52 protein-coding genes (2 of these 52 running past the window's edge) are annotated in these 57,671 nt (G+C 49.0%); 48 read left to right on the forward strand and 4 right to left on the reverse strand.

The features are described from left to right. The 41 genes from nusA to AC3Y23_RS06585 form a co-directional block, all read left to right on the forward strand. A protein-coding gene (gene nusA, locus AC3Y23_RS06385) for a transcription termination factor NusA (protein ID WP_379196789.1) crosses the window boundary here: on the forward strand, positions 1-641 show its 3' portion. Its footprint begins 457 nt before the window's first position; 641 of the gene's 1,098 nt are visible here — the last part of the coding sequence; its start codon lies off the left edge, out of view; its stop codon occupies positions 639-641. A gap of 28 nt (positions 642-669) precedes the next feature. Next, a complete protein-coding gene (rnpM, locus tag AC3Y23_RS06390) occupies positions 670-978 on the forward strand; it encodes an RNase P modulator RnpM (protein ID WP_066362066.1) in 309 nt (102 codons plus the stop codon). Beyond that, positions 971-1,294, forward strand: coding sequence for a L7Ae/L30e/S12e/Gadd45 family ribosomal protein (locus AC3Y23_RS06395; RefSeq protein WP_379196791.1), 324 nt, complete (start codon positions 971-973; stop codon positions 1,292-1,294). The genes rnpM and AC3Y23_RS06395 overlap by 8 nt, the downstream gene beginning before the upstream one ends. Further along, entirely contained in the window at positions 1,287-3,935 is a 2,649-nt protein-coding gene (gene infB, locus AC3Y23_RS06400) for a translation initiation factor IF-2 (RefSeq protein WP_379196793.1), read from the forward strand. The genes AC3Y23_RS06395 and infB overlap by 8 nt, the downstream gene beginning before the upstream one ends. An 18-nt stretch (positions 3,936-3,953) precedes the next feature. Beyond that, positions 3,954-4,307 carry a 30S ribosome-binding factor RbfA gene (rbfA, locus tag AC3Y23_RS06405; RefSeq protein WP_175371910.1) on the forward strand — a complete coding sequence of 118 codons (354 nt, stop codon included), beginning with the start codon at positions 3,954-3,956 and terminating at the stop codon, positions 4,305-4,307. A 22-nt stretch (positions 4,308-4,329) separates the two neighbouring features. Further along, a complete protein-coding gene (locus tag AC3Y23_RS06410; RefSeq protein WP_379196796.1) occupies positions 4,330-5,307 on the forward strand; it encodes a DHH family phosphoesterase in 978 nt (325 codons plus the stop codon). After that, the gene (gene truB, locus AC3Y23_RS06415) at positions 5,304-6,218 is read left to right on the forward strand and encodes a tRNA pseudouridine(55) synthase TruB (RefSeq protein ID WP_379196798.1); all 915 of its coding nucleotides are present in this window, start codon (positions 5,304-5,306) and stop codon (positions 6,216-6,218) included. Before AC3Y23_RS06410 ends, truB begins: the two co-directional genes overlap by 4 nt. A gap of 38 nt (positions 6,219-6,256) precedes the next feature. Continuing rightward, positions 6,257-7,204, forward strand: coding sequence for a bifunctional riboflavin kinase/FAD synthetase (locus AC3Y23_RS06420; protein WP_379196800.1), 948 nt, complete (start codon positions 6,257-6,259; stop codon positions 7,202-7,204). 149 nt (positions 7,205-7,353) lie between these two features. Next, positions 7,354-7,623, forward strand: coding sequence for a 30S ribosomal protein S15 (rpsO, locus tag AC3Y23_RS06425; RefSeq protein ID WP_066362055.1), 270 nt, complete (start codon positions 7,354-7,356; stop codon positions 7,621-7,623). Positions 7,624-7,874: 251 nt separating this feature from the next. Beyond that, positions 7,875-9,977 carry a polyribonucleotide nucleotidyltransferase gene (gene pnp / locus AC3Y23_RS06430; RefSeq protein WP_379196803.1) on the forward strand — a complete coding sequence of 701 codons (2,103 nt, stop codon included), beginning with the start codon at positions 7,875-7,877 and terminating at the stop codon, positions 9,975-9,977. A gap of 277 nt (positions 9,978-10,254) precedes the next feature. Beyond that, complete coding sequence (locus AC3Y23_RS06435; protein WP_379196805.1) at positions 10,255-11,238, forward strand: polysaccharide deacetylase family protein; 984 nt, start codon at positions 10,255-10,257, stop codon at positions 11,236-11,238. A 78-nt stretch (positions 11,239-11,316) separates the two neighbouring features. Continuing rightward, a complete protein-coding gene (locus AC3Y23_RS06440; protein WP_379196807.1) occupies positions 11,317-12,585 on the forward strand; it encodes a M16 family metallopeptidase in 1,269 nt (422 codons plus the stop codon). Next, positions 12,554-13,006 (forward strand): dUTP diphosphatase, encoded by a 453-nt coding sequence (gene dut, locus AC3Y23_RS06445; RefSeq protein ID WP_217622374.1) that lies wholly within the window; start codon positions 12,554-12,556, stop codon positions 13,004-13,006. The genes AC3Y23_RS06440 and dut overlap by 32 nt, the downstream gene beginning before the upstream one ends. Positions 13,007-13,272: 266 nt before the next feature. Beyond that, positions 13,273-13,425 carry a hypothetical protein gene (locus AC3Y23_RS06450; RefSeq protein WP_379196809.1) on the forward strand — a complete coding sequence of 51 codons (153 nt, stop codon included), beginning with the start codon at positions 13,273-13,275 and terminating at the stop codon, positions 13,423-13,425. A gap of 342 nt (positions 13,426-13,767) precedes the next feature. Next, positions 13,768-14,664, forward strand: coding sequence for a dipicolinate synthase subunit DpsA (gene dpsA / locus AC3Y23_RS06455; RefSeq protein ID WP_379196811.1), 897 nt, complete (start codon positions 13,768-13,770; stop codon positions 14,662-14,664). Next, the gene (locus tag AC3Y23_RS06460; RefSeq protein WP_066362032.1) at positions 14,664-15,260 is read left to right on the forward strand and encodes a dipicolinate synthase subunit B; all 597 of its coding nucleotides are present in this window, start codon (positions 14,664-14,666) and stop codon (positions 15,258-15,260) included. Before dpsA ends, AC3Y23_RS06460 begins: the two co-directional genes overlap by 1 nt. A 280-nt stretch (positions 15,261-15,540) precedes the next feature. Next, a complete protein-coding gene (gene dapG, locus AC3Y23_RS06465; protein ID WP_379196814.1) occupies positions 15,541-16,761 on the forward strand; it encodes an aspartate kinase in 1,221 nt (406 codons plus the stop codon). A gap of 14 nt (positions 16,762-16,775) precedes the next feature. Continuing rightward, complete coding sequence (dapA, locus tag AC3Y23_RS06470; protein ID WP_379196816.1) at positions 16,776-17,651, forward strand: 4-hydroxy-tetrahydrodipicolinate synthase; 876 nt, start codon at positions 16,776-16,778, stop codon at positions 17,649-17,651. Positions 17,652-18,209: 558 nt separating this feature from the next. After that, positions 18,210-19,889 (forward strand): ribonuclease J, encoded by a 1,680-nt coding sequence (locus tag AC3Y23_RS06475; protein WP_175371900.1) that lies wholly within the window; start codon positions 18,210-18,212, stop codon positions 19,887-19,889. Positions 19,890-20,154: 265 nt separating this feature from the next. Then, positions 20,155-20,943, forward strand: coding sequence for a ClpP family protease (locus AC3Y23_RS06480; protein ID WP_379197148.1), 789 nt, complete (start codon positions 20,155-20,157; stop codon positions 20,941-20,943). Positions 20,944-20,957: 14 nt separating this feature from the next. Then, entirely contained in the window at positions 20,958-21,152 is a 195-nt protein-coding gene (locus tag AC3Y23_RS06485; RefSeq protein WP_379196818.1) for a YlzJ-like family protein, read from the forward strand. A 78-nt stretch (positions 21,153-21,230) separates the two neighbouring features. Continuing rightward, positions 21,231-23,903 (forward strand): FtsK/SpoIIIE family DNA translocase, encoded by a 2,673-nt coding sequence (locus AC3Y23_RS06490; protein ID WP_379196820.1) that lies wholly within the window; start codon positions 21,231-21,233, stop codon positions 23,901-23,903. Between the two features lie 323 nt (positions 23,904-24,226). Further along, positions 24,227-25,096 (forward strand): spore cortex-lytic enzyme, encoded by an 870-nt coding sequence (gene sleB, locus AC3Y23_RS06495; protein WP_379196822.1) that lies wholly within the window; start codon positions 24,227-24,229, stop codon positions 25,094-25,096. Between the two features lie 203 nt (positions 25,097-25,299). Then, entirely contained in the window at positions 25,300-26,541 is a 1,242-nt protein-coding gene (gene yfmF / locus AC3Y23_RS06500) for an EF-P 5-aminopentanol modification-associated protein YfmF (protein ID WP_379197150.1), read from the forward strand. 2 nt (positions 26,542-26,543) lie between these two features. Beyond that, entirely contained in the window at positions 26,544-27,824 is a 1,281-nt protein-coding gene (yfmH, locus tag AC3Y23_RS06505; RefSeq protein ID WP_379196824.1) for an EF-P 5-aminopentanol modification-associated protein YfmH, read from the forward strand. Then, a complete protein-coding gene (ymfI, locus tag AC3Y23_RS06510) occupies positions 27,824-28,591 on the forward strand; it encodes an elongation factor P 5-aminopentanone reductase (RefSeq protein ID WP_379196826.1) in 768 nt (255 codons plus the stop codon). The genes yfmH and ymfI overlap by 1 nt, the downstream gene beginning before the upstream one ends. Before the next feature lie 144 nt (positions 28,592-28,735). After that, positions 28,736-28,999 carry a DUF3243 domain-containing protein gene (locus AC3Y23_RS06515; RefSeq protein WP_379196828.1) on the forward strand — a complete coding sequence of 88 codons (264 nt, stop codon included), beginning with the start codon at positions 28,736-28,738 and terminating at the stop codon, positions 28,997-28,999. Between the two features lie 177 nt (positions 29,000-29,176). Then, the gene (locus AC3Y23_RS06520) at positions 29,177-29,944 is read left to right on the forward strand and encodes a DUF3388 domain-containing protein (protein ID WP_379196830.1); all 768 of its coding nucleotides are present in this window, start codon (positions 29,177-29,179) and stop codon (positions 29,942-29,944) included. A gap of 26 nt (positions 29,945-29,970) precedes the next feature. Continuing rightward, entirely contained in the window at positions 29,971-30,933 is a 963-nt protein-coding gene (locus AC3Y23_RS06525) for a RodZ domain-containing protein (RefSeq protein WP_379196832.1), read from the forward strand. A gap of 83 nt (positions 30,934-31,016) precedes the next feature. Then, positions 31,017-31,178, forward strand: coding sequence for a hypothetical protein (locus AC3Y23_RS06530; RefSeq protein WP_175406334.1), 162 nt, complete (start codon positions 31,017-31,019; stop codon positions 31,176-31,178). Positions 31,179-31,371: 193 nt separating this feature from the next. Continuing rightward, positions 31,372-31,863, forward strand: a complete 492-nt coding sequence (locus tag AC3Y23_RS06535) for a YajQ family cyclic di-GMP-binding protein (RefSeq protein WP_379196835.1) — start codon at positions 31,372-31,374, stop codon at positions 31,861-31,863. A 338-nt stretch (positions 31,864-32,201) separates the two neighbouring features. Further along, on the forward strand, positions 32,202-32,789 hold the full coding sequence (gene pgsA / locus AC3Y23_RS06540) for a CDP-diacylglycerol--glycerol-3-phosphate 3-phosphatidyltransferase (protein ID WP_379196837.1): 588 nt from the start codon (positions 32,202-32,204) through the stop codon (positions 32,787-32,789). A 43-nt stretch (positions 32,790-32,832) separates the two neighbouring features. Beyond that, positions 32,833-34,122: a competence/damage-inducible protein A gene (locus tag AC3Y23_RS06545; RefSeq protein ID WP_379196839.1), complete on the forward strand. Its 1,290-nt coding sequence runs from the start codon at positions 32,833-32,835 to the stop codon at positions 34,120-34,122. Positions 34,123-34,390: 268 nt separating this feature from the next. Next, on the forward strand, positions 34,391-35,455 hold the full coding sequence (recA, locus tag AC3Y23_RS06550; protein ID WP_379196841.1) for a recombinase RecA: 1,065 nt from the start codon (positions 34,391-34,393) through the stop codon (positions 35,453-35,455). A 114-nt stretch (positions 35,456-35,569) separates the two neighbouring features. After that, complete coding sequence (locus AC3Y23_RS06555; RefSeq protein ID WP_379196843.1) at positions 35,570-36,307, forward strand: regulatory protein RecX; 738 nt, start codon at positions 35,570-35,572, stop codon at positions 36,305-36,307. A gap of 303 nt (positions 36,308-36,610) precedes the next feature. Further along, the gene (gene rny, locus AC3Y23_RS06560; protein ID WP_379196845.1) at positions 36,611-38,152 is read left to right on the forward strand and encodes a ribonuclease Y; all 1,542 of its coding nucleotides are present in this window, start codon (positions 36,611-36,613) and stop codon (positions 38,150-38,152) included. 88 nt (positions 38,153-38,240) lie between these two features. Next, complete coding sequence (locus tag AC3Y23_RS06565) at positions 38,241-39,035, forward strand: TIGR00282 family metallophosphoesterase (protein WP_379197152.1); 795 nt, start codon at positions 38,241-38,243, stop codon at positions 39,033-39,035. Positions 39,036-39,236: 201 nt separating this feature from the next. Continuing rightward, the gene (locus tag AC3Y23_RS06570) at positions 39,237-39,497 is read left to right on the forward strand and encodes a stage V sporulation protein S (RefSeq protein WP_036656334.1); all 261 of its coding nucleotides are present in this window, start codon (positions 39,237-39,239) and stop codon (positions 39,495-39,497) included. 167 nt (positions 39,498-39,664) lie between these two features. Further along, complete coding sequence (locus AC3Y23_RS06575) at positions 39,665-40,624, forward strand: dipeptidase (protein ID WP_379197154.1); 960 nt, start codon at positions 39,665-39,667, stop codon at positions 40,622-40,624. 333 nt (positions 40,625-40,957) lie between these two features. Next, positions 40,958-41,530 carry a phosphate propanoyltransferase gene (gene pduL, locus AC3Y23_RS06580; protein ID WP_066361969.1) on the forward strand — a complete coding sequence of 191 codons (573 nt, stop codon included), beginning with the start codon at positions 40,958-40,960 and terminating at the stop codon, positions 41,528-41,530. Positions 41,531-41,704: 174 nt separating this feature from the next. Continuing rightward, positions 41,705-42,172 (forward strand): DUF1801 domain-containing protein, encoded by a 468-nt coding sequence (locus tag AC3Y23_RS06585; RefSeq protein WP_379196848.1) that lies wholly within the window; start codon positions 41,705-41,707, stop codon positions 42,170-42,172. A gap of 63 nt (positions 42,173-42,235) precedes the next feature. On the opposite strand, the gene dapA (AC3Y23_RS06590) is transcribed toward AC3Y23_RS06585, so the two are convergent. After that, on the reverse strand, positions 42,236-43,129 hold the full coding sequence (gene dapA / locus AC3Y23_RS06590) for a 4-hydroxy-tetrahydrodipicolinate synthase (protein ID WP_379196850.1): 894 nt from the start codon (positions 43,127-43,129) through the stop codon (positions 42,236-42,238). 118 nt (positions 43,130-43,247) lie between these two features. On the opposite strand from dapA (AC3Y23_RS06590), the gene AC3Y23_RS06595 reads away from it, so the two are divergent. Continuing rightward, the gene (locus AC3Y23_RS06595) at positions 43,248-44,144 is read left to right on the forward strand and encodes a LysR family transcriptional regulator (protein ID WP_379196852.1); all 897 of its coding nucleotides are present in this window, start codon (positions 43,248-43,250) and stop codon (positions 44,142-44,144) included. A 439-nt stretch (positions 44,145-44,583) separates the two neighbouring features. Further along, positions 44,584-46,464, forward strand: coding sequence for a molecular chaperone HtpG (gene htpG / locus AC3Y23_RS06600; protein ID WP_379196854.1), 1,881 nt, complete (start codon positions 44,584-44,586; stop codon positions 46,462-46,464). Positions 46,465-46,561: 97 nt separating this feature from the next. Here the strand turns inward: htpG and AC3Y23_RS06605 are convergent, their stop codons facing one another. Next, positions 46,562-47,425 (reverse strand): LysR family transcriptional regulator, encoded by an 864-nt coding sequence (locus AC3Y23_RS06605; protein WP_379196856.1) that lies wholly within the window; start codon positions 47,423-47,425, stop codon positions 46,562-46,564. A 147-nt stretch (positions 47,426-47,572) separates the two neighbouring features. Between AC3Y23_RS06605 and AC3Y23_RS06610 the strand changes: the two genes are divergently transcribed. Beyond that, positions 47,573-49,306 (forward strand): ABC transporter ATP-binding protein, encoded by a 1,734-nt coding sequence (locus AC3Y23_RS06610; RefSeq protein WP_379196859.1) that lies wholly within the window; start codon positions 47,573-47,575, stop codon positions 49,304-49,306. Further along, on the forward strand, positions 49,303-51,042 hold the full coding sequence (locus tag AC3Y23_RS06615; protein ID WP_379196861.1) for an ABC transporter ATP-binding protein: 1,740 nt from the start codon (positions 49,303-49,305) through the stop codon (positions 51,040-51,042). The genes AC3Y23_RS06610 and AC3Y23_RS06615 overlap by 4 nt, the downstream gene beginning before the upstream one ends. Positions 51,043-51,127: 85 nt before the next feature. Here the strand turns inward: AC3Y23_RS06615 and AC3Y23_RS06620 are convergent, their stop codons facing one another. Together AC3Y23_RS06620 and AC3Y23_RS06625 are read right to left on the reverse strand one after the other, a co-directional pair. After that, positions 51,128-52,753, reverse strand: a complete 1,626-nt coding sequence (locus AC3Y23_RS06620) for a response regulator transcription factor (protein WP_379196863.1) — start codon at positions 52,751-52,753, stop codon at positions 51,128-51,130. A 24-nt stretch (positions 52,754-52,777) separates the two neighbouring features. Beyond that, on the reverse strand, positions 52,778-54,505 hold the full coding sequence (locus AC3Y23_RS06625; RefSeq protein WP_379196865.1) for a sensor histidine kinase: 1,728 nt from the start codon (positions 54,503-54,505) through the stop codon (positions 52,778-52,780). A gap of 345 nt (positions 54,506-54,850) precedes the next feature. Here AC3Y23_RS06625 and AC3Y23_RS06630 point away from each other — a divergent pair, with 345 nt between their 5' ends. The 3 genes in view from AC3Y23_RS06630 to AC3Y23_RS06640 are tightly spaced (at most 38 nt apart) and all read left to right on the forward strand, a layout consistent with a single transcriptional unit that may run on beyond the window. Continuing rightward, complete coding sequence (locus AC3Y23_RS06630; RefSeq protein ID WP_379196867.1) at positions 54,851-55,774, forward strand: ABC transporter permease; 924 nt, start codon at positions 54,851-54,853, stop codon at positions 55,772-55,774. 15 nt (positions 55,775-55,789) lie between these two features. Next, complete coding sequence (locus AC3Y23_RS06635) at positions 55,790-56,707, forward strand: carbohydrate ABC transporter permease (protein WP_379196869.1); 918 nt, start codon at positions 55,790-55,792, stop codon at positions 56,705-56,707. A gap of 38 nt (positions 56,708-56,745) precedes the next feature. Then, positions 56,746-57,671, forward strand: partial view of an extracellular solute-binding protein gene (locus AC3Y23_RS06640; RefSeq protein ID WP_379196871.1) — the 5' portion only. Its footprint extends 676 nt past the window's final position; only the first 926 of its 1,602 coding nucleotides appear in the window; its start codon is at positions 56,746-56,748; its stop codon lies beyond the right edge, outside the window.

The following is a 57,671-nucleotide window of genomic DNA, read 5'->3' on the forward strand; positions in this document are numbered from 1 at the left end:
ACCTTGGAAAGATCGAAGCGGTTCTGCCGCTAAGCGAACTTATGCCTGGAGAGAAATTCAAGCAGAGCGAGCGCATCAAGGCTTATATCACCAAGGTTGAGAACACTACTAAAGGTCCACAAATTCTGCTGTCCCGTAGCCATCCGGGCCTCTTGAAGCGTCTGTTTGAGCTTGAAGTTCCCGAGATTTTTGACGGTGTGGTGGAGATTCGTTCCGTGGCCCGTGAAGCTGGCTTCCGTTCCAAGATTGCCGTATTCTCGCGCAACCCTGAAGTGGATCCAGTGGGTTCTTGCGTAGGCCCTAGAGGCATGCGTGTTCAGACGATCGTTACCGAACTGCGTGGCGAGAAGATTGATATCGTCCGTTATTCCGAGTCTGTGGAAGAATATGTGGCCAACGCGCTGAGTCCGTCCAAGGTACTTGAAGTTCAAGTGTTTGAGGCGGAGAAAATGGCGCGGGTGATCGTTCCTGACTATCAATTGTCCCTGGCTATCGGCATCAAGGGGCAGAACGCCCGTCTGGCTGCCAAGCTGACCGGCTGGAAGATCGATATCAAGAGCGAGACCCAGGCGGAACAGGAATACGGCAGACCTAAGTCTGCTAGTGATGAAATGCATCAGGATTCCGTCTCCATTGATTAATTAACGTGTCAAGGCGGGGGGCGATACAATGAAACAAAAAAAAGTTCCACTGCGGAAATGCGTAGCCAGCCAGGAAATGATGCCCAAGAAAGAATTGATCAGGGTAGTCAGAACCCCGGAGGGCGAGGTGCTTATTGACCTGACTGGTAAAAAGTCGGGCCGAGGCGCGTATATATGCGGCAAGCTGGAATGCTTCAAACTGGCCCAAAAGAATAAAGCACTTGACCGGGCCTTGAAATGTCAGGTGAGCTCCGAAATCTATGCCCAGCTTGCCCGGGACTTTGCGTCCGTAGAGGAGCAGTTCTTGGCAGCAAAGGATAGTGAGGATAATGAGTAAGGCACTTTCTTATTTAGGACTTGCGATGAGAGCAGGCAAATTAGTCACCGGCGACGAGATCGTACTTAAAGCGGTACGGTCATCGGAAGCGAAGCTGGTCGTAGTTGCGGGTGACGCGTCTGAAAACACCAAGAAAAAGTTCCGTGATAAATGCGGAACCTACGATATTCCACTAGTAATCGCTTTTCACCGAGATATTCTCGGTGCAAGTATTGGTAAAGACCAGCGCGTAGTGCTGGCCATTACGGATAAAGGATTCGCGGAAATGATCTCCAAGCAACTCGGAGATACAGTCGGAGGTGTATTTATTGACTAAAGAAGACAATAAAGACAAATTGCGCGTGTATGAATATGCAAAATCACTGAATATGAGTAGTAAAGAAATTATTACAATTCTGAAGCGTTTGGATGTTCCTGTGAATAATCATATGAGTGTAATGGAGAACGGCGCCGTCAATAAAGTGGAGCAATTCTTCAAGGACATCAAGTCAAACGCTGCGGCCAAGCGGGATAACGGTACCAGCAGCCGTCCGGTGACAACCGGATCGGTAAAAGCCGAGTCCCCAAGTGCCCAGAATGCCAACAAAAATCAACCGGAAAAGCAGGTAGGTATGAACAGTAACCAAAACAACAACCAAACTACAACGTCCCCAAGGCCCCAAAGCGGACAAGATTCCCGCAGAACACAATCAGGATCTACACAAAATTCGCGTCCTCAGCAAGGTGGAGCGCCGCGTACTGGCAATAACAACGGAAGCCGTCCACAAGGACAAGGCAATTCTACCGGTGGTAATCGTCCACAAGGTAATTCCGGCAGCAATCGTCCGCAAGGCAGCAACACTAGCGGCGGCAACCGTCCGCAAAGCAGTACTGGCGGCAGTCGTCCACAAGGTGGCAACGGCACTGGTAATCGCCCACAAGGCGCTTCTAGCGGTGGCAACCGTCCGCAAAACAGTACAGCCGGCGGCAGCCGTTCACAAGGCGGAGCACCGCGTACAGATAATCGTTCGCAGCAAGGTCAAGGTGGAGATTTCTCCCGTGGCGGCGCTGGCGGACCTAAGAAGAATACGACTGGCGGTAGACCAGGTGGAAACCAACGTCGTTTTGATGATGGTAAAGGCGGTAACTTCCGTGGACGTGGTGGCAAGAACAACCGTAACGGACGGAATCAACAACCGACAGAACGTCGCGAGAAGATTGACAATACACCGAAGAAAATTATCGTGCGCGGTAATATGACTGTAGGTGAAACTGCCAAGCTGCTCCATAAGGATGCTTCGGAAGTTATCAAGAAGCTGATCTCCATGGGTGTTATGGCTACCATTAACCAAGAGCTTGACATCGACACCATTCTGCTGCTCTCCGGTGAATTCGGAGTAGAAGTAGAAGTGAAGATTCCAGTGGATGAGGACAGCTTCGAAACAGTCGAAGAGAACGATTCCGAAGAGGATTTGCAGTCCCGTCCTCCAGTAGTAACCATCATGGGTCACGTTGACCATGGTAAAACAACCTTGCTGGATGCTATCCGTTCCACGAATGTAACAGGCGGAGAAGCCGGCGGGATTACTCAACACATCGGTGCTTATCAAGTTGAGATCAACCACAAGAAAATCACGTTCCTGGATACACCAGGTCACGAAGCGTTTACGGCAATGCGTGCTCGTGGTGCCCAGGTTACAGATATGACGATTATCGTTGTAGCAGCCGATGACGGTGTTATGCCGCAGACGGTTGAAGCGATTAACCATGCCAAGGCTGCAGGTCTTCCGATTATTGTTGCTGTCAACAAAATCGATAAGCCAGGCGCTGATCCTGACAGAGTGAAACAAGAGCTTACCAACTATGAGTTGGTTCCTGAAGAGTGGGGCGGAGATACGATTTTCGTTAACCTGTCCGCTAAACAACGCATTAATCTGGAAGAATTGCTGGAAATGATCTTGCTCGTTGCCGAAGTTAATGAGTACAAAGCGAACCCTGACAAACGGGCACGCGGTACCGTTATAGAAGCAGAGCTTGACAAGAGCCGTGGACCAGTTGCACGTATTCTCGTACAGAATGGTACGCTGAAAGTCGGAGATGCCTTCGTAGCAGGTAACTGCTTTGGTCGCGTACGTGCCATGGTCAATGACAAAGGACGCAAGATCAAAGAAGCGGGCCCATCGACACCAGTTGAAATTACCGGTCTGGCAGAAGTACCACAAGCAGGGGATCCGTTTATGGCCTTCGAAGACGAGCGTAAAGCCCGTGCTATCGCAGACAGACGCTCCATTACCCAACGTCAGTCTGAGCTGAATACGAACACCCGTGTTACACTCGATGATCTGTTCCAGCATATTAAGGATGGCGAGATTAAAGATCTCAACGTAATTATCAAAGCTGACGTACAAGGTTCGGTAGAAGCGCTTAAGAGCTCTTTGGCCAAAATCGAAGTGGAAGGCGTACGCGTGAAGATTATTCACAGCGGTGCCGGTGCGATTACAGAATCCGATATTACCTTGGCAGCAGCGTCTAATGCTATCGTAATTGGCTTCAACGTTCGTCCAGATGCTCAGACTAAAGTTGCTGCTGAGCAAGAGAAAGTGGATGTTCGTCTGCACAACATTATCTACAACGTAATCGAAGAAATCGAAAGTGCTATGAAAGGGATGCTTGATCCTGTCTTCAAAGAGAACATTATCGGGCATGCTGAAGTACGTAACGTCTTCAAAATCAGCAAGGTGGGTAACATTGCAGGATGTATGGTTACTGACGGCAAAATCACCCGCAGTGCTGAAATGCGCTTGATCCGCAGTGGAATCGTTGTGTTCCAAGGCAAGATCGATACCCTGAAGCGCTTCAAGGATGATGCCAAAGAAGTGGCGCAAGGTTATGAATGCGGCATAACTTTGGAACGCTATAATGACATCCAAGAGGGTGACATTATCGAAGCGTTCATCATGGAACGTGTAGAGCGCTAAGCGAAGAGGTGAATAAAGATGTCTAAAATCAGAGCCGGGCGCGTTGGTGAGCAGATTAAGAAAGAACTGAGCCAACTGATCCAGAGCGAATTGAAAGACCCCCGAATTGGTTTTGTAACGGTGACTGGCGTAGATGTGACGAATGACTTGTCACAAGCCAAAGTATACCTTAGCGTGTTCGGGGATGAGGAACAAAAAGCCAAGTCGCTTAAAGCGATCGACAAAGCCAATGGCTTTCTCCGCACAGAGCTTGGCAAGGCAATCCGCCTTCGTCATACCCCAGAGCTGATCTTCAAGTTTGACGAGTCCGTTGCTTACGGTAGTCATATCGAGAAGTTGCTAGGTGATATTGGCAAGAACGAAGAGAGATAGTCAACTTAAAAGGAGACGGCGAATGCAGAGCTATGAACAAAGTCTCCAGCAGACCCGTGAGTTTCTGCTGGACCATGACGATTACCTTGTAGTGTCGCATGTTCAGCCGGACGGAGATGCAGTCAGCTCCACCCTAGCGGTGGGCTGGCTTCTCTCATGTCTGGGCAAAAAATACACTATGATCAATGAAGGTCCAATCCCGAAACGGATGGAGTACCTGTGGCATGCGAGTGAGATCGTCAACATGTCTGAGCAGGAGCTTCCAGGTCCTTACAGCCATATCATCTGTGTGGATTGTGCCGATTTTGAGCGTGTAGGAAGAACACAGCGTTATTTTGCTGAAGGGGCGAAGATCGTCAACATCGACCACCATCCCACCAACAATGGGTACGGAACGGTCAACCTGATCAAGCCGGATGCGGCGGCTACCGCAGAGATTCTGTTCGATCTGCTCAAGGTTGTCGGAGTAGAGTGGAATCTAGAGATTGCCACTGCTATCTATACCGGATTACTGACAGATACCGGTGGTTTCCGTTATTCCAATACTTCACCAAAGGTAATGGCAACAGTCTCTGAGCTGCTATCACTTGGTGTGAATGGTCCGGAATTGGCGGAGAACCTGCTGGAAGAAATGACATTGCCACAGGTTAAAGTATTAAACCGGGCGCTGAATACATTGCAGCTGTCACCGGAAGGGCACATTGCCTGGGTTCACGTGACTCCGCAGGACATGATTGATTGTGCTGCAGAGAATGAGGATCTCGAAGGGATTGTGAACTATCCGCGCAATATCCGCGGGGTAGAGGTTGGCATTCTGTTCAAGGTCATTCATGAGAATGCAGTCAAGGTTAGCTTACGATCCGCTGGTAAGGTGGATGTTGCGGCACTGGCGCAAACTTTTGGCGGTGGTGGACACACCCGTGCAGCCGGTGCCAAGGTTGAGGCACCACTCGGGCAGGTCATTCCACTAATCCTTGAGGAGGTCAGACGTCATCTATGAGTGAACTTTCAGGAGTTTTGGCCGTGTATAAGCCAGCTGGGTTCACTTCACATGATGTTGTGGCCAAAGCCCGGCGCATTCTGGGCATGAAGCGGATCGGTCATACGGGAACACTTGATCCCCAAGTGACAGGTGTACTGCCATTATGTCTGGGACGAGCTACTCGGGTGGTAGAATATATCCAGGAACTGCCCAAGGAGTATGTTGCTACGCTACGACTTGGCATGGCTAGTGATACAGAGGACTTGACCGGAACGATTACGGAAACAGTTGACGAGGTTAACGTTACGGATGAAGAGATCGCGGCGGTGCTGAACTCTTTTCAAGGCGTAATCTCCCAGGTTCCACCAATGTACTCCGCAGTCAAGGTAGACGGCAAACGTCTGTATGAACTGGCTAGAGAAGGCAAAACCGTAGAACGGAAAAGCCGGGAAGTGGAGATTTATGAAATCGAGCTACTGGATGTGACTCGAAACGGTAATTATCCCGATATTACCTTCCGTGCACGCTGCTCCAAAGGTACTTATATCCGTACGCTTTGCGTCGATATTGGCCGGGCGCTGGGTGTGCCGGGAGTAATGGTCAAGCTGGAACGAACGATGTCTGCTGGCATTACTGCCGAGCATTGTCTAACCCTTGAAGAAATTGCAGAGCACAAAGAAGCAGGAACGCTGGACAGTCATCTCATTGCTGCCGATGAAGCGATTGCTCATTTACCACAGCATAAAGTGATGGACGAGAAGAAGAAGGCAGCCCTGCAGGGCCAGCGCCTCTCCTTGCGTTTTGTGGCCCCGGAAGTTGAGACAGTTGGTGATTTCCGGCTTTACGATTTACAAGGGGAGTTTCTTGGTATTTACAAGCTAGATGAGGCAGGGGCGATTGCTCCGGTCAAAGTTTTTGCACAAGTCTAATATCAATTTTACAAAGTGAATTGTAGGTGAGAGACAGCGTGAGAACCGTAACGTTAACCTATCCAATGCCTCCGGAGACTGCCGCACAGTGGGCACAGCCGCAAGTTGTTGCTCTCGGACAGTTCGATGGTCTGCATCTTGGTCATGTCAGTGTCATTGCCTCGGCTGTGGCTCAGGCCCGCAAAGAAGGTGTGCCAGCGGCTGTAATGACCTTCCACCCTCATCCGAAGGATGTTATGGGTAAAGGAGATTACGAAGGGTATCTGACTCCACAGACTGATAAGCAGAAACTGCTTGCGGACATGGGTGTTGATATTTTGTATATAGTTGAATTCAATGAGCAGCTCTCCAGAGTCAGCCCACAGAACTTCGTCTCCATAATGTTGCTGCCTTTGCAAATCACTACGGCCGTAGTCGGCTTTGACTTCCGCTTCGGTTATCAAGGTGAAGGCGATGTTGACATGCTTCGGGAGTTGGGGGCAGGTCGCATGAATGTGGAGGTTGCACCTCCGTTCCTCTTGAATGGTGAGAAGGTTAGTAGCTCCGGTATCCGTAAGAGCCTCCAGAATGGGGAGTTGGAGCTGGCGAACGCCTGGTTCGGCCGCTTCTATCATCTGCGCGGAATGGTTGGTCATGGCGAGAAGCGTGGACGTACCATTGGGTTCCCAACGGCCAATCTGCAGCTTGATGACCGGTTCGTCACACCAGCCAAAGGCGTATACGCCGTTCGTGTGTTCTACAATGACCAGGTACTGCATGGCGTTATGAATGTGGGCGTGAAGCCGACCTTCCATGAAGGCGTGACGGTGCCGAGCTTTGAAGTGCATTTATTCGATTTTGCAGGCGATTTATATGATCAGCATCTTAAAGTCGAATTGGTCTCATACATCCGGCCGGAGCGTAAGTTTGACTCCATCCAGGCTCTGATCGCTCAGATCGGGCAGGATTCCGAAACGGCCAAACAGCTTTTACAGCAATATTTATAATAGGTAGTGGACATGCCGTTTACATTTGTCGGCGAAGATGCTATACTGATAAACGTTGCCGCACTTTGGCATCATAACCTTAGCTTGGTTGCTTGTTCTCACCGACGGCTACGAGGCTATTGGCGATTATTATGAAGGAGGTGAACAGGATGGCATTGACTCAAGAACGTAAACACCAATTGATCGACGAGCACAAAACTCATGAATCCGATACTGGATCCCCTGAGGTGCAAGTTGCTATCCTTACGGAGAACATCGTTAATTTGACTGACCACTTGCGTACGCACAAGAAAGATCACCACTCCCGTCGTGGATTGTTGAAAATGGTTGGCCAACGTCGTAAACTGCTGGCGTATTTGAAAAACAAAGACGTCCGTCGTTACAGCGCCCTGATCGAAAAACTGGGATTGCGTCGTTAATATTCCATAAGCTTACTCTTAAAGCAGCCTGGTTGTATACCGTATGTCCTTTTCGGAGCGACAGCGGGACAACTAGGTTGCTTTTTGAAAATTATGGGGAAACTGTTGAAGTGTGAAAGAAGATATGATTCGCAAAAACGGCTGCATCATCTCGCTGGGAGGACAAGCCGTTTTTGCTTGTAGTTGTATACAGAATTTGTTGCAATTTTGACGGATGAGAAATCCGTTTACTTCAATTAAGGAGGGACTTTATGGAACAACGTGTGGAAATGCAGTTGGGCGGAAGACGCCTTGTGCTGGAAACAGGCCGTTTGGCCAAACAAGCGAACGCAGCTGTAATGGTGCGTTATGGTGATACTTCTGTATTGTGTACGGTTACAGCCTCGAAAGAGCCGAAAGATCTGGATTTTTTCCCGCTTACGGTTAACTATGAGGAAAGATTATATTCGGTGGGTAAAATTCCTGGTGGATTTATTAAACGGGAGGGCAGACCGAGTGAAAAAGCGATTCTGTCTAGCCGTTTGACTGACCGTCCAATACGCCCGCTGTTCCCGGAAGGTTTCCGGAACGATGTACAAGTCTTGAACCTTGTCATGAGTGTGGAGCAGGATTGTGCGCCAGAAATTGCCGCTATGATTGGTACTTCCGCTGCACTGAGTATTTCTGATGTGCCGTTTGATGGACCTATCGGTGGCGTTGCTGTAGGCCGAATCAATGGTGAGTTTGTAATCAATCCGGATATTGCTCAGCAAGCTGACAGCGACATTTATGTCGTGGTTGCCGGAACCAAAGATGCTATCATGATGGTTGAGGCGGAAGCAAGTGAAGTATCGGAAGATGTGATGCTTGAAGCCATCATGTTCGGACATGAAGAAATCCGCAAGATTGTTGCTACCATTGAAGAACTGGTCAAAGTGGCTGGTAAAGAAAAAATGGCTGTGAAGCTACATGCGGTTAATGCTGATGTGAACACTGAGGTTCGTGCTTTTGCAGAGAGCCGTTTGGTGGAAGCTGTCAAAATTGCTGAGAAGCATGCACGTCAGCAGGCGATCGATGTTGTGAATGAAGAAGCTGTTGCGTATTTCGCGGAGAAATACATAGAAACTCCTGAGCTTCTAAATGATGTCAAGGAAGTGCTTCATGATATCGTGAAGGAAGAAGTCAGACGTTTAATTACACACGATAAGGTACGTCCGGATGGTCGTAAGCTTGATGAGATCCGTCCAATCGAATGCGACACAGGTCTGTTGCCGCGTACACACGGTTCCGGTCTGTTCACACGTGGACAAACACAAATTCTTAGCGTATGTACACTGGGCGCATTGGGTGATGTGCAGATTCTCGACGGTATTGATTTGACTGAAACGAAACGTTTCATGCATCATTATAACTTCCCTCCGTTCAGCGTAGGTGAAGCTCGCCCGCTTAGAGCACCAGGCCGTCGCGAAATTGGTCACGGCGCTCTTGGAGAACGTGCACTGTCTAAAGTAATTCCTAGTGAGACTGAATTCCCTTACACCATTCGTTTGGTATCGGAAGCTATTGAATCTAACGGTTCTACTTCCCAAGCCAGCATTTGCGCCAGCAGCATGGCGATGATGGATGCAGGTGTGCCGATTAAAGCGCCAGTAGCCGGTGTAGCCATGGGTCTGATCAAAGATGGAGAGCATGTCTCCATTCTGACTGATATTCAGGGTATGGAAGATCATCTTGGCGATATGGACTTTAAAGTAGCGGGTACGGCAGAAGGCGTAACGGCGATTCAGATGGATATTAAAATTGCCGGTATCGACCGGAAAATCCTTAAGGATGCTTTGCAGCAAGCCAAAGAAGGCCGTATGTTCATTTTGGACAAAATGAATGAAGTGATTTCCGAGGCAAGACCGAATCTGTCCAAATACGCGCCAAAAATCATTATCATCAACATCAACCCGGATAAAATCCGTGATGTTATCGGAGCTGGCGGCAAAATCATCAACAAAATTATCGAAGAAACCGGCGTGAAAATCGACATCGAACAAGATGGCCGTGTATTCATTGGTTCTTCTGATGAAGAGATGATTCAGAAAGCTCGCACTATTATCGAAGGCATTGTACGTGAAGTACAAGTCGGCGAAATCTACGTGGGTACCGTTAGACGCATCGAGAAATTCGGCGCATTTGTTGAACTGTTGCCAGGTAAAGACGGTCTGGTGCATATTTCCCAGCTGTCCACCGAGCGTGTAGCCAAGGTAGAGGATGTTGTGGCTATCGGCGATACAATTACCGTAAAAGTTACTGAGATCGACCAGCAAGGTCGTGTCAACCTTTCCCGCAAAGCGGTGTTGACTTCCGAAGGCGCAGCCAAGGCGTAATTTTTTACACAGGAGCTGTGAGGGTTAAAAGAGACAGAAGCGCAAGTATTCTGGCTCTTTTTCTCATTACACTTAAGGACACTGTTAAGAATTAACGATATAGAAAGAATTAGAGGCAGGGCACCGTAAGGTGCTTTTCTTGTTTTCATGAGTATTTAATCGATGGCGATGTTCCTCTGCATGCATAATTTCTGCGAAACTTTCATAGGCTGGGACAAAGCCTCCCTGCACAGCGTGTGCAGGAGAGACATTGGTTTGTCCGGAGGAGGAAAGGATCATGAAGACGGAAAAGGTCGCACTCGTGCTGGCCTGCATTGCTATAATTATTGGTATAGGGAGTACGAACGGTCCTGTGAGGGACATGCTGGTCCAGTTGAAGCCACAGGAAGGGTTAGCCGTGTGGAAGGACGTGTCAGCCATAGCGCAGGATGATTTGCGAAGTCAGATCGAGGCCAAGGCGGCTAAACTTTCCGCTCCACCGGTGGACGCGGTGCTAGACAGGGTATGGAAAGCTATTCCCGGTTACAACGGTCTGGAAGTGGATGTGGAATCCACCTACAGAAACGCGCTTTTGCAGCCCAAAGAGCCGCTAAAATACGTCTACCGTCAGATCCCGCCCAAAGTATCCTTGGATGATCTTGGGGCACAGCCAATCTTCAGGGGAAATCCAGGCAAGCCGATGGTCTCGCTGATGATCAATGTGGCTTGGGGCAATGAATACATTATTCCGATGCTGGATATTTTGGATCAAGAAAAAGTGAAGGTGACGTTCTTTCTGGACGGGAGCTGGCTGAGTAAAAATCCGGATTTGGCTTTGGAAATGCAGAAACGTGGTCATGAGATGGAGAACCATGCCTATACACATCCCAATATGAGCAGCCTGAGCCAAGCCCGGGCCACAGCCGAAATTGAGAAGACGCAGAAGCTGCTGAAGCAGACGCTGGGAGTTACGAACAAATGGTTTGCTCCGCCGTCGGGCGATTTCAATCAGCAGACCGTAGAGATTGCTGCAAGTCTGGGACTCAAAACTGTGCTGTGGACCCTGGACACGGTGGATTGGCGCAATCCTTCTCCGGAGTCTGTCATTGTCAAAATCACGTCCAAAGCAGAGCCGGGTACGTTGGTGCTCATGCACCCTACAGCGTCCTCCTCAAAGGCTCTGAGAGGCATGATACAAGGCATTCGGAAGAAGGGCTTAAGTCTGGGTACGGTCAGTCAAACGTTGTCGGCAGAACGTGTTCTGCCCCCAGAAGTTGAGTGAGTGTTCTATTTCTGGTACGATAAAAAGCACGTTGGAAATGTCATAGATAGAAACAGGGTTATGCCAGGAGGGCTTGAATTGGAAAAATTAGTGTTATCTAACGGTTTGCGGGTAGTCACGGAGAAAATTCCGACCGGACGCTCCGTTTCTTTCGGAATCTGGGTCAAGACGGGTTCACGGAATGAGAAGCCTGAGAACAACGGGATCTCCCATTTTGTTGAGCATATGCTTTTTAAAGGAACAGACCGCTACAGCGCCAAAGAAATTGCTGAGCAGTTCGATGCAATCGGTGGGAATGTCAACGCGTTCACCTCGAAGGAATACACATGCTATTATGCTAAAGTGCTGGATGAGCATTTGCCAATTGCTGTGGATATACTCTCCGATATGTTCTTCCGCTCCAAACTCGATGCCGAGGAATTGGAGAAGGAAAGAAACGTTATTCTAGAGGAAATCGCTATGTGCGAGGATACGCCGGACGATCTGGTACATGATCTGATGTGTGCAGCGGCTTATCAGGACCACCCACTGGCGTATTCTATTCTAGGACTGAAGGAACGCCTGCTGGAGATGACACCGGATCACCTTCGCGCCTATATGAAGGAACAATATACGATTGAGAATACCGTGATCAGCGTAGCTGGTAATATCAACGATGAACTTATTGGGCTGCTGGAGCAGCATTTCGGCACATTTGACAACCACGGAACGTCAGCATCGCTGTCTGTGCCGGAATTCCATGGAGAGCTGCTGTTTCATCGCAAAAAAACAGAGCAGAATCACATCTGTATCTCGCTTCCGGGCGTTCGTTCCGGCGACCCGCTGCAATATGCAATGGTGCTTATTAACAATGCTGTCGGTGGCGGCATGAGCTCGCGGATGTTCCAGGAGATCCGTGAGAAGCGCGGTCTGGCCTATTCTGTCTATTCCTATCACAGCTCCCAAGCGGATAGTGGCTTGTTCACGGTATACGCCGGGACTGCTCCCAAACAGACCAAGGAGGTCTTGGAGCTTACCAAAGAGATGCTGTATGAGCTTGCTGACAAGGGATTCAGTGAAGACGAACTGGTCAAAGGCAAGGAGCAAATGAAGGGGAGCCTGATTCTTAGCCTTGAGAGCACCAGCAGCAGAATGAACCGTATCGGCAAAAATGAGCTGATGCTCGGCAGACATAATACGCTCGATGATATGATTGCCAAAATCCAGCAGGTGACGATGAATGACATCAACGCTGTACTGGACAACATGTTCTCCCAGCCGTTGGCAATGGCCATGGTGGGCTCAACAGATAAAGCTATAGTTAATGTTAGGAGAGATGATCTTGTCTTACTTCGTTCAAATTCATAAACAACCAGGAAATGAGGATGTATCCCTGCCACGCAAAATGTCAGAGCAGGCCTCCGGTTACGACCTGTACGCTGCCGTGGACAGCGATGTCGTGCTTGAACCGGGTGCGCGTGCATTAATTCCAACGGGCATCTCGCTCGCCATGCCGGATGGCTTGGAAGCGCAGATTCGCCCACGCAGTGGTTTGGCCTTGAAGCATGGTATTACCTGCTTGAACACACCAGGTACCATTGATGCCGATTACCGGGGAGAAATCAAGGTGCTGCTGATCAATCTGGGCCAAGAGCCGTTTGCTATTGCCCGTAATGAGCGCATTGCCCAAATGGTCTTTCAGGCAGTGCCAGCAGTGACACTGGTTGAAGTGGAGGAGCTGTCTGCAACCGTTCGTGGTGAAGGCGGATTCGGACATACAGGGAAATAAACAAGGATACAACAATAGCTACATATATGAAAAAGCTTACGGGAGTTGTGCTGTTTAAAGCTCATTCCGTGAGCTTTTTTGCGTTGTTATCTAATGTAAACTTAAAAATCTAACTTTTTGGATGAGTGTAACCTTTGTGTACGAGAATGTAACTTGGTGGATTATGTGCATTTGTTTATTTTTATCCTGAGCCCACGTTCGAGCGTAAGACGGACCTTGATGGCAGGGGAATATCCTGTTAAATGTTCTTTTTCACCTTATTTGGCATGAATAAATGGAATTTCTCAGACTGTCGAGAAATTCCATTCTCTACGATTGTTGATGATGAAGCTGAGCCTTATAAATCAGGCTCAGCTTCATCATCAATCCTTGTCAAAACCACTGCTTCAGAAGATTGGAGACTTATGCATGGGGGCTAACGGACTCCAGCGCCGTTATTTACACATCAAGCAGCTTCTGGAACATGTAACGGACTCAGGTGCCGCCATTTTCTTCTAAACCGTGGATTTTACACCCGATTTCTGCTCATAGCGTCTCTGGAGTCCGTTATTTTTTGGAACGGTCAGTTGTTAGGAAATAACGTATCTGAGGTCCGTTAGCAGAGGGAACAAGAAGCAAGTTCGGATTTCGAGATTGGTTCAATGATCAAGGGTTTAATTATCGATTTTCTCAAAACAACTACTCCGCTTTTCACCCATCCCGAATGCCCAGCATAAGATGCCTTATAGCCTTGGAGTGTAATGGAAAGGAGCGTCATCCCTATGCTTACTGGCGTCAGGATCGTGTTCCTGGGCGGGGACGCAAGACAATTGGAAGTGATTCGGAAGTGCGTGGAAATGGATGCAACGGTAAGCGTTGCCGGGTTCGATAAATGGGAAGCCCCTTGCCCAGGGGCGAGCCTGGAACAACTGTCAGTGGCGCTGCTGGGAAATGCCGATGTGCTCGTATTGCCAACCGTAGGTTGTGATGATGAGGGGAATATCAGCGCGCTGTTCTCTTCTGAACCGCTTAAGCTGCTGGAGGAGCACGCCGCTGCATTGCCACCGCATTGTACTGTCTATACCGGAATGGCCAAAAACTATCTGCGCAGGCTGTGCACCAAACATGAATTGAAGCTGATCGAATTGCTAGGCCGTGATGATGTGGCGATTTATAACTCCATTCCGACGGCGGAAGGAGCACTGGTCATGGCGATTCAGAATACGGATTTTACCATTCATGGGTCAAGATCCATGGTGCTGGGAATTGGCAGAACAGGCTTTACGATGGCCCGCAGTCTCCAGGGTTTGGGGGCGAAGGTGAAAGTGGGTGTTCGGAGACAGGAGCATTATGCCAGAGCGGAGGAGATGGGCTGGGAACCATTTATGACAGACAATTTGCTGGCTCATGTTACGGATTCGGATCTGATCTTTAATACGATTCCAGACATGATCATTACAGCCCAGGTGCTGTCCCGGATTCCTAGACATTGCCTAATCGTTGATTTGGCTTCTGCTCCGGGCGGCTGTGATTTTCGCTATGCGGAGAAACGTGGAATCAAGGCATTACTGGCTCCCGGATTGCCGGGAATCGTTGCCCCGAGGAGTGCCGGAATCATCATGGCAAATGCATTGGTACAGTCGATATCGGACGGGACTTTGAACAGGGGGGATGTATAATGAACTGGCACGGAAAAACAGTAGGGTATGCCATTACCGGCTCGCACTGCACTTTTGCCGAGGTAATGCCGCAGATCCAGCGCTTTATCGACGATGGTGCGAACGTGGTGCCAATCGTTTCGGGATCGGTACTGGCAACGGACACGCGGTTTGGAACATCGGAAAGTTGGCTAAAACAGTTGAAAGATATAACAGGGAATGATATCATTTCTACAATTGTTGAAGCGGAACCGCTGGGTCCTTCCAAGCTGCTGGATGTGCTGACGATTGCGCCCTGCACAGGCAACACAACAAGCAAGCTGGCTAATGCCATGACAGATAGTCCTGTATTAATGGCGGCAAAATCGCAGATGCGCAACGGGCGTCCGCTTGTGCTGGCGATCTCCACCAATGATGGATTGGGACTGAATGCCGCTAATATAGCGAAGCTGCTCGTGACCAAGAATATTTATTTTGTACCGTTCGGCCAGGATAGTCCACACGGCAAGCCCAATTCATTAGTGGCCCGGATGGAGCTAATTCCGGAGGCCTGCTATGCCGCTCTGCAGGGAAATCAGTTGCAGCCGATGATCATCGAACGGTTTCATTCAGCATAATCAAGGGAACTATTAGAGATTGCCTCTAACTTTCGAAGGGGAGATGTGCAAGGGATGTGGCGGAGGTTCAATGCCGCAGATCATCGACGATTGTTGATTTTATGGCTTGACAACTATACAGCTCGGCTGCTGCCGTCCTCATTTCCGAGGGCGGTACAACCATTTTTTTAACAATATACCGTTGAATCACGACTTCGCAGTGAACATTGCGCTTCTAAAAGAGCTTGCTTTCTGCGTATTTATTAGTGTGCTTGCTTCGATAGTAATGGAGGAATAATACATGGGTATTTTGGTGCAAAAATTTGGCGGAACATCGCTCTCCACACCACAGGCGAGAGAACATGTCATCCGTCATGTCAAACGTGAACTGGCAAGCGGTTATAATCTGGTGATTGTGGTTTCAGCCATGGGCCGCCGGGGGGAGCCTTACGCCACAGATACACTGTTGGATTGGGCAGTACAGAACGGCAACGCCATTGGTGACCGGGAGAAGGATCTGCTGATGTGCTGTGGGGAGATTATCTCTGCAACGACGCTCTGCGGGTTACTGGAGAATGAGGGCATTCCTTCTACGGTGCTGACTGGAGCCCAGGCCGGATTCCTGACGGACAACAACTTCGGCAATGCCAGAATTTTGGATGTGCGCCCAGAGCGTATTCTTCGTGAACTAAGGGAGCAGAAGGTAGTCATCGTAACCGGGTTTCAAGGACAGACGGAAGCCGGAGATTTCACAACGCTTGGGCGGGGCGGAAGCGATACATCGGCAACCGCGCTCGGGGCGGCGCTACGTGCGGATATGGTCGATATCTACACCGATGTGAACGGAATTTTGACAGCGGACCCCCGTATAGTCGAGGATGCCAAGCCATTGACCATTGTCAGCTACACAGAGATTTGCAATATGGCCCATCAGGGAGCCAAGGTTATTCATCCACGCGCTGTGGAAATCGCCATGCAGGCGCAAATTCCAGTGCGTGTTCGTTCTACTTTTTCCGACACGGAGGGTACACTGGTTACGCATCCTGAAGGCTTTAATGATGTGCAGGCGGGCATCGTAGACCGTTTCGTTACCGGGATTGCTTATGTCAGCAATGTGACGCAGATTTCGGTGGAATGTCCGGAGGGAAACGGAACGGGAATGCAGCTGCAGATTTTCAAAAGTATGGCGGACAACGGAATCAGCGTTGATTTTATTAATGTTACACCTACGGAAGCTCTTTACACCGTCTTCGATGATCATTCTGAGAAAGCCATCGCAGCGCTGCAGGAGCTGGGTCTTCGTCCGAAGAGCTTGTCCGGTTGTGCCAAGGTTTCTGTTATTGGCGGCGGCATTAACGGTGTTCCCGGCATTATGGCGCAGATCGTGGAGGCGCTCAGCTCGCAGAACATTCAGATTTTGCAGTCCGCAGATTCCAATACAACCATTTGGGTGCTCGTGAAGAAGGAAGACATGGTACAGTCGCTGCGAGCGCTGCATGCCAAGTTTGAATTACACCGTTAAAGGAGGAATTCAAAATGGATTTCGGGAGATTGATTACAGCAATGGTCACCCCCTTCGACGAAGCGGGAGAAATCAATTGGGAGGAAACTTCGCGTCTCGTTGATTATTTGATTGAAGAACAGAAATCCGAGGGTCTGATCGTTTGCGGAACAACTGGCGAATCTCCGACCTTAAGTGATGAGGAGAAGCTGAAGCTGTTTGAATTCGTATTGGAAAAGGCTCGTGGACGCTGCAAAATTATTGCTGGTACAGGCAGTAATAATACGAAGCACTCTGTTCATCTCACGAAGGAAGCGGAACGGATCGGCGTTGATGGTGTACTGGTGGTAGTGCCGTATTACAACAAGCCCAACCAGGAAGGGTTGTATCAGCATTTTGCCACTATTGCCAGAGAGACCGAGCTTCCGGTGATTCTATACAATGTGCCTAGCCGAACGGGAGTCAGTATGAGCGCGGCTACAACGCTGCGACTTGCAGAAATTCCTAATATCGTGGCTACCAAGGAATGTGCTTCCGTAGATCAGATTACTTTGATTGCCGCAGCTTGTCCGGAGGATTTCCATGTGTACACCGGCGACGATTCGGCAGGACTGGCGGCGCTGGCTGTGGGCGGCCATGGCATTATCAGTGTGGCTAGTCATATTGTCGGCTCTGAAATGCTGGAGATGATTGAGACGTATAATTCCGGAAACGTACGGCGTGCCGGTGAGCTTCACCGGAAGCTATTCCCGGTATTCAAGGGCTTGTTCGAGTGCCCGCAGCCGTTACCGAATCCCGCAGCTGTGAAATACGCACTTGGTCTTAAAGGAGTGAATGTCGGTTCAGTAAGACTTCCGCTCATTGGCCCGACAGAAGAAGAGGCTGCATTTATTGAATCGCTCCTGATCTAATGCTCGCTTAATTGTAATTATCTATATGTAACAAAAGGTGACTGTCTACGACCGGTTCTCCATGTGGAGAGCCGGTTTTTTACGATATGAAGGACGTTTTATAATAAAATAATGGCGATGTTTTGAGGAAAGAATAGAGTTACGGAGTGGACGACTTGTCTTTTGCCAAAAAAATCATGTATAATGATGTTAAGTGACTGGGTGCGGTTAAAATTAAATATGCGGTAATCTTCCGTCAATGTTATGCATTGTGAGACAGGATAGGTCCTTGGATAAGTCTGTTCAGAGCATGGCAGGGGCTTCGCGCAAGGGGCGCGGCGGTGAATTTTGACGGTTTGACCGCTTCAATGGAGCACTTCATTGCCCGGGTTCGGGAGCTTTCGCATTGCACGTTTATATAAGGTCTTACGGAATTTCCCTGTCAATTTTGGAAGCTATCGGCTGTTTGAAGAATGTATTCATTTACAGAATGTATTCAACGCCGCTGAAATAATGAAGTTTCAGTATTTAAAAAAATAAAATGTATGACGTCCAACATCATAGGAGGGTTAGATTCATTTGTCCAAGAAAAATAACAATGATAAATTAACGATTTTCGCTTTGGGCGGAGTCGGAGAAATCGGTAAGAATATGTATGTCGTTCAATATGGTTCCGACATCGTCGTAGTTGACGCGGGTCTGAAATTCCCGGAAGAGGATATGCTCGGCATTGATATCGTTATTCCAGATATCTCGTATTTGACAGAGAACCGTGACAAAGTAAGAGGTATCGTGCTGACACACGGACATGAAGATCACATCGGCGGTCTTCCTTATGTCCTGAAGAATTTGAACGTACCAGTATACGGAACCAGACTGACTTTGGGTCTTGTAGAGAACAAATTGAAGGAAGCTAATCTGCTAGGTGAAACCAAACGGATTCTGATCAACGAAGATTCAGAGATCCAACTGGGGAACTCGCTGAAGGCAACCTTCTTCAGAACCAACCATAGTATTCCCGACTCGGTCGGCGTATGCATCGAAACACCAGAAGGCAATGTCGTGCACACAGGTGACTTCAAATTCGACCACACCCCAGTCAATGGTCAATTTGCGAACCTGCATCGTATGGCTGAAATTGGTCGCAAGGGCGTACTTGCTCTTATGTCCGATAGTACCAATGCTGAGAAACCGGGCTTTACACCTTCGGAGAAAAATGTCGGCATCGTGCTTGAAGATATTTTCCGTAAGGCGGAGCAGCGTGTCGTGGTTGCAACTTTTGCCTCCAACGTACACCGTATCCAGCAAGTTGTGAACGCTGCTGAATCTACTGGACGCAAAATTACAGTTATCGGACGCAGCATGGTTAACGTTGTCTCCATCGCTTCTGAGCTTGGCTATCTGCATGTACCAGATGGTATGCTGATTGAGCCGGAAGAAATGAACCGGATGGCTGCTAACCGCGTAGTGGTATTGTGCACAGGTAGCCAGGGTGAGCCGATGTCCGCATTGACTCGTATGGCACGCTCCAGCCACCGCAAGGTGGATATCTTGCCAGGAGATACCGTTATTATTGCGGCAACTCCGGTACCAGGTAATGAGAAGTATGTAGGCCGTACCATTGATGAACTGTTCCGTCTGGGTGCCAACGTTATTTACAGCGGCTCCAACTCCGGCGTTCACGTATCCGGTCACGGTAGCCAGGAAGAGCTGAAGCTGATGCTTAACCTGATGCAGCCGAAGTATTTCTTGCCGATCCATGGTGAATTCCGTATGCAACGCAGACATGCGCTTCTGGCTGAGTCTGTGGGTGTAGATCCAGCCAACATTTTCATCACAGAAATTGGTGAAGTTGTTGAGATCCAAGGCGGAGCAGCACGCAAAGCAGGCAAAGTAACTGCCGGTAACGTACTGATCGATGGTCTGGGTGTAGGTGATGTGGGTAACATCGTATTGCGTGACCGCAAACTGCTGTCTCAAGATGGTATTCTTGTAGTTGTAGTTACCCTAAGCAAGCAGAATGGGGCTATTGTCTCCGGGCCTGACATTATCTCGCGCGGATTCGTATATGTGCGTGAATCGGAAGGACTTCTGGATGAAGCTAACCGGATCGTCTCCAGCACGCTTCAGCGCCTGATGAGTGAGAAGGTCAACGAGTGGGCATCCCTCAAGACCAGTGTCAAAGATTCTCTCGGCCGTTTCCTCTATGAGCAAACACGCCGCAGACCAATGATCCTGCCAATTATCATGGAAGTGTAATATACATTTTCTTTCAGTATAGCTTAAATAAATCAAGCCTCTTTCTCCCGGAAATATTGGACGGTTTCCAGGGAGGAGGAGGCTTTTTTGCGTTCATTTCGGCAAAATCTATCATGTTGTTGTCTTTTTCCCGCACCTTGTAATTCAGTTGTATGAATTCTGTATTTAAAGCTGCTGAATAACAGAGTGCCCTGAAATGTCATACTAGGATAGCTAATAAGCTAATATGACTGAAGCAATCAAGGGAAAGGGCGTGTCAGGAATCATGAATCATATCACGGGTAACAATGCGGAGAGCAACGAGGAAACCATGCCAGGGCAGGAAACACCGGAGACAGGGCAAGCGATGCCTCCAGGTCCGGTAGGGACATTGAAGGAATTGGGACAGACGACGGTTCCTGTAGCGGAGCCTGATATTTTTTGCATCACGATCATCGGGCAAATTGAAGGTCATATCGTCATGCCGCCGCATAATAAAACAACCAAGTATGAGCATATCATCCCGCAGCTTGTAGCTGCTGAGCAGAACAAGAACATCCATGGGTTGCTGATTATTCTCAATACGGTAGGCGGTGATGTCGAGGCGGGACTGGCGATTGCAGAAATGATTGCTTCGCTGACCAAGCCAACGGTGACGGTTGTCATTGGTGGCGGACATAGCATTGGCGTTCCGATTGCGGTAGCCTCCAGCTATTCAATCATCGCGGAGAGCGCTACGATGACCATTCATCCGATTCGCATGAACGGGCTTGTCATCGGTGTGCCCCAGACTTTTGAGTATATGGAGAAAATGCAGGAACGTGTGGTCAAATTCGTCACTTCGCATTCCCGCATTACAGAAGAGCAGTTTAAGGATTTGATGTTCAAGACAGGAGAACTCAATCGGGATATAGGAACAGCCGTCGGCGGGTTGGATGCAGTGCGCTACGGGCTGATGAATGAGGTTGGAGGAATTGGAGCGGCGCTAAGTCGTCTTAACACCATGATTGCGGAACGATCAGATCCCGGGGTGGCCGGTACAAACATGCCACTGCATGGAGGGATACCACAATGACCTTGTTCACAGTGATGCCCTTAGAACAGGTGTGGGAGGGCGCGTTAACTATCGGTTCAGAACAGCTTGAAGTCCACTATCAGGGCATGCTCATGCAAGTAGAGCCCATGGATGAAGGACGTGCGCGTATTGTGAGGCTACTGAACTGTCCGCTAGCCGCTTATCTTGATTCTTCGCTTGCCCCCGGAGCGATTATTTCATTAACATAATTACTCAATATATGACAAAACAGAACATAGGTACGCCACGCCATTATATGGTATAATGTTGTTCCGGGGGTGTATGGTGTGGCTAAACGAAAACAGAAGAAGAAAAAAGCACTGCTAGGCAGTGTTCTAAAATATGAAATATATGGGATTATGCTTATCACCCTATCTGTCATTGCATTATCCGGAGAGGCTGCAGTGGGACGTTCTCTTTCCAGCCTGGCCGGCTATTTGCTGGGCAGATTTTATTTTGTACTGCCGCTGGTGGGGATCTTTCTAGGTCTCATGGTTATGATCTACAGGAGATGGCCATCTACCTGGAGCAGTCGCCATACTGGTGTGCTGCTGCTTGTAATGTCCATGACGCTGATGAGCACCATATCCGCGATGGAGCAGAAGCTGGGACCGCTTAACATGCTGCATCCAGGAAATGTGTTCACCCAAATACATAATGATCTTAAAGGCGCACTTACGCCTGCAGCGGATAGCAGCAGTGTATATATGCTGGGGAAAGATATCAGTGGAGGCTACCTGGGCAGTCTGGAATACGCGACCCTATTGTGGTTGTTCGGAAGTCTGGGAGCCAAGCTGATCATGATTGTGATGCTCGCGATCAGCTTCATGCTCATCACCAATCTGTCTTACGTAGAACTGTTTATGCTATTGCGTGTTCGTGCAGTTAAGCTGGCCGAGGAGCTGCGCAAGCGGGCGGCTAACCGTCCGAAAGCTGTGCCCGTATCGGCCAAGCCTAAGCCTTCAAGGGCCAAAGCTTCTGCTCCGCGTCAAGTCCCTCAAGACATCGAGGATGACGAGGAGGAGGAGGAGCAGCTTCCGAGACGGAAGCCACCGCTGCTGTTCCAGAAGATCTCGCAGTGGACCTCCGGTTCTTCACGTGTGCAAGAAACGGGAATTCCAGTTAAAGGCGAAGATATTGAATATAATCCTGCCGACGGCCCAATTATCTCCGGGATATCCGCAGGGGTGCCTGTTACTCCTTTCATCGAAGAGGATGAGGATTTTGACGATGAGGACTTTGACGCACCGATCATCCGTGATTTCTTCCAGCACATCCGTTCGGAAGGCTTGAACGATGAGGACCGTGAGGAGTGGAGTGAATTCTCTCCGGCAGCACGAAACGGGATCAAGATCAGTTCACAGGAGCCGGAAATTATCGCTGGTCCGGGGGCAGACGTCAGCGAGACCTTCGGGGCTAATACCGCCGATGGGGCGCTGGGTTTTGCCGGAGTGGGAGGACTTGTGACCTCGCCAGTTTCGGATCTATCCGAAGAGGAGGGTGCTCCGCCGGCTTCTCCACCACCGCCACCTCCGAAGCCGTACAAGCTGCCTTCGTTCAGGCTCTTGTCGAAGCCGAATAATGGCGGTAAAGCTGGAGATCAGAATGATTACATGCAGACAGCCCGTAAGCTGGAGGCCACGCTAGAGAGCTTCGGCGTCCGGGCCAAGGTGCTAGAGGTGGTACGTGGTCCTGCGGTCACGCGTTACGAGATCCAGCCGGATATCGGGGTGAAGGTGAGTCGTATTGTGAATCTCACGGATGATATCGCACTGGCTCTGGCCGCTAAGGATATCCGTATGGAAGCGCCGATTCCGGGTAAATCAGCGATCGGGATTGAGGTACCGAATCCGGAAGTGTCCGTCGTTACCATGCGTGAGGTTATGGAGACCCAGACCTTTACCGAAGCTGAGTCCAAGCTATCCATTGCCTTTGGACGTGATATTTCGGGACAAACGATTATTGGCAATCTGGCGAAGATGCCCCACTTGCTTGTGGCCGGAGCTACAGGCTCTGGTAAATCGGTTTGTATTAATGGTATTATTACCAGTATTTTATATAAAGCGAAGCCTAATGAAGTTAAGTTCCTGATGGTCGATCCCAAGATGGTGGAACTGAATATATACAACGGCATACCGCATCTCATGGCCCCGGTCGTTACTGATCCGAAGCGGGCCAGTCTGGCCTTGAAAAAAATTGTGGTGGAGATGGAGAAGCGGTATGAACTGTTCTCCAAATCCGGAACCCGTAATATGGAAGGCTATAACAATCTGATGAAGGACAATCCGGCCGCTGTGCTGCCGTATATCGTTGTTATTGTGGACGAGCTTGCCGATCTTATGATGGTAGCTGCGAACGATGTGGAGGATGCTATCTGCCGACTAGCGCAAATGGCCCGGGCGGCAGGTATCCACTTGATCATCGCGACCCAGCGTCCTTCAGTGGATGTCATTACCGGTGTGATCAAGGCCAATATTCCATCACGGATTGCCTTTGGTGTATCCTCACAGGTGGATTCACGGACCATTCTTGATATGGCTGGCGCAGAGAAGCTGCTAGGTCGGGGAGACATGCTGTTCATGCCGATGGGCTCCTCTAAACCTATACGCGTTCAGGGCGCCTTTATGAGCGATCAGGAGGTGGAGACGATTGTGCATTACGTCAGCAGTCAGGGTGAAGCCACCTATGATGAATCCATCGTGCCTGAAATCGATGATACAGGAGCCCAAGAGGATGAGCCGCAAGATGAATTGTACGAACAAGCCGTACAAATTGTGCTTGAGGCCAAGCAAGCATCCGTATCCCTGCTTCAGCGCCGCATGAGAGTCGGCTACACCCGCGCTGCGCGCCTAATTGACTCTATGGAGGCCCGTGGGGTAATCGGTCCTTACGAGGGCAGCAAGCCGCGTGAGGTGCTGGTTTCGCTGGAACAGTATCAGCATAACCGGATCAGTTCATAGCATAACTGTCAACGTATTTAACAACAACATGAGAAGGCCCGCCCCAGGACAGGATAACCTGTTTTGGAGCGGGCCTTTTTTAACATTCTAGGAAGCAACGTTTTTACTCTTGTTAAGCAAGTTTATTTTACTGTAGCTAGAAGACTGTTCACGATATAGTCAAGCTGGGCATTAAGCGAGTAAATATCATTGATGATAATCATTCTCATTAGCAACGAATTCCTGACCCTTCTCCACTGCCATGCATAGGAAGAGCTGACAGTCGTCATAATAACTTTAGCCATCCATGCAGAACTTACAAGAGAAAGGTAGAGCGATGCCCTATGAAGAATAAGAAGCTATGGTTACTTGCCGTACTGACCCTTGCCATAACGACCGCCCCTTTTGCAAGCAGCATCATGTTCAGTCAAAAGAGCGCTGCAGCCCGTAACGTGGAGAACACCACTGTGTCGCCTTCTAAAGAGGTGGGCAGCTATGAGCAGGAAGCTTTACCTGCCTTTAGCACGACAACTGTTAAATACGGAGCCTCCGGGAAAGATGTATACGAGCTGCAGGGCCGCTTGAAATTCTTGGGTTATTACGATGGGGCGATAGACAGCCAGTTTGGATCTACGACCCTGGAATCTGTGAAGTGGTTTCAGTGGAAATTCGGTATGCCAGCTGATGGTGTTGTAGGTGCCAAAACCAAACTGAAGCTGTATAACGCGACAAAGGACTGGAGGCCAACCGAACCGCCAACCGGTACTGCCTCCAAAACGCCGAGCAACGCTGGTGGTGGGGATAACACCAAGGAAACGAACAACACCGCTGAACTGTCGTCGGGTAACACTATGGGTTTATCGGAAAATGATCTTAAGATTATGGCCAACGCCGTATACGGGGAATCCCGCGGTGAGCCGTTTGAAGGTCAGGTTGCTGTTGCAGCAGTCATTCTGAACCGCGTGAAGTCCCCAAGCTTTCCCAATACACCGTCCGGTGTAATCTTTCAGCCGGGTGCGTTCACAGCCGTAGCGGATGGCCAGATTTATCTGGAGCCGAACGAACAGGCGCGCAAAGCCGTGCAGCAGGCCCTTAATGGCTGGGACCCCTCTGGGGGATGCCTGTATTATTTCAACCCGAAAACGGCGACCTCCAAATGGATCTGGACTCGTCCACAGGTGAAGACGATCGGGCAGCATATCTTCTGTATGTAAAAGCCTACTGACCGCCGCTTAGGCAGCGTTCAAGCTAAATAATCCGTAAGAGCAACCGGGGGCCTAACCTTCGGTTGCTTCCTTACTTTGGAATGGTTTAGAATGGAAAGTACTTCATAAACATGATGTATAGCATTTATCTACGCCGTAAAGGAGTTTTGGACTTGACTAATAATGGTTTTCAACATGGCAGCGTCGCAGGCATGCGTATTCACGTATTGCCGACGAAGGCGTTCAAGACCTTCGCCATCTCACTTTATGCCGGCGTTCCGCTCAAAGAAGATACCGTAACTCCAACAGCGCTAGTTCCTTTCGTGCTGCGCAGAGGTACGGCCTCCTATCCGGAGACGACTCAGTTCCGTGAACAATTGGAAGAATTGTATGGTGCGGGTTTCGGTTTTGATGTATACAAAAGAGGCGATTACCAGATCGTTCAGTTCCGTATGGATACGATCAATGATTCCTTTGTCCAAAGCAAGGAAAGCCTGCTGGGCGAATCTTTTGCCTTCCTGGGCGAAGTACTGACGAAGCCAGCGCTGGAGAACGGAACGTTCCGTTCGTCCTATGTAGCTACCGAGCGGGAAACGGTCCGCAAGAAGCTGGAAGCTATCGTGAACGATAAAATCCGCTATGCGGCCGAACGTTGTATCGAAGAAATGTGCCGCAATGAGCCTTACCGCCTGCACCCGTTGGGACAGCGCGCCGATCTTGACGGCATTACGCCAGAGAGTCTCTATAAGTCATACAACTCCTGGCTGGATGGAGCGATTCTGGACCTTTATGTGGTGGGAGATACGACCCCGGAAGAGGTAGAGAAGCTGGTTAAGCGTCATTTCGGCCGCAGCGATGCTGCTGTTCCAGCCTATTCTTCCAATTTTACTCCGGTATCCGTGAGTGAAGTCCGTACGGTGGAGGAGAAGCTGGATGTCAATCAGGGCAAGCTGAATATGGGTCTGCGTACTTCAATTACTTACAAAGACGATACCTATGCATCAGCCTTGATGTATAACGGGATTTTGGGCGGTTACCCGCATTCCAAGCTCTTCGTTAATGTGCGTGAGAAGGAGAGTCTGGCTTATTATGCTTCTTCTCGCTATGACGGACATAAAGGGATTGGCACGATTCAGTCCGGGATTGAGATTCAGAATTACAGCAAAGCGGTGGATATTATCCGCCAGCAGCTCGACGAACTGAAACGCGGTAACATCAGTGATCTGGAACTGAGTCAGACCAAAGCGATGATTCGTAATTTGCTCTCAGAGATTCCGGATTCCGCCTTTGAGCTGATTTCATTTGATTTTAACCGCCAGTTATCCGGAAAAGACCGGTCTGCGCAGGAGCTGCTGACGCAAGTGGAACAAATCGGAGCTAACGATGTTAAGGCCGCTGCGGAATCGTTCCAACTCGACACGATTTATTTCCTGACAGGGCAGAAGGAGGAATAGCGGTGGAACAGTTACGTTACGACAAGCTTCAGGAAACGCTGTATCATGAGGTAATGGACAATGGCCTGCAGGTGTATGTGCTGCCTAAGCCAGGTTTCCGTAAAACCTATGCGACATTTGCCACAAAATACGGATCAGTAGATAATCATTTCCGGGTAGCTGGCGGGGAAGAAACAACGGTTCCCGACGGGATTGCCCACTTTTTAGAGCATAAAATGTTCGAGGAACCGGAAGGCGATATTTTTGCCACCTTTGCCTCCAACGGCGCTTCAGCGAATGCATTCACTAGCTTTGACCAGACGGTTTATTTGTTCTCGGCAACAGAGAATATTGAGACCAACCTCAGCACATTAGTTGACTTTGTGCAGCGTCCTTATTTCACAGATGAGAATGTGGAGAAGGAAAAGGGGATTATCGGTCAGGAAATCAATATGTACGCCGACAATCCGGACTGGCGCGTCTATTTTGGCCTCATTGAAGCCATGTATGCGAAGCATCCTGTTCATATTGATATCGCCGGAACTATCGAGTCTATCGCGACCATTACGAAAGAGACATTGTATACGTGCTACAACTCTTTTTACCACCCGAGCAATATGCTGTTGTTCGTCGTAGGTGGTGTGGAGCCGGAGAAAGTTTTCGAGCTCATTCGCAGCAATCAGGCTGGGAAATCCTATGATAAACAGGGCGAAATTGAACGCATTTTTGAACAAGAACCAGAGCAGGTAGCCACTAAGCGCAAGGAGAGCAAGCTGGCTGTCTCGATGCCGAAGCTCCTGTTCGGTTTCAAAGAGAAGGACCTCGGCCTTGCCGGAGAAGCCGCTGTACGCCGCGATCTGACGACCAAGCTGATGCTGGATTTGCTGCTGGGCAGCAGTACAGCATTGTACCAGAAGCTATATGACGAGGAACTGATCTCCGACAGCTTCGGCCATGAGTTCAACAGCTCGCCGCAGTACGCTTTCTCCGCCATTGGTGGCGATACGAAGGACCCTGATTTCCTGCTCAAGCGGATCAAGGAAGAGATTGAACCGATTCTGCAATCCGGATTTGCCGAGAAGGATTTTGAACGGGCACGCAAAAAGAAAATCGGCGGTTATCTCCGCATGCTGAATTCTCCGGAAAATATTGCCCATGAGTTCACTCGCTATCAGTTCCGCGGGGGAGATCTTTTTGAAGTGCTCCCGTTATATGAATCCATCACTCTTGACGAGGTCAATGCACGTCTGCGTAGCCATGTGGATTGGGATCAGTTGGCGATTTCGCTGGTGGTGAGCCCTTAATGTCGTTTCCGGGAGAGAGCAGCAAGCCGATTGGAGAAATGACTGTGCTTATTACCGGTGGCAGCGGGGGAATCGGCGGCGCTATTGCCGAACGCTTTGCATCGGTGGGCATGAATATAGTAATCCATTATATGAACTCTCATGAAGCGGCGAATGACGTTGCCCGCCGCTGCATGGCCCTAGGGGCAAGAGTAATGACAGTGACTGCGGACGTCAAAAACCGCAGTCAGCTTTTGCGTATGGCTGAAAGGTTAGAGAGCAGTGGACTTCAGCCGGACATCCTCGTTAACAATGCCGGTAAAGCCCATTACGGGATGCTGGCAGATCTTTCCGAAGACGAATGGGATGAGATTATGGCGGTTAATTTGAAGGGGACCTTCCTTTGTAGTCAAATTTTCATGCCGTATATGGTCTCACAGCGTTTTGGACGAATTATTAATGTGTCCTCTGTGTGGGGGATCTCCGGCGCTTCTTGCGAGGTGGCCTATTCCGCTAGCAAAGGCGGTGTCAATGCGTTCACCAAGGCACTGGCCAAAGAACTGGCGCCTTCCGGTGTCACGGTGAATGCTGTGGCGCCGGGTGCGGTGAATACGGCTATGCTGGCGAATCTGGAGGAGGAAGATCTGCGCATGTTGGAGGAAGAGATTCCTGCCGGGCGGCTTGGCGCGCCTGATGAAATCGCTTCGCTTGTGTATTTTCTCGCGCTGCCTGAATCCGGGTATATTACAGGACAAGTTATCAGTCCGAACGGGGGCTGGATTACCTAGAGGTCCCGGGCTTGGAGAAAAGCTCCAGCATAAGAACTCCGTGCCCGAGACATATTATTACTGTTGATTTTAAATCTCACGCAAGACGGCGGTTCTTTCGCTTTTGACGAAGGAGTTGACCGTAACCAAGAAGGAGGATTTAAGATGTCAACAGAGAATACGGTAATCAAAAACTACGATGCCTGGAAAAAATTTCTGGGTGAACGGGTCGTTCAGGCTGAGAAGATCGGGATGAGTGAAGACACCATCTCCAAGCTGGCTTTTGAAATCGGGGAATTCCTCGACAACAAGGTTGATCCAGCAAACTCTTCGAACCGGGCGATCAAGGAACTATGGGATGTTGGCAGCGATGAAGAGAAGCAAACAATTGCCAAACTCATGGTCAAGCTAGCGAAACAACACGCATAAGCTTGCGGAAAAAGCTCCCTTCGGGGAGCTTTTCTGTAATTATTACAGGACTGAACTTGCCTTTCATTTTTATTTTATATATCATTAACATGACCCGTGCAATGCAGCGCTTTGTCGAGACAGAGCTTTTTTTGACGTTTGGCAGGTGCAGGGAAAAGGAATCTATGAGGTGTACAAGTGGAACATAAACAGTGGTATATGGAATATAAGATACATAAGAACAGACCTGGTCTGCTCGGTGATATCGCTTCTATGCTCGGGATGTTGGAAGTCAACATTATTACGATTAACGGTGTAGAAGGCAAGACTCGAGGCATGCTGCTCGAGACCAATGACGAAGAGAAGATTATGTTAATGGGCGAAATGCTCAAAAAAGTTGATAATATTACCGTTACGGCTTTGCGTCCTCCACGGCTGGTGGACAAGCTGGCTGTCCGGCATGGACGATATATAGACCGAGATTCAGACGACCGCAAGACATTCAGATTCACGAGAGATGAGCTGGGGCTTCTGGTGGATTTTCTTGGCGAGTTGTTTAAACGTGAAGGTAATCAGGTAATAGGACTGCGTGGGATGCCTCGTGTAGGCAAGACGGAGTCCATTATAGCCGGCAGTGTCTGCGCGATGAAGAGATGGACCTTCGTGTCCTCGACACTTCTACGGCAGACGGTGCGCAGCCAGCTTGCAGAGGATGAGATGAACCCTCATAATGTGTTTATTATTGACGGTATCGTCAGTACGATCCGCTCCAATGAGAAGCATTATAATCTGCTGCAGAATGTGATGAGCATGCCGAGCACGAAGGTTATTGAGCATCCGGATATTTTTGTGCGTGAATCGGAGTACAGCTTTGATGATTTTGACATCATTATTGAACTGCGAAATTCTCCTAGCGAAGAGATCTTGTACGAGACATTCACCGGAAGCTACAATGAGGACCTATAAACATGAGAGAACAAGGAGGTGATGGTATGTCGGAACTGGGCCGGCAATTGAAAGAGGCACGCCTACAAAAAGGCATGAGTCTTGACGATGTCCAGGAAGTTACGAAGATCAGAAAAAAATATTTGGAAGCCATCGAGGCGGGGGATTATAAGGTGCTCCCGGGAAGTTTTTATGTCCGGGCTTTCATCAAAACCTATGCGGAAGCCGTAGGAATTAACCCTGACGAGCTGCTGGAGGAGCATGGCAATGTACCAGCACCGCCGGTGGAAACGACCCCAATGGAAACAGTCATTCAAAAGCGCAGCCGCAGACCCGAGACGGAACGTAACGCGAAGTGGTTGCCAACGCTATTAATGTGGACTTTTCCCGTCCTGATTATTGCCGTCATCTATATGTATGCATCTAACCTGAATAAAGGCGAAAGCAATCAGGTTGATTCGACCAAGGTAACGGATGCTCAGCAGGACCCGGCCACAGCTCAGACTCCACCGCCAGCAGCAGGCAATACAGCGAAGCCTACGGCCACCGAGGGCACTGCCAGCGTGGAACCTACGCCGGAGCCTACATTACAGCCTACCCCTTCACCGACGCCTCCTCCGCCTCCACAGGCCGTTACGGTCACTGAGGATCGCAAATCAGGCAAGAGCACAATCTTTAAGGTATCTGCTCCTCCGGGAAGTGCGGTGCAAGTGAAGATTGCGGCAAACGGAGTCAGCTGGCTTGAAGTGTATAAAGGCTCTAACTCCAAGGGAGAAAAGCTTTCCTTTGGTAACACTGCTGCAGGAGATAATATGACATTCACGCTCGACAGTGCAGGGATGTATATCAAATCCGGTTATTCGCCAGCAACAATCATTACAGTCAATGGTCAACAGGTTACAGACGGTAAATCCTCGTCTCGTATTTTGCTGGAATTGAATGAAGCATCTGGCGGCAATGGCACTGGGAACAGCGGTGCAACGAACTCAGAATCTACATCAACCCAGTAAACGGTAGGGATGCATAGACTTTGGCTTTATGGGGAACATAAGAAGGATTCACAGTTCTTACGCCAAAGCGAGGTGTATCTATCATGACTGTCAGCTGGATTGTAGCAGGATTGGGTGTAATCGTTACGCTCTTGGGATATTACCTGACACCAAGTGCCTGGGGTTACGGGATCCTTGGGTTCGGACTTGCGCATATTGTGCTGGGGATTTTGGATATGTTTCGGTCGCCTTCCCGCAGCAGATAGTTCCTGCGCTCAGGGATTCAAGCGTCTCCCAAGCTTTTGTCGCCTCTGGGAGACGTGTTTTTGCAAGAATGGCAAGCTCCACATTGTGGGGCTGTTTTGCATGTCGGGTCAATGTTTTCTTCCATAATTAGACTTGGACAAATCTTTCTCATATAATAGTAACAGAATAAATGTAAGAAAAGGACGTGAAGTAATGGCTTCGGAAAGTTCGTTTGACATCGTTTCAAAAATGGATATGCAGGAATTAACCAATGCTGTTCATCAGACAGAGAAGGAAATCGACAATCGATTTGACTTCAAAAATAGCAAAAGCAGCTTGAAGCTGGAGAAAGATGCGCTCATCATTTCCTCTGAGGATGAATTCAGGCTGAATGCTGTCATCGATATTTTGCAGTCCAAGATGGTGAAGCGCGGCATTACCCTCAAGAACCTGGATTTCGGCAAGGTGGAGCCTGCAGCGCTGGGGTCTGTACGCCAACGTCTGGGCTTGAAGCAGGGAATTGATCAGGAGAATGCGAAGAAAATCAATATTCTGATTCGGGACTCCAAGCTTAAGGTGAAGAGCCAGATCCAGGGTGACCAAATCCGGGTAACTGGAAAAAGTCGGGATGATCTGCAACAAATCATCCAAATTCTGCGCAAAGCTGATTTGCCGCTCGATTTGCAGTTTAACAATTTAAAGTAAGGTACCTGTGCCCCGCTGTGCTGTACCAGCACGCAAGCTTGCGGGGTGCTTTCTATTTTGCTGGAAGAGAGAGGGTATAAACATCTCGGATTCGCCTCATCATAGCAAGAAGGATGATTGCTTGCTCATGTGGCTCAAATTACATATGGATATTGCAACAGTTTTTTGAATAGATAGAGAGAGTATAGAATCCAGCCAACTGTCCATGGCGCCCACAACATTCAGGGATAAATGAGATGGGGCAGCCGCTATTGCCCGCGGCCGTTTTATGGCTATAATATACTTGCGTAAGAAATGTTGGATCACGATTTGGATGATTGATCAGGGGAGGAACTTCAGTGAATTTGCCCAACCGCATCACGCTTGCTCGTATTTGTCTTATCCCTATTATGATGTTTTTTTTGCTGGTGGATTATAGCTTCTATCCAGAGCCGATACACTGGGGCTCATTCCAGCTTTCTGTTAACCATTTGGTGGCGGCGGTGATTTTCTTGCTGGCAGCCAGTACGGATGGAATAGATGGCTATATCGCCCGGAAATATAATATGGTCACCAATCTTGGCAAGCTGCTTGATCCGCTCGCGGATAAGCTGCTGGTTACCGCTGTGCTTATCTCGTTAGTGGAGCTGGGCAGATGCGATTCCTGGATTGCCATTGTCATTATCAGCCGCGAATTTGCAGTAACCGGGCTTCGTCAGGTTGCGCTGCTTGAAGGCAAGGTAGTGGCCGCCAGCAAATGGGGCAAGATCAAGACGATTGTTCAGATTGTCGCCATCTCCCTGCTGCTGCTCAACAATTTCCCGTTCCAGTTCATCAGCATTCCGGTCGACGATATCGCGATCTGGGCCGCAACGTTGATCACGATTTATTCGGGAATCGATTATTTTGTCAAGAACAAGGATCTGTTGCAGCTCCATAAAGCATAATAATGAACGGTCCATTCTATAATTCAGGAGGCGTCAGCCCGCTATGAAAGCAGAAATCATCGCAGTCGGCACTGAGCTTTTGCTCGGCCAGATCGTCAACAGCAATGCCCAGTTCCTATCGACAGAGCTTGCTGCACTAGGAATCGATGTTTATTTTCAAACGGTGGTCGGCGATAATAGCAGCCGCCTGCAGCAAGCGATCGAAATTGCCCAGAGCCGTGCGGACCTGATCCTCTTCACCGGCGGCATTGGTCCAACCGAAGACGATCTTACCAAAGACGCTCTGGCCGCGGCACTGGGCCGTGGTCTGCATATCGATACACTGGCCATGGACCATGTACAGCGCTTTTTTGACGCACGGAAGATTGTAATGACAGAGAACAATCGCAAGCAGGCTTTGATTATTGAAGGCACTACTCCGCTACCTAATGAGATTGGCTTGGCGGTGGGCATAGCCCTGGCGCATGAGAATAAATATTATATCGTCCTTCCTGGCCCCCCGCGTGAAATGAAGCCAATGTTCACGGACAAGGCCAAGCCATGGCTGCTGCAGCATGCGTTGACGGACGAAATGCCGCTCTACTCAAAAATGCTCAAGTTTGCCGGTATCGGTGAATCGCTCCTGGAGGACAAGCTGATTGATTTGATCCGCAATCAGACCGATCCAACGATTGCTCCATATGCCAAGGAGGGCGAAGTGACGGTCCGCATTTCGACCAAGGCTCCTTCCGAGCATGATGCCTTGAAGAAGCTGGATGTTCTGGAAAAGCAGATCAAGGATATTCTTCCGGAACACATGTATGCGAACATTGACGTGCCGCTGGAACAGCTGATTGTGGACTGGATGGCGGATGCAGGGCTGACTTTGAGTGCGGCGGAGAGCTGCACTGGCGGCCTCCTGATGGAGAGTATTACGAACATTCCCGGCAGTGCTTCGATGTTCGCCGGGGGGATTGTTTGCTACTCCAACGACATCAAGAAGAAGCTGCTGAACGTGCCAAGCGATTTTCTGGAGGGCAGCAATGCTCCTGGCGCCGTCAGCCGCGAGGTTGCCGAGGTGCTGGCTGAGCAGGTGAGAATGATTGCAGACAGTGATTTCGGGCTATCAGTTACTGGTGTGGCTGGACCAGGATATTCTGAGCGCAAGCCGGTGGGACTCGTCTTTATCGGGATTGCTGAGCGGAACCGGAAGACGGAAGTGTACGAGCTGAATTTACAGGGTACTCGAGAGAATATCCGTTTGCGTTCCGTAAAAGCACTGCTGTACCGCCTTTGGCGCAGACTGGAAGAGCGCAAGGTGGAGACTCCGCTGGAAGGCTCCGACTTGTCATAACTTTGGAAGACGTTGTATAATTGAAACATACGGAAGAACCGTGGCGCAGAGCATTCTATGCCGCGGTTTTTTGTTTGATAATCATGGGGAGATGCATTCTCCCGGCCGCGATGCTCTTATTTTGTGCAACCGGAAGGGGGCTTACAATAAAAGGGAGAGGTAGGCCGGAAGTTAAAAAAAACGAATGTATGTTCGAAAAAAAGCTTGGCAAGGTCTTCAAAACACGTTATTATGTATATTATAAACAACAGTGAAGGAAGTGGTCTGGTTGTCAGATCGTCGTGCGGCGCTTGAGATGGCGCTTCGTCAAATAGAAAAGCAATTCGGTAAAGGTTCTGTAATGAAACTGGGCGAATCCACCCACATGCAAGTGGAAGTGGTACCCAGCGGAGCTTTGGCGTTAGATATCGCATTGGGGATTGGCGGATTTCCGAAGGGGCGTATCATCGAAGTATACGGTCCGGAGTCTTCCGGTAAGACCACGGTTGCGCTTCATGCGATTGCAGAAGTGCAAAAGGCTGGGGGACAAGCTGCATTTATTGATGCGGAACATGCACTTGACCCAAGATATGCCAGTAAGCTGGGCGTGAACATAGATGAACTGCTGCTTTCACAGCCGGACACAGGGGAGCAGGCGCTTGAAATCGCTGAAGCACTTGTTCGCAGTGGAGCGGTAGACATTATTGTCGTTGACTCCGTGGCAGCTTTGGTGCCAAAGGCAGAGATTGAAGGCGACATGGGTGATTCTCACGTGGGTCTGCAGGCTCGTCTAATGTCCCAAGCTTTGCGTAAACTGTCTGGTGCGATCAACAAATCGAACACAATTGCAATCTTTATTAACCAGCTTCGTGAGAAGATCGGTGTTATGTTCGGTAACCCTGAGACGACTCCTGGCGGTCGAGCTCTGAAATTCTATTCTTCCATTCGCCTTGATGTACGTCGCGTAGAGAGCATCAAGATGGGGAACGATGTTGTGGGTAACCGGACGAAAATTAAGGTTGTGAAGAACAAGGTAGCACCTCCGTTCAAGCAGGCAGATGTAGATATTATGTACGGTGAGGGAATTTCCAAGGAAGGCAGTCTTGTGGATATCGGTACGGAGATGGATATCGTAAACAAGAGTGGTGCCTGGTATTCCTATGAAGGCGAACGTCTTGGCCAAGGTCGGGAGAATGCTAAGCAGTTCCTGAAGGAGCATGAGGACATCGCCCTCGTGATTGAGAACAAGATTCGTGAAGCCAGCAATCTATCGACGCTTGTGGCTTCCCCAAGTGAATCTGAAATTGCGGCAGAGAAGGAAGAAGAAGAGAATCTGCTGATGGAAATCGAATAGTCTGAATTGAATATTCGCTAAGGATAGGCGCCCTGTGAACGACATAACAGGGTGTCTTTTCATAATCTGAGGTTGGTATATGTATACGATATTGGTAATGAGGTGACAAGCAGCATGGTTATACAACTTGATTCGGAGCCGGAAGAGCAGGATGAACAGGCGTTGTCTGATTTTCCGGAGGATGGGTTACTTGAGATCACACGGGTGGAGCGACAGAAGAAGTCGGATCACCGCTATATCATTCATTTCGGCCCTTATACGATGACCGTTCATGAAGATGTCATGATTAAATACCGGATGATCACGGGTAATTCATTTATCAAGGCCGATCTGGAGGAGATTGTATTAGCGGATGAGCGCCAGCGCGCTTATGTAGAAGGTCTTCGTTATTTGGAACGCAAGCCGCGAACTGCGCAGGAGATGGCCCGCCGTTTACGGCAGAAGGAAATAGGAGAGACTATTATTGCGGAAGTGGTGCAGCGGCTGCAGGAGGAACGTTTTATTGATGATCCATTATACGCCAGACAGTGGGCGGAGCAGCGCCTCACGAACCAACGCAAGGGCAAACTATGGATTCGCCAGGAATTGCGAGAGAAGGGAATCGACAAGTCACTGATCGCGGAAGCGCTGGAGAATATCAGTCCAGAGGACGAATTGGCGAGTGCGCTCCAGACAGGACGCAAGAAGTGGAATATGATTCGCGGGGAAGTCGTCGACAAAAGGCGCAAGACAGGTGCTTTCCTTATGAGACGTGGTTTTCCGGGAGAAATGGTGCGGCAGGTGATCAATACTTTGCTCCAGGAAGAGAATGCAGAAGGGCAAGAAGAGGATTCCTACTTCATGGATTACTAGACTTGACTTTAGTGAAGGTATCGGCTCTCTTGACAATGTCTTTTTATAAATAATAAAATATAACATGAATCGGCAAAAGCAAGAAACCTTTTTCCTTCCCAAAAAGGGTGAATCTTTTTGCGATTCGCATACAACTCATATGATATGTAATCGCCGTATATGGCGGGCAGTGTGCATGTGCAGCATGTGCAGTATGGCAATCGGTGAGGTTACCGGTTTTTTGTATGGTGATGAAACGGATAGTTGAACAACTGCACAAATTCCCAAGGCATACCTTGGAGGAACCAACGAGGAGGTGAACAGATGCCAACATGGGCCTGGATCATTGTCGTTCTCGTTGTAGCTGCATTATTCTTTGGGTTCGGTTATTTTATTCGTAAATCCCTTGCAGAAGCTAAAATTTCAAGCGCTGAGAAAGAAGCCGTAGTCATCGTGGAAAACGCGAGAAAAGAGGCAGAAGCGCTGAAGAAGGAAACGGTATTGGAAGCTAAGGACGAAGTCCACAGAATCCGTACCGAGGCTGAGAAAGAAACTCGTGAACGTCGGAACGAAATCCAACGACAAGAGAGACGTTTGCTGCAAAAGGAAGAATCGCTGGATAAAAAAATGGAATCGCTCGAGCGAAAAGAAGAACAAGTAGCTAACAAAGAGAAACGAATCGATGAAACCCAACAACAAATTGATGTCATTTACAAGACCCAAGTTACTGAGTTGGAGCGGATTTCCAATCTCAGCATCGAAGATGCAAGAAGTATTATTCTCAGCAATGTAGAGCAGGAAGTTCGCCACGAAACCGCACAAATGATCAAGGAAATCGAACAGCAGGCGAAGGAAGAAGCGGACAAGAAATCCCGCGAGATCATTACGCTGGCCATTCAACGCTGTGCAGCTGATCACGTTGCGGAGACAACCGTCTCGGTTGTTACGCTGCCGAATGAAGAGATGAAGGGACGGATTATCGGTCGTGAAGGCCGCAACATCCGGGCATTGGAGACTCTCACCGGTATTGACCTCATTATTGATGATACGCCGGAAGCAGTTATTCTGTCAGGATTTGATCCAATCCGCCGCGAAGTGGCCCGTACGGCACTTGAGAAGCTGGTTGCGGATGGACGTATCCATCCAGCTCGCATTGAAGAGATGGTGGAGAAATCCCGCAAAGAAGTGGACGAGCGGATTCGTGAATACGGTGAGCAGGCTACCTTCGAGGTAGGTGTTCACGGCTTGCATCCAGACCTGATTAAGATTCTGGGTCGCTTGAAATTCCGTACAAGCTATGGACAGAATGTGTTGAAGCACTCCATGGAGGTTGCTTATCTGACAGGACTTATGGCCGGTGAGCTTGGGGAAGACATCGTGCTTGCAAAACGTGCCGGATTGCTCCATGATATCGGCAAAGCGCTGGATCATGAAGTAGAAGGCTCACACGTAGAAATCGGCGTCGAACTGGCGAAGAAGTACAAGGAACATCCGGTAGTTATCAACAGTATTGCCTCTCACCATGGTGACTGTGAAGCCACTTCGGTAATTGCAATGTTGGTTGGTGCAGCTGACGCTCTGTCGGCAGCAAGACCTGGTGCTCGTCGCGAAACACTGGAAACGTACATCAAGCGTCTGGAGAAACTTGAAGAAATTTCCGAATCTTTCGAGGGTGTTGAGAAATCATACGCCATTCAGGCGGGCCGTGAGGTTCGCGTAATGGTACAGCCTGAGAAGATTGACGATGCGGAAGCCTTCCGTCTGGCTCGTGACATTACGAAGATGATTGAGAATGAACTGGATTATCCAGGACATATCAAAGTCACTGTAATCCGTGAGACACGGGCGGTAGAATACGCTAAATAGGCAAATGAAGAAAAGTGGCCCCTAGCGGGGCCATTTTTTCTGTAAATACGATGTTTCAAACCAAGTGCAAGTCTAGGAGGAGAGTCTTATTAAAGTACTATTTATTGGTGATATCGTTGGCAACACTGGAAGAAAAGCATTGCGTGAAATGCTGCCTTCCCTGAAAAGCAAATACCAGCCCCATATTATTATTGTCAACGGTGAGAACGCTGCTGCTGGCCGCGGGATAACGTCAGCCATTGCGAACGAATTCTTCAACTGGGGCGTCCACGGGATCACGATGGGTAATCATACGTGGGATAACCGTGATATCTTTGAGTTTATTGACGATGAGCCGCGGCTGATTCGTCCGGCGAACTTCCCACCGGGTACACCGGGACGCGGATACACGGTAATAAAAGCAAACGGTAAGCAACTAGCGATTGTTAACTTACAGGGCCGTACCTTTTTGCCAGCTATCGATTGTCCGTTCCGCACTGGCGACGAGATTGTGGATGAGCTGCGCAGACAGCATAAATGCATCCTCGTAGATTTCCATGCAGAAGCGACCTCCGAGAAAATTGCCATGGGCTATCATATGGACGGACGTGCGTCGATCGTTGTCGGTACCCATACACATGTGCAGAGTAATGACGATGTGATTCTGCCTGGGGGAACTGCTTACTTGACCGATGCGGGCATGGTTGGTTCAAGAGAAGGAATACTGGGTATGGAAAAAGAAGCGGTCCTATACAAGTTCAAAACACAGCTTCCATCACGCTTCGTCGTGGACGAAGGCAAGTGGCAGTTGCACGGTTTGTTTGCAGAGCTGGACGAGGCAACAGGGGCGGCGACCAAGCTGGAAAAGATCCGCATGCGCGAAGGCGATTGGATCATGGACTAAGAGGAACGGTCAAAAAGCAAGAGGAATCGGGCGGAAGCAACGTTTTAGGATGCAGTGTGATCTTTTTTATATCGAAAAAGAGTATCTTTTGTACCAATTTAAGTAGAAGTAGTCGGTAAAAAGAAGGAATTATTTCTTCTCCCGCGAATAACATCTACAGAGTGGAAGAACACCATCATTTTTCCCAGGGGAGGTACTTACATGGATGTATTAAAAGTATCAGCTAAATCCAATCCTAATTCCGTCGCCGGTGCATTAGCAGGTGTTCTCCGTGAACGTGGAACGGCCGAATTGCAGGCAATAGGAGCAGGAGCACTGAATCAGGCAGTGAAAGCAGTTGCTATCGCCCGGGGATTTGTGGCACCAAGCGGTGTTGATTTGATTTGCATTCCTGCCTTTACGGACATTGTTATTGATGGAGAAGATCGGACGGCGATTAAACTTATTGTTGAACCGAGATAATAGAGATACATCAGTTTGAAGCCTGTTTACCTTGGTAAACAGGCTTTTTTGCTGCATATTTACAGATAACCCCTGGGGTCGCGGCATAGAATCTGAAGAAGGCTCTCTCGTGTGGATAGTGACGGGTGGCAGCAGAAAGTGAGGGGAATGCTGTGAGGAAAGTAGATATGAAGGTGGCAGATTTCCATTGTGATGTGTTGAGTAAAATGCAGAATTTCGGCGATATTGATTTTCGGAATGATTCGCGCCTCGATGTAACGGCAGAGCGGCTGGCAGCAGGGAGAGTAGATCTGCAATGTTTTGCTATCTATCTGTCGGAGGGCAGGGGAAAACTGGGGTTTGAGCGGATATTGGGTCAAATCGATCTTTTTCGTGAAAAAGTAGTGAGGTCACAAGGCTTGCAGTGGCTTCGCTGGAAGGAAGAAGTGGAAAGCCAGATCATTGGAGCGTCCAGCGCAGGAATGCTCTCTGTGGAGGGCGTAGACGGTCTGGAGGGCAATCTGTTCTATGCCCAGCTCTGTTTTGAACTAGGAGTACGGTTTCTGGGGGTTACCTGGAACTATGCCAACTGGGCTGCAGATGGGGTACTTGAGCGACGGAATGGAGGATTTACAGAGAAAGGGAAGAAGCTGGTGGAGTGGTGCAACCAGAGTGGAATGCTACTGGACGTGTCGCATCTCTCCCCAGCGGGCTTCTGGGAGCTTGCAGAGCTTAGCGATCGGCCGTTTATTGCCTCTCATTCCAACGCTGCGGCGATATGTGGGCATCCACGCAATCTGGTTGACGAACAGATTAAAGCGCTAATTGCTATGGATGGAAGAATGGGGCTAACATTTTTTCCGTGGTTTGTAGAAGATGGAGGAAAGGCAGGACGAGAAGACCTGCTGAAGCATATTGAACATGTATGCAGCCTTGGTGGAGAACGGATTCTGATGTTCGGCTCGGATTTTGACGGCATTGACACCTGGGTAGAGGGGCTGGAGCATCCGGGAAAATATCCGGAGTTTGCGGAGCTGCTGCTCCGGCATTATCCTGAAGATCTTGTAAGCGGATGGCTGTACGGGAACGCCATGACTTTTTTGCGAGAGAATCTGCCTTCTAAAGCGAGCAAGCATAGTCCGGCTTAGAAGATTGCGGATCTGGGGCAACGGAATCAACACACGCGCCAAACGGGCCAAACTGTTGACCAGTGTTTAATAGACTAAACACGCCAAACTGTTAACCAGTGCTTAACACACCAAACACACCAAACACACCGAACAACACCAAACGCACAGGTTGTTCTTATCAGAAATTACTCCATGATTGCAATGTTTGATTGGAATATTTTGTATTACTATGTGTCCAATACAAGAATTTATCATAAAAAGTGACAAGGTTCCTTTAGGTTTTGAGTATTTAGTTGTATAATGTTTTGTGGCTTGTACAGATACTAGAGAAAATTCAAGGAGTGACTTACAATGAGCAAGACTGTACCCGTAGGTGTGTCGGCTAGACATATTCACCTTACGCAAGAGCACGTGGAGGCTTTGTTTGGCCCTGGATATCAATTGACAGAGTTCAAACCCCTCTCCCAACCTGGTCAATTCGCTGCGAATGAAACTGTAGCGGTAATTGGCACCAAAGGCAAATTTGACAAAGTAAGAATTCTTGGACCTGCTCGTCCTGCTTCCCAATTGGAAGTGTCCCGTACAGACGCATTCGCGCTTGGCGTGAAAGCCCCTGTTCGTGAATCCGGTAATATCGAAGGTACACCGGGCATTACTTTGAAAGGCCCAGCTGGTGAAGTGGAACTGGAAACCGGCGTTATTGTGGCAGCTCGCCATATTCATTTTCATACTTCCGATGCTGAAGCTTGGGGCATCGCTGACAAGCAACTGCTGAAGGTTCGCCTCGGTGGCGAACGCGGTCTTGTGCTGGAGAACGTAATTGCGCGTGTATCCGACAGCTTTGCACTGGATATGCATATTGATACAGACGAAGCCAATGCAGCAGGTGCTAACAATGGCGATACTGCTGAAATTGTAGACTAGTCTTAATAGGTATATAGCATGAAGAAGCGGGGGAGCAATCTCCCGTTTTTTTGTTGCGTTTTTTTTCGTAAACGTGGCCTTGCACAATCCGTCGTTATTTTTAGTTTGATCCTGAATTTGGTATGATAGAACTGATGGTCAATAATTTGAAGTAACGTAAATGGAGGGTACCTAATGAAGTATGAAGCAGGCAGTCCGGAAGAATATATTCATCAACTGCCAGAGGAGCGAAAGCAAGCCATGGTGGCGCTGAGAAAGACAGTAGTGGATAATCTGCCGGAAGGCTTTCAAGAGACTATGGCCTATGGCATGATCGGTTATGTTGTTCCACACAGTATTTATCCGTCCGGTTATCATGCGAAGCCTGAGGAGCCCCTTCCATTTATCAGCATAGCTTCCCAGAAGAACTATATCGCTTTTTATCATATGGGCATATATATCTTTCCCGAGGTGTTGACCTGGTTTCAGGAGGAGTATGCGCAGGTTGTCCTAGGCAAGCTTGATATGGGGAAGAGCTGTATACGCTTTAAAAATATAAATGCCATTCCGTACGACCTGCTCGCGGAGCTGTGCCGTAAGATTACGCTGACGGATTATCTACAAAGATATGAGGACGGATTGCGTACGGTTAAGAAAAAATAAAGGCTGCCTTCAGCCGTGAGAAACGGAGTGGGCAGCCTTTCAATATGGATAATTGCGTTACCGTTACAACCCGGATACAAGCGCTCCAGCCTGGTATGCACGAAGTTCTTCCTGCAGCGCGGTGCTGATGGACATCAGTGGCAGGCGAAGGGTATCGGAACCGATGACTCCAGTGTGGCTAAGCAGCCATTTGATCGGAGCGGGATTGGATTCTTTGAAAAGCAGTGAGATTAGTGGAAGCTGGCGCTCGAAGGCCTCTTTGGCCTGCTCCAGCTGCCCGGAGGCAAAATATTGGTAGATTTCGATGAATTCTGCCGGACGTACATTCGCCGAAGCCAACATGCCGCCAGCTGCACCGCGTCCCAACATATCCAGGAAATGCTGATCATCGCCGCACAGAATCGGCTTGGAGCCATATTTGGTCAGCTCGGTGACCAATAGTGGCGAACCTGAACAGTCTTTCAGACCAATAACATTGTCCATCTCCAGAATCGTCCGCGCTGTATCGACAGTCATACCAACACCGCTTCGTCCGGGAATATCATAGGCCATGATCGGAACGCCAACCTCTGCAGCCTTGCGGAAGTGCTCAATAATGCCTTGCTGCGAGGGGCGACTGTAATAAGGGACCACAACGAGTGCGGCATCTGCGCCCAAAGATCCAGCGAGCTCTGTGCGTTTTACAGTGGATGCGGTATCGTTCGTTCCAGTGCCGACCATAAGCGGAATTGAGGATTGCTTTAAAAGTTCACGAGATGCATTGACCAGAACCTGAAATTCTTCCACGGTAACCGTCGGCGATTCACCAGTGGTTCCGTTTACAACCAGACCCTGAATATTATGTTTAATGATGTTGTTCACATAGTGCTCATACGAATCCAGATCAACTTCACCGGCTGTATTGAACGGAGTGACCACGGGGACATATACTCCAAAAACCTGTTGTTCTGTAAGCATGATTATCGGCCTCCAACAATTTAGTTGCTGTAAGATTACTTTACCATGGAATATTGCATCGGTGTTATCTATAATAAATGATATGGATCATCATTATTATTGATGTTAGGGTGAGATTATGGATTTGACTTACTTGAGAACTTTCCGAGAAGTGGCTAAGCGCCAGAGCTTTACCCGTGCCGCCGAGGAACTGGGTTATGCCCAGTCCAGTGTTACGATGCAAATCCAGAAGATCGAGAAGGAGTATGGTGTCCCGCTTATGGAGAGACATGGACGCCAGCTGCGCTTGACCCCTCCGGGGGAGGAGTTGCTCAAGCTGTTTGTGGAGATGCTGGATTTGTATGATCGTTCCAAAGAAACGATTGCTCAGCAAATTGGCGGGACGCTGACGATCGGAACGATAGATTCCCTGGCAGCATTTTATTTGCCTCCTTTTCTTCAGCAGCTGCGAACACGGTTTCCGGGGCTGAACATTCATTTGCAAACACAGCAGGAAGCTAATCTGGTCAATAAAATAAAGGACGGGGAAGTGGATATCGGGCTGATGCTGGACCGCAGCACGGCAGATTCCTACCTGAACCGCACGATTATCCGGGAAGAGCCACTGGTGCTAATCGCTCCCGTTGGTCATCCACTGGCCGCTCTGGACACTGTTAAGCTGCAGCATCTGAACAATTGCGAATTCATTGTCTCGGAGGAAAGCTGCATTTACCGAAGTCTGTTCGAGAATTTGCTCAAGGAGCACGGCATTGTGTTCCGCATAGGCTTTGAGCTATCCAACCTGGAGGCGATCAAGCGCTGTGTCATGAACGGGCTGGGCATTGCGCTGCTGCCGCGGATCGTAGCCCAGGAGGAGATCGAGCGAGGGTATCTCGCCGAGCTGAATTTTAACCACCCTGAGATCCACTTCGATCTGCAATTGCTAATCCATCCCAAGAAATGGAAGTCCCATCCGCTGCAATTTCTGATCCAGATGCTGATGCAGGATGCAGGAACGCAGGCAGCAGGATTGTGAAAGTGATGCCAACAGAGGCCGAAAATTCAGGGTTCACCAGAGCGACACCGATGCTTATGTCTAGTAACTTAAGTTCAATAAATATAGCAAATATGCAGTAATATATTGACATCTAAATTTATTATATGGTATATAAAAAGAAGTGTTAGCACTCACTTGAGTGGAGTGCTAATTGTTTTGTTGTGTTGACTATATGAGACGAATAAAAGAAAGTAACGAAAAGCGCGAAGGAATGAAGGGGAGGGTTTGGAACTGTAGGAGCGAAAGCGACCGCCTTTGTCACCGGATTTCAACCGCTAGAAGCGGTTTATAAAGAAGAAATCTGGGGACAACAGCGGCCGAAAGTCCAAACATTCACCGTAGTGACGATCGAGTCTTACGTTCGGATCTTAAGTTCGTCTTATACAGATGTTTATTTTGAAAGGAGATCAATGTATTCATGGCCAAAAAAAAGTTTAAAGCCGAATCCAAGCGCCTGCTGGAGATGATGATTAACTCCATCTATACGCAGCGGGAGATTTTTCTGAGAGAGCTGATCTCGAATGCCAGCGATGCTATTGATAAAATCTATTACAAAGCATTAGCCGACGATTCGCTGGTCTTCAATAAAGAAGATTACTATATTAAAGTGACCGCTGATAAAGCAAACAGAACGCTGACCATTACCGATACAGGAATCGGGATGACTGCGGAGGAGCTGGAGAACAACCTTGGCGTTATCGCGAAGAGCGGCTCCCTGGCCTTCAAGGAAGAGAATGAGGCGAAGGACGGCCATAACATTATCGGTCAGTTCGGTGTAGGCTTCTATTCGGCCTTTATGGTTGCCGACGATGTAACGGTCATCAGTAAGGCGCTGGGCAGTAGTGAAGCGTTCAAATGGGAATCCACAGGCGCTGATGGCTATACCATCGAGCCGGCTGAGAAAGATACTGTGGGTACCGAGATCACCCTGAAGATCAAGGCGAACACCGAAGAAGATCAATATGATGAATATCTGGAAGAGTACCGCCTGAAGTCTATCATTAAGAAATATTCTGATTTCATCCGTTTCCCGATCAAGATGGATATCACCACCAGCCAGCCTAAGGCTGACAGCGAGAACGAGTTCGAGGAAGTCTCCGAAGAACAAACCGTGAACAGCATGGTGCCGATCTGGCGGAAGAATAAGAACGAGCTGACCGACGAGGATTATAACAATTTCTATGCCGAGAAGCGCTACGGTTTCGACCAGCCGCTCAAGCATATCCACATCAGTGCCGACGGTGCGGTGGTCTATAACGCGATTCTGTTTATCCCGGAGAATACGCCGTTTGACTACTATACGAAGGAATATGAGAAGGGCCTGGAGCTGTACTCCAACGGCGTTCTGATCATGGACAAATGTAGCGATTTGCTGCCGGACTACTTCAGCTTCGTCAAGGGGATGGTAGATTCCGAGGATCTGTCGCTGAACATTTCCCGCGAGCTGTTGCAGCATGACCGCCAGCTGACTTTGATTGCCAAGAACATTAAGAACAAGATCAAGAGCCAGCTGCAAAGCCTGCTCAAGGACGGAAGAGAGAAATACAATCAGTTCTACAGTGCCTTCGGCAGACAGCTCAAATTCGGCGTATACAATGATTATGGCATGCATAAGGACACGCTGCAGGACCTGCTGATGTTCTACTCTTCCACAGAGAAGAAGCTGGTTACGCTGGACGAATATGTGTCAAGAATGCCGGAAGATCAGAAGTATATCTATTATGCTGCAGGTGAATCCGTAGAGCGCATCGAGAAGCTGCCGCAGACCGAGCTGGTAGCTGATAAAGGCTATGAAATCCTCTACTTCACCGATGATATCGATGAATTCGCGATCAAGATGATCACTTCTTATATGGAAAAAGAATTCAGATCTGTCTCCAGCGGCGATCTCGGCATCGAGACCGATGCAGCGGACAAGCCTACGGATGCTGAAGAGAACGAGAACAAAGAGCTATTCGAAGCGATGAAAGGCATTCTGTCCGGCAAGGTCAAGGATGTTAAAGCTTCCAAACGTCTTAAGACCCATCCGGTCTGTCTCTCCTCTGAAGGCGAGCTGACGATCGAGATGGAGAAAATCCTGAAATCCATGCCGAACGGCCAGGAAGTACAGGCCGACAAGGTGCTGGAGATCAACATCAACCATGAAGTGTTCCAGTCCCTGAAGGCTGCTTCGGACAATGATAAAGAGAAGCTGAGTCTGTACACGAACCTGCTGTACAACCAGGCGCTGCTGATCGAAGGCTTGCAAGTAGGCGACCCTGTACAGTTCACGAACGATATTTGCAAAATCATGGTGTAATGTTGGCCTAGCCAATTAACACCTCTATAAAAAGTAGAATAACCCGTCACTGGTGCAAGCCAGGGCGGGTTATTTGCATTCTCTATAAGGCTTCTTCTTAACCGAAGCAATCAATAAACTTGGCAGCCAGCGAAGACAAGTATTTGTCCTTCATCCAGATGGCAGCGACACGGGTGCGCAGCGTCTCGCTACGAATCTCCTTGTACAACAAATTGCTGTTGTTCACGAGTCCGAAGGCGGATTTGGGGATAATACCAATGCCCAGTCCAGCGTTAGCCCAGAGCAGTGTGGTACGGGCATCATCATTCATGCAAAAGAAGGAGGGTTCAAAGCCCTGATCGATACAGGCTTCCGAGATCAGCTGCTCGAATCGCCGATAAATGATCAGTGGCTTGTTCTGCAGCTCACTGACCGTCATGGAAGCTTCTCCCTTGCTCCAGTCATATTCCGGGGTCATTACAGCGATCATCGGCTCAGCGCTGCTATACTTGCATTCCAGATTTGTAGTATTAAAAGGAGTGCGGACTATGCCGACTTCTACGATTCCTTTATTGAGAAGGTCTATTACCATGAACGTATTACCTTCATGAATTTCAAATTTGATACCGGCATACATTTTGTGGAATTCGCGCAGTCTATCTTGAAGCAGGGTTGCGCCGGATGAAGAGACGGTTCCAACAGTTATGGTGCCTTTCATGCCTTTAGCAAAGTCATTAATCTCTCGGGTAGTGGAGTCTGTCAGCTCCAGAATCTGCTGGGCCCGGTTTCGCAGAATAATGCCTGCATCCGTGAGCTGTACGCTACGGGGACCACGCTCGAAAAGTTTGACACCGAGTTCATCTTCAAGAAGCTTCAGCTGCTGGCTTAGGGGAGGCTGAGCCATCTGCAGCTTGCGTGCAGCTGAAGTGATCTGGCCTTCCTCCGCGATGGTCAAAAAGTATTTGAGCTGCCTGATATCCATGGGGAACCTCCGGTTTGAGATATGTAAATCGTATCGCACTGATACGAAAACAATATTATTAATATGAAAAAAGATATGACATAATCATAACTGGTCTTATAGAAAAATCAAATACTTAAATACTTCTTAGGTTAGGTGTGGATTCCAGTGTTCAAAATTGCCGTTTATTTAAAACCGTATCGAAAAGAAGCCATCATCGGCCCCATCTTCAAACTGCTGGAGGCGATCCTGGAGTTGTTGTTACCAACTTTAGTTGCCCTGATTATCAATAATGGAATCGGGCATCAGGATAGCGGATATGTGTACCGGCTGGGTGGGTTGATGCTCCTGATGTCACTCCTCGGCTTCGGCTGCTCGATGATCTGCCAGTATTATGCTGCCCGTGCCTCACAAGGTTTTGGCACCACGCTTCGTAACAAGATGTTTCGTCATATTTCGTCGTTGTCTTATGCCGAACTGGATACCTTTGGAACGCCTTCGTTGATCAATCGGATCACGAATGATGTAAATCAGCTACAGCTGGCGGTTGCTATGCTGATCCGCCTGGTGATCCGGGCACCGTTCATCTGCATCGGAGCAATAATCATGTCCATGATTCTCGACTTCCGGCTGTCTCTGATTCTGCTGGCAGCTACGCCCGTAGTTGCGGTTATTCTGTACTTGATTATCAGTCGGACATCTCCGCTTTATCGCCTGTACCAGAAGAAGCTGGATGCTTTGGCACTGGTGCTGAGCGAGAATCTGTCTGGTCTGCGTGTAATTCGCGCATTTGCCAAGAGTCGTCAGGAGCGGGCTCGTTTTGCAGAATCCTCTGATGATTTGACAGCTACGGCGATTCGGGTTGGACGTATCTCTGCCTGGCTGGGACCGCTCACCACGCTAGTGGTGAACGCAGCAATCATAGCTATATTGTGGGCGGGTGGTTTTCACATCGATAACGGTCGTCTCTCGCAAGGGGAGATCATTGCTTTTATAAATTATGTCACTCAGATCCTGCTGGCCCTGATTGTGGTCTCCAATCTAGTGATCATCTTCACCAAGGCGTCGTCTTCGGCGAGCCGGATCAATGAAGTGCTGGCAGTGACTTCTTCGGTTAAGGACACTGGTCTTCAGGAGCCTACCGGTGGCCAGGAGGTATCCAAGATCGCATTTGACCAGGTGTCCTTCGGATACAGCAGTACCGGCGAGCTGGCGCTGGATAACATCTCTGCGGTCATTAACCGGGGAGAGACGGTGGGATTGATCGGCAGTACCGGTTCCGGGAAGTCCACCTTTGTGAATCTGATTCCTCGTTTCTATGATGCGGTGGAGGGCAGTATCACAGTAGATGGCATGGATGTCAGAGAGTATCCGCTATCCCGGCTGCGGGAGAAAATTGCGATTGTTCCGCAGAAAGCACTGCTGTTCACGGGCACGATTGCAGATAATATCCGCTGGGGCAACCAAGAGGCAACGGAAGAGGAGATCTTGCGGGCAGCCGAAGTGGCTCAGGCGGCCGAATTCATTCACAAGTTGCCGGAAGGACTGGATACTAAGGTATCCAGAGGAGGAATGAACCTGTCCGGCGGACAGAAACAGCGTTTGACCATCGCGCGTGCTGTCATCCGTAAGCCACAGATTCTGATTCTCGACGACTCGTCAAGCGCACTTGATTTTGCCACCGATGCAGCATTGCGCAAGGAGCTAAAAGAATATAGCCGGGAAATGACCGTACTTGTGGTGTCCCAACGGGTAAGCACAGTACGGCAATCTGATAAAATTATCGTATTTGAGGAAGGGCGGATTGCCGGCATCGGAAGTCATGAAGAACTGATGGAGGGCTGTGCAGAGTATAAAGAAATCTGCCTGTCCCAGTTATCGAGTGAGGAGTCTGGACAATGAAAAGAAATAATACGTGGAAGAGACTCATCGCTTATACATCCCAGTATCGGAGCCTGATGATCCTTGCGGTCATCTGTGCCATTCTCAGCGTAGTGGCCAGTTTGATTGGGCCGCTGCTGATCGGCAAGGCGATTGATTTTATGATCGGTCCAGGAAAAGTCGACTTTCCAGCTGTCCTACGCCTGCTGCTCATTCTCGGCGCTATCTACCTCGTCGGCAGTCTCTTCGGATGGCTGCTTACGGCGCTTATGAACCGGATCGCTTATCGAACCATCAATGATATGCGGCGTGAACTATTCGACAAGCTGAACGTATTGCCGCTGAAATTTCATGATAATCATCCGCAAGGGGATAGCATCAGCCGTTTTGTCAACGACATGGATGCTGTCTCGGACGGGTTGCAGCAAGGTTTTTCTACACTGCTAACCGGTGTAGTTACGATTGCTGGAGCGATTGGGTTGATGCTTTACATCAGTCCGCTTATGACCCTTGTGGTACTTCTGTCCGCCCCGGCTTCGTATTTTGCAGCGCGTTTTATTACGACCCGCTCCCAGCAGATGTTCCGGGATCAGGCTAAAATCCTCGGTGGACTGAACGGTTATGTGGAAGAACTGGTGGGCGGGCAGAAGGTTGTTCAAGCTTATCAGTATGAAGAGCGTGCCTTTGCAGCGTTTGCTGAACAGAATGAAGCGCTGTACCAGACGGGTGTGAAATCCCAGTTCTACGGCTCGCTCTCGAACCCAACGACCCGACTCGTAAATAATCTGACATTCTCGGTCATTGCGATGATCGGCAGTGTCATGGTCATTATGAACCACCTGACGGTAGGGGATCTCTCTAGCTTCTTGATCTATTCGAACCTGTTCGCTAAGCCGTTCAACGAAATCACCGGAGTGATCACACAGCTGCAATCAGCGACGGCTTCAGCACAGCGTATCTTCGCGATTATGGATTTGGCACCAGAGAAACCGGATGCCGAGGGAGCTGTGGAGCTTACAACCAGCCAGGGAACGATTACGTTCGATCAGGTGCGCTTTGCTTATGATCCGGAGCGGCCACTCATTACCGGGTTCAGTCTGGAAGTGAAGCCGGGAACGCGGGTGGCGATTGTAGGGCAGACGGGAGCGGGGAAGACGACGCTGGTTAACCTGCTTATGCGCTTCTATGATGTAGACAGCGGAACTATCGCGATAGACGGAGTGGATATTAACACCATCACTCGGGACAGTCTGCGCCGCAATTTCGGGATGGTGCTTCAGGAGACCTGGCTGTTCGGTGGAACGATCTTTGAGAACATCGCCTATGGCAAGCCCGAGGCCAGCCAAGAAGAGGTGATTGCTGCAGCCAAGGCTGCTAATGCGCATGGCTTTATCAAACGTCTGCCGGACGGTTATCAGACCCGGATCAGCGGCTCTGGTGACAATCTGTCCCAGGGACAGAAGCAGCTATTGACGATAGCCCGGGTCATGCTGGTGGATCCGCCAATGCTGATTTTGGATGAGGCAACCAGCAGTATTGACACACTGACAGAGGTGCGTATCCAGAAAGCATTCCTGAAGATGATTGCCGGACGAACCAGCTTTGTGATCGCTCACCGGTTGTCGACGATTCGTGAGTCGGATCTCATTCTCTACATGAAGGACGGCGATATTGTGGAGAGCGGCACTCATGATGAACTGCTAGCGAGCGGAGGCTACTACGCCCGCTTATATAACAGCCAATTTGCAGCTGTGTAATGTCTTGAATGTCCAATCTTAAAAAGCGTTCACTCCCTATTGAAAGACTGGGAGTGGACGCTTTTTTGGGATGCTCTCCGAAATCTCAGTTCCATTCGGGAACAGATTTCAGTTCTTTCAGTTCTCTCAGATTCTTACGGTATTCGTTGGGACTGCAGCCGTTGTCCAGCTTAAATAGCTTGGAGAAATGTGAGTAGTTCGAATATCCGACCTTACTAGCGATGGTATAGACCGACTGCCGGGTGGTTTCCAGTAGATGCTTGGCGGCGGCCAGCCGGGTCTGGATGATATAATTGCCGAGTGAAATCCCCGTCTCCTTCTTGAAGAGCCGGGCCAGATAATCCGGATTGAGATAGACAATCTCTGCGAGGCTGTTGCGTGTCAGATCGTTGCCGCAGTGTGTTTTGATATAATGGGTGATCTCTTCCACGACTGACTTGGGCTGCTCGGCAAAATTGCGGTATTCCGCTGCAGTATTAACCAGATAGCCGATGTATTGCTGCATATCCTCAATTGAATTAAGGGACTGAATAAACAGCTGATCTCCGGACCTGCCCATATAGAGTTTATGTGCTTCGATCTCTTTACTCTTGAGATGGGCGTATACAAGCTGGACAATGTCCAGCCGCAGCAAGCTGAGCACCGAGGTGTTGACGATATGGCCCTGAATCAGTTCATGCAGATAGTCTGAGGTCAGCTCCAGGAATGCAGTGTAGCTGTTCTCATTCAGCAGCTGCTCCAGCAGGATCAGATCGGGCGGGTTGTAGATCGCCTCACATTTGCGGTAATGTTCAAGCAGAAAAGTCTGGTTGCGGTGTTTGATCATTTCCTCATTCATTACCAGTAGCTCCTGAATCTCCTTGCGGATCGCCCCAAGCGTCAGAGATTTACCAATGTTACAGCAGGCGTCGCATTTCAGAAATCTGTTGGCCTGGGCTATGAAGGAGGAACAATGGTCTTCAAGCATTCCGGGATCAGGATTAGAGTTCCATTTTAGAATAATCATCCAGTTATAATCCTTGATCTCTGTGATCGCTTCCACTTGAAAGAGGGGGTGCTGGAATAATTCATGCATCACATTTAGCAGAGCATAGTCGAACAGATTCTTGTCTTCCTTGCCCAGACTTCTGTCATATGGAAACAGATTAACCAGCACGGGCAGGAAGAGATCGCAGGGCTGATAGGGAAGATTCTGTTCGGCCAAATAAGGAGCTATATGAGCAGGGTCCGCCGGAAAAGCTCTTCCGGTGATTAGTCTGCGCCAGCTGTGTTCAATCATCTTGCTTCTATTTTTCTGCCACAGCACGCCTTCGCGAATCGCTTTCTCATTATTTTGCTGCTCCTTGGCCTTGGCGACAGCCTTATGAATAATCAGGGTCAGCTTATCGAACTCAATCGGCTTCAGGAAATAGTCAAAGCTTTGCAGCTCTATCGCTTTCTGCGCATAATTGAAATCGGCATAATTGGTCAGGAAAATGGTCTGAATGCTGTACTGCTCAGAACGTATCCAGGCAAGCAGCTCGAGCCCACTTCCTTGAGGCATTTCGATATCACAGATGAGAATGTGCACCGGATGCTGAAGCAGAATTTCACGTGCTTGCGCCACATTGTAGGCGGTATAAATATGATCAATAGACAAAGCGGCCCAATCAATCCTTTTTTCCAGTGCGGTAATTACAAAATAATCATCATCCACAAGCAAAGCATTCATCGGCAAACTCCCTCCTTGTCAGCTTCATGTCTGTGGTACTTTGGGAAGCAGGATGGTTACGCAGGCCCCGCCGCTCAGCATATTAGAGAAATGAACCTCCGCCTGTCGTCCGTACAGCAGCTCCAGCCTTTGCTGAGTATTCGTGATCCCGATCCGGTGTCCATCGGTTTGATCTAGTAGGTCTCCCCGCGATAGCTTCTCCAGGATTTCTGGCGGAAAACCCGGCCCGGTATCAGTGATTCGGATACAAGCCTTGTCACCTGCTTCCGCATTATAAGGGGTAAACACCGACAGCCTGATTTGCAGCTCCTGATTTCTTGAGACTGCGTACTTCACGGAATTCTCAATAAAAGTCTGAAGCACCAGGGGCGGAATCTGCAATCCTTCCATGCTCAAAGGACGCTCGATATGATAAGAGAACGCATTCCGGTAACGTGATTTCTGAATATCCAGATAGATCCGCACATGCTCGATTTCATCCTCCAGCTGTACGAAATTCTCTCCGCTCTGAAAAATGTACCTAAAATACTTAGATGTAGCCATCGACATTTCTTCAATTTCTTCATACATTTGAATTTGGGCCATGCTGTAAATGCTGGTCAGGCAATTGAGAAAAAAGTGGGGTTTGATTTGCATTTTCATGTAATCGAGCCGAATCTTCTGCTTCTCCAGCTCCTGTTCGTACATTTCGATTTTGAATTTTTTGAGCTGATCCACAAGCTGCTTGAACTGTCCATTTGCTTGCTCCAGCTCGATGATTGTGCTGCTCTCGAAATCTGCCGGTTCACCCTCTGCATTAATGCGCCCCAAGTTCTCCGAGAAGCTCTGGATGGGACTTAGCACCTTCCGCATGAATAGCATCATCACAGCGCTCAGGGTGAAGATCAGCAGGAAAAACAGGACGAGAATCAGCAGCTGAGCAATCATGATTTTCTCAAAGGTGCCGAATTTAATGACCATCTTGACGCTTAATGAAGCGTTGGCAAAATCGCTGATCACCGTCGTCCGGGACTGGATCAGATCGAGAAAGGAGGGTTTAGTCTCTTCATGGATACTTTGTTCAGGTCCTTTTTCATAATCTGGTCCGGAAACGATCGTGCCGTGCTTATAGACCAGGGAGGCATAACCGTCGGCGCCCAGGTTCATTTGCTGTAGAGGAGCAATCAGGTCATTCGCGGAGATAAGCCCCACCAGGTAACGGTCATGATAAGGCACAAAGCTAATAATGAAATACTTGCCATTGGCGAGAATAGGGGTCCACTTGGCATAGAACTTGTCGTAGACCCCTTTGTTCTCGGTCAAAGAGATAATCTGTCTTTTGACCTCCAGATAGTCACTGTAGGACAGGGTCATCGGCGCGCAGTTCAGAAAGAAGTTATGTTTCTCCAGATAGAAGAAGAAGTTATATCCTTGACCGTAGTTTCTTTGCAGCTCCGCAAAACGCATACGCAGCTTCTCGTTTCCCTCCCGGAAGTCGATGCTTTCCACGGGGGAGTTACTCATCGTCTTGATGTTATCATCATTGGCTAAAGCCCAGCCCATAAAGTGACTGATGTAATTAAAGTCATAGTTAATACGTTTGATATAGAGCTCGGCGGTGTCTTGCAGATACCGGGTGGACTGCTGCTTGACGATGGAGATGGAAGCAATGCTGATCGCGAGGTCCACAACTAATGCGATGAAGGAAATGACGAGCATAATTCGTACGTAATATTTGATGGAATACGGCTTGCTCGGTTTGTGTTTTCCCATAGGCCAGGGGCGCTATCCTTTCTGGACACATAGTTATGAATGCGTTTTATTTGGTAATAAAAACATTATAAGACTTTCATTTTAAAAAAACATGGCTAAAAATACGCTTTTGACCGCAAAGTCCGGAAAGAACATGGAAAAGTCTGGATTTCAATATGCTTTTGTCACGCGTCAGGGGAGGGATCAAATTTGGCGGGAATATGGTGCTGGAAATGTCCGAATAGCGGTCCTATGAGGTCCGATATTGTTACGCGGGGACCGTTATACTGAAGATGTTCAATCGATTGAGCAGCGAGGGTGGAGGAAAGCTTCAGCCACATCTTTAGGGGAAGGGAATGGATTCATATGCCATCCGGTCAATTCAGTACAAGACGGACATGGGCACTGATCAGGCGTAACTGGGGGCTTTATGTACTGCTTTTTCCCGCTGTAATACTGACCCTGCTATTCGCCTACAAGCCGATGTACGGGGTGCTCATTGCGTTTAAGGATTACAGTCCGGCTTCTGGAATAGGAGGCAGCCCTTGGGCGGGGCTCAGATACTTCGAGAAGTTCTTTAACTCCTATCAATTTTCCGCAACCCTGAAGAACACGCTGGTAATCAGTCTCTACAGCATGGTGACCTTCCCGATTCCGATCATGCTGGCACTGATGGTTAACCAGATGCGGCCGAACCGGTTCAGACGTTTTTTTCAAACAGTATCCTACATGCCGCACTTTATCTCGACGGTCGTTATGGTGGGCTTGATGCTGATCTTGTTCTCTCCCAGTACGGGGCTGGTCGGTAATCTCTACAATCTGTTTGGTGGAGATCCTCCCGATCTGATGGGCTCGTCCGCATTGTTCAGCAGCGTGTATGTCTGGTCCGATGTGTGGCAGCATGTCGGCTGGGACAGCATTATCTTCATCGCTGCACTTTCTGCGGTGGACCCGAGCTTATATGAAGCTGCAACCGTGGATGGGGCCAGCCGCTGGCACAAAATCCGGTACATCGATATTCCCATGCTGATGCCAACGGCGGTAACGCTGCTGATCTTGCGGGTCGGCGGACTGCTGGGTGTCGGATTCGAGAAGGTGTACCTGATGCAGAACGATCTGAACTTACCCTCCAGCGAAATTCTGTCTACCTATGTTTACAAAATAGGGCTGCTAAGCAGCCAATACAGCTTCTCGTCGGCAATCAATCTGTTCAATACCATCATTAACTTTATTCTGCTGATTCTTGTGAATCAGATCTCCAAGAAAGTTAGTGAAAACAGTCTATGGTAGGAAGGGGGTGCACAAATGAGCGAATTGGAACCTGTAATCCAGCAGCATCGGAGCATCAGAAACCGGTCCTCCGACTGGGTAATGGAGTTTGGTGTTTACATTGTTGCGGTGTTGTTCCTTGTGATACTAATCTACCCGCTGTATTTTATTGTAATCGCTTCATTTAGTGATCCGTCCGCCGTAGCGAACGGGAGGGTGTGGTTCTTTCCCAGCGGCTTCACTCTGGATGGCTATAAGGAGCTGCTGAAGCACGACAATATCTGGATCGGCTATAGAAATACCATCATGTACACCGTGGTCGGCACAGCGATTGGGCTAGTTGTCAATGTCTCAGCGGCGTATGCGCTATCTCGAAGAGATCTTGTTGGACGCAAGTTTCTGTCTCTGTTCTTCATCTTTACGATGTTCTTCAATGGCGGCCTGATACCGACCTTTCTAACGATTAGGGATTTCCATTTATATGACACGTTTCTTGTGATGGTCCTGCCTTTTTCCGTAATGGTGTTCAATATCATCGTGGCCAGGACCTTCTTCCAAACCAGCATTCCCGGAGATTTATGGGAGGCGGCCCAAATCGACGGCTGTGGCAACCTGAGGTACTTTATTCTGGTTGTACTGCCGCTATCCAAAGCAATCATAGCCGTACTGGCACTCTGGATTGCCGTAGGGTATTGGAATTCCTTTTTTAACGCGCTGATCTATCTGAAGAACCCGAATCTGTATCCACTGCAGCTAATATTGCGCAATATTCTGATCACCAACCAAATGCAGTCGGGGATAGGAACCGGTGAAGCCGCCCAAATTGCCCTGCGACTCGCCAGCATGATGCGTTATTCCGTCATTATTGTAGCAACTGTGCCGATCATGTGCATTTATCCGTTTGTGCAAAAGTACTTTAACCAGGGGGTGATGATCGGCGCCGTGAAGGAGTAGACAAGAACTTCTCATAACAATGAAACGGGGGAAATATGATGAGCAAATCTACCAAAGCTTCAGTTAAAAAAATGGCGACGATGATGCTTGCGACTACATTACTGTTTGGACTCACAGCGTGCGGGGGAGGAAATGACAATACTGCGGCCAAGACACCGGGCAGCTTCAACAAGGAAGGCCTGCCGATTGTGACAGAGCCGGTGACCCTGAAAGTTCTGACGATGCGTTGGGGCAATATGGGAGATACCTTCACTAATAATCAGTGGCTTAAGGATCTGGAGAAGAACACGAATGTGAAAATCGAATGGCAAGTGGTCTCCTCCAACGACTGGGCTGAACAGAAATCCATCATGTTGGCCAGCGGTACGCTGCCGGACATCATTATAGGTAACCAAACGTTCACTGATTCGGATATCGTGAATAACCTCAGTTATTTCCGCCCGCTGGATGATTATATCGCCCAGTATATGCCTAACCTTAAAGCGGCTATGGATGAGACACCAGAGCTTAGAAAGATCAGCACTTATCCCGACGGAAAAATATACTCTTTGCCAACTAGGCTGCCGGCCCGGCCGCAGAGCAAGAACCAGCCTGTCATCAATAAGGCATGGCTTGATAAATTGGGACTGAAGGTCCCGGACACCATAGACGATCTTCACAATATTCTGAAAGCTTTCAAGGAGAAGGACCCGAACGGGAACGGCAAGAATGACGAGATTCCTTTTACGGAAAATGGATTGGGGGATTTTCTTACTCCGTTTGGCATCACCGACATCAATTTAAACAGCATGATGGTCAGAGACGGCAAGCCGCTCTTCATCCCGACATCCGACGAATATAAAGAAGGCCTCAAATGGGCACATCAACTATACAGTGAAGGCTTGATCGACAAAGAGCTGTACACACAGGATAACAGCATGACATCGGCCAAACAGCAGAATGCAGATGCCGCTATCGTCGGCTT

It is taken from the genome of Paenibacillus sp. MAHUQ-45 (assembly GCF_058133325.1).

Excerpts from the sequence above, each read along its gene's own strand:
- rnpM (WP_066362066.1), top strand. The coding sequence starts at position 670 with ATGAAACAAAAAAAAGTTCCACTGCGGAAATGCGTAGCCAGCCAGGAA.
- AC3Y23_RS06395 (WP_379196791.1), top strand. The coding sequence starts at position 971 with ATGAGTAAGGCACTTTCTTATTTAGGACTTGCGATGAGAGCAGGCAAA.
- rbfA (WP_175371910.1), top strand. The coding sequence starts at position 3,954 with ATGTCTAAAATCAGAGCCGGGCGCGTTGGTGAGCAGATTAAGAAAGAA.
- AC3Y23_RS06410 (WP_379196796.1), top strand. The coding sequence starts at position 4,330 with ATGCAGAGCTATGAACAAAGTCTCCAGCAGACCCGTGAGTTTCTGCTG.
- truB (WP_379196798.1), top strand. The coding sequence starts at position 5,304 with ATGAGTGAACTTTCAGGAGTTTTGGCCGTGTATAAGCCAGCTGGGTTC.
- rpsO (WP_066362055.1), top strand. The coding sequence starts at position 7,354 with ATGGCATTGACTCAAGAACGTAAACACCAATTGATCGACGAGCACAAA.
- pnp (WP_379196803.1), top strand. The coding sequence starts at position 7,875 with ATGGAACAACGTGTGGAAATGCAGTTGGGCGGAAGACGCCTTGTGCTG.
- AC3Y23_RS06435 (WP_379196805.1), top strand. The coding sequence starts at position 10,255 with ATGAAGACGGAAAAGGTCGCACTCGTGCTGGCCTGCATTGCTATAATT.
- dut (WP_217622374.1), top strand. The coding sequence starts at position 12,554 with ATGATCTTGTCTTACTTCGTTCAAATTCATAAACAACCAGGAAATGAG.
- AC3Y23_RS06450 (WP_379196809.1), top strand. The coding sequence starts at position 13,273 with ATGAATAAATGGAATTTCTCAGACTGTCGAGAAATTCCATTCTCTACG.
- dpsA (WP_379196811.1), top strand. The coding sequence starts at position 13,768 with ATGCTTACTGGCGTCAGGATCGTGTTCCTGGGCGGGGACGCAAGACAA.
- AC3Y23_RS06460 (WP_066362032.1), top strand. The coding sequence starts at position 14,664 with ATGAACTGGCACGGAAAAACAGTAGGGTATGCCATTACCGGCTCGCAC.
- dapG (WP_379196814.1), top strand. The coding sequence starts at position 15,541 with ATGGGTATTTTGGTGCAAAAATTTGGCGGAACATCGCTCTCCACACCA.
- dapA (WP_379196816.1), top strand. The coding sequence starts at position 16,776 with ATGGATTTCGGGAGATTGATTACAGCAATGGTCACCCCCTTCGACGAA.
- AC3Y23_RS06480 (WP_379197148.1), top strand. The coding sequence starts at position 20,155 with ATGAATCATATCACGGGTAACAATGCGGAGAGCAACGAGGAAACCATG.
- AC3Y23_RS06485 (WP_379196818.1), top strand. The coding sequence starts at position 20,958 with ATGCCCTTAGAACAGGTGTGGGAGGGCGCGTTAACTATCGGTTCAGAA.
- sleB (WP_379196822.1), top strand. The coding sequence starts at position 24,227 with ATGAAGAATAAGAAGCTATGGTTACTTGCCGTACTGACCCTTGCCATA.
- yfmF (WP_379197150.1), top strand. The coding sequence starts at position 25,300 with ATGCGTATTCACGTATTGCCGACGAAGGCGTTCAAGACCTTCGCCATC.
- ymfI (WP_379196826.1), top strand. The coding sequence starts at position 27,824 with ATGTCGTTTCCGGGAGAGAGCAGCAAGCCGATTGGAGAAATGACTGTG.
- AC3Y23_RS06515 (WP_379196828.1), top strand. The coding sequence starts at position 28,736 with ATGTCAACAGAGAATACGGTAATCAAAAACTACGATGCCTGGAAAAAA.
- AC3Y23_RS06525 (WP_379196832.1), top strand. The coding sequence starts at position 29,971 with ATGTCGGAACTGGGCCGGCAATTGAAAGAGGCACGCCTACAAAAAGGC.
- AC3Y23_RS06530 (WP_175406334.1), top strand. The coding sequence starts at position 31,017 with ATGACTGTCAGCTGGATTGTAGCAGGATTGGGTGTAATCGTTACGCTC.
- AC3Y23_RS06535 (WP_379196835.1), top strand. The coding sequence starts at position 31,372 with ATGGCTTCGGAAAGTTCGTTTGACATCGTTTCAAAAATGGATATGCAG.
- AC3Y23_RS06545 (WP_379196839.1), top strand. The coding sequence starts at position 32,833 with ATGAAAGCAGAAATCATCGCAGTCGGCACTGAGCTTTTGCTCGGCCAG.
- AC3Y23_RS06555 (WP_379196843.1), top strand. The coding sequence starts at position 35,570 with ATGGTTATACAACTTGATTCGGAGCCGGAAGAGCAGGATGAACAGGCG.
- rny (WP_379196845.1), top strand. The coding sequence starts at position 36,611 with ATGCCAACATGGGCCTGGATCATTGTCGTTCTCGTTGTAGCTGCATTA.
- AC3Y23_RS06570 (WP_036656334.1), top strand. The coding sequence starts at position 39,237 with ATGGATGTATTAAAAGTATCAGCTAAATCCAATCCTAATTCCGTCGCC.
- AC3Y23_RS06575 (WP_379197154.1), top strand. The coding sequence starts at position 39,665 with ATGAAGGTGGCAGATTTCCATTGTGATGTGTTGAGTAAAATGCAGAAT.
- pduL (WP_066361969.1), top strand. The coding sequence starts at position 40,958 with ATGAGCAAGACTGTACCCGTAGGTGTGTCGGCTAGACATATTCACCTT.
- AC3Y23_RS06585 (WP_379196848.1), top strand. The coding sequence starts at position 41,705 with ATGAAGTATGAAGCAGGCAGTCCGGAAGAATATATTCATCAACTGCCA.
- dapA (WP_379196850.1), bottom strand. The coding sequence starts at position 43,129 with ATGCTTACAGAACAACAGGTTTTTGGAGTATATGTCCCCGTGGTCACT.
- AC3Y23_RS06595 (WP_379196852.1), top strand. The coding sequence starts at position 43,248 with ATGGATTTGACTTACTTGAGAACTTTCCGAGAAGTGGCTAAGCGCCAG.
- htpG (WP_379196854.1), top strand. The coding sequence starts at position 44,584 with ATGGCCAAAAAAAAGTTTAAAGCCGAATCCAAGCGCCTGCTGGAGATG.
- AC3Y23_RS06605 (WP_379196856.1), bottom strand. The coding sequence starts at position 47,425 with ATGGATATCAGGCAGCTCAAATACTTTTTGACCATCGCGGAGGAAGGC.
- AC3Y23_RS06615 (WP_379196861.1), top strand. The coding sequence starts at position 49,303 with ATGAAAAGAAATAATACGTGGAAGAGACTCATCGCTTATACATCCCAG.
- AC3Y23_RS06620 (WP_379196863.1), bottom strand. The coding sequence starts at position 52,753 with ATGAATGCTTTGCTTGTGGATGATGATTATTTTGTAATTACCGCACTG.
- AC3Y23_RS06625 (WP_379196865.1), bottom strand. The coding sequence starts at position 54,505 with ATGGGAAAACACAAACCGAGCAAGCCGTATTCCATCAAATATTACGTA.
- AC3Y23_RS06630 (WP_379196867.1), top strand. The coding sequence starts at position 54,851 with ATGCCATCCGGTCAATTCAGTACAAGACGGACATGGGCACTGATCAGG.
- AC3Y23_RS06635 (WP_379196869.1), top strand. The coding sequence starts at position 55,790 with ATGAGCGAATTGGAACCTGTAATCCAGCAGCATCGGAGCATCAGAAAC.